39 protein-coding genes, 2 tRNA genes, 1 pseudogene and 1 riboswitch are annotated in these 43,902 nt (G+C 61.7%); of the genes and pseudogenes, 15 read left to right on the forward strand and 27 right to left on the reverse strand.

What is annotated here, in order from left to right; all coding sequences use genetic code 11:
* The 4 genes from A3722_RS13010 to A3722_RS13025 form a co-directional block, all read right to left on the reverse strand.
* A partial coding sequence (locus A3722_RS13010) for a YjbH domain-containing protein (RefSeq protein ID WP_236627409.1) occupies window positions 1–728 on the reverse strand: 728 nt, incomplete at its 3' end.
* Between the two features lie 12 nt (window positions 729–740).
* Complete coding sequence (locus A3722_RS13015) at window positions 741–2,624, reverse strand: polysaccharide biosynthesis protein (RefSeq protein WP_067628587.1); 1,884 nt, start codon at window positions 2,622–2,624, stop codon at window positions 741–743.
* Between the two features lie 242 nt (window positions 2,625–2,866).
* A complete protein-coding gene (locus tag A3722_RS13020) occupies window positions 2,867–3,478 on the reverse strand; it encodes a sugar transferase (protein WP_067628590.1) in 612 nt (203 codons plus the stop codon).
* A gap of 10 nt (window positions 3,479–3,488) precedes the next feature.
* Window positions 3,489–4,382 carry an NAD-dependent epimerase/dehydratase family protein gene (locus A3722_RS13025; RefSeq protein WP_082849477.1) on the reverse strand — a complete coding sequence of 298 codons (894 nt, stop codon included), beginning with the start codon at window positions 4,380–4,382 and terminating at the stop codon, window positions 3,489–3,491.
* Window positions 4,383–4,525: 143 nt separating this feature from the next.
* On the opposite strand from A3722_RS13025, the gene A3722_RS13030 reads away from it, so the two are divergent.
* Window positions 4,526–5,644, forward strand: coding sequence for a polysaccharide biosynthesis/export family protein (locus A3722_RS13030; RefSeq protein ID WP_067628594.1), 1,119 nt, complete (start codon window positions 4,526–4,528; stop codon window positions 5,642–5,644).
* Window positions 5,645–5,650: 6 nt separating this feature from the next.
* Here A3722_RS13030 and A3722_RS13035 read toward each other — a convergent pair whose 3' ends face one another.
* The gene (locus A3722_RS13035; protein ID WP_067628596.1) at window positions 5,651–6,895 is read right to left on the reverse strand and encodes a glycosyltransferase family 4 protein; all 1,245 of its coding nucleotides are present in this window, start codon (window positions 6,893–6,895) and stop codon (window positions 5,651–5,653) included.
* Between the two features lie 123 nt (window positions 6,896–7,018).
* Here A3722_RS13035 and ade point away from each other — a divergent pair, with 123 nt between their 5' ends.
* The 6 genes from ade (at window position 7,019) to msrA (ending at window position 12,955) form a co-directional block, all read left to right on the forward strand.
* The gene (ade, locus tag A3722_RS13040; RefSeq protein WP_067628602.1) at window positions 7,019–8,821 is read left to right on the forward strand and encodes an adenine deaminase; all 1,803 of its coding nucleotides are present in this window, start codon (window positions 7,019–7,021) and stop codon (window positions 8,819–8,821) included.
* Window positions 8,818–10,281 (forward strand): AMP nucleosidase, encoded by a 1,464-nt coding sequence (locus A3722_RS13045; RefSeq protein ID WP_067624625.1) that lies wholly within the window; start codon window positions 8,818–8,820, stop codon window positions 10,279–10,281. The genes ade and A3722_RS13045 overlap by 4 nt, the downstream gene beginning before the upstream one ends.
* A 127-nt stretch (window positions 10,282–10,408) precedes the next feature.
* A complete protein-coding gene (locus A3722_RS13050) occupies window positions 10,409–10,696 on the forward strand; it encodes an HU family DNA-binding protein (protein WP_007118569.1) in 288 nt (95 codons plus the stop codon).
* Between the two features lie 354 nt (window positions 10,697–11,050).
* Window positions 11,051–11,920, forward strand: a complete 870-nt coding sequence (locus A3722_RS13055; RefSeq protein WP_067624622.1) for a DMT family transporter — start codon at window positions 11,051–11,053, stop codon at window positions 11,918–11,920.
* 79 nt (window positions 11,921–11,999) lie between these two features.
* Window positions 12,000–12,449: a peptide-methionine (R)-S-oxide reductase MsrB gene (msrB, locus tag A3722_RS13060; RefSeq protein ID WP_067624619.1), complete on the forward strand. Its 450-nt coding sequence runs from the start codon at window positions 12,000–12,002 to the stop codon at window positions 12,447–12,449.
* Window positions 12,446–12,955, forward strand: a complete 510-nt coding sequence (gene msrA / locus A3722_RS13065; RefSeq protein ID WP_067624616.1) for a peptide-methionine (S)-S-oxide reductase MsrA — start codon at window positions 12,446–12,448, stop codon at window positions 12,953–12,955. Before msrB ends, msrA begins: the two co-directional genes overlap by 4 nt.
* Window positions 12,956–12,984: 29 nt before the next feature.
* Here the strand turns inward: msrA and A3722_RS13070 are convergent, their stop codons facing one another.
* The 11 genes from A3722_RS13070 to A3722_RS13120 all read right to left on the reverse strand — a co-directional run bounded on the left by A3722_RS13070 (window position 12,985) and on the right by A3722_RS13120 (window position 27,304).
* Window positions 12,985–14,991 carry a hydantoinase/oxoprolinase N-terminal domain-containing protein gene (locus tag A3722_RS13070; RefSeq protein WP_067624613.1) on the reverse strand — a complete coding sequence of 669 codons (2,007 nt, stop codon included), beginning with the start codon at window positions 14,989–14,991 and terminating at the stop codon, window positions 12,985–12,987.
* A gap of 11 nt (window positions 14,992–15,002) precedes the next feature.
* Window positions 15,003–16,067, reverse strand: a complete 1,065-nt coding sequence (gene queG, locus A3722_RS13075; protein WP_067624610.1) for a tRNA epoxyqueuosine(34) reductase QueG — start codon at window positions 16,065–16,067, stop codon at window positions 15,003–15,005.
* On the reverse strand, window positions 16,067–16,735 hold the full coding sequence (gene fzlA, locus A3722_RS13080) for an FtsZ-binding protein FzlA (RefSeq protein WP_067624607.1): 669 nt from the start codon (window positions 16,733–16,735) through the stop codon (window positions 16,067–16,069). Before fzlA ends, queG begins: the two co-directional genes overlap by 1 nt.
* 58 nt (window positions 16,736–16,793) lie before the next feature.
* A complete protein-coding gene (gene mtgA, locus A3722_RS13085; protein ID WP_067624604.1) occupies window positions 16,794–17,522 on the reverse strand; it encodes a monofunctional biosynthetic peptidoglycan transglycosylase in 729 nt (242 codons plus the stop codon).
* 7 nt (window positions 17,523–17,529) lie between these two features.
* Entirely contained in the window at window positions 17,530–18,234 is a 705-nt protein-coding gene (locus A3722_RS13090; RefSeq protein WP_067624601.1) for an SGNH/GDSL hydrolase family protein, read from the reverse strand.
* A gap of 249 nt (window positions 18,235–18,483) precedes the next feature.
* Window positions 18,484–23,016 (reverse strand): glutamate synthase large subunit, encoded by a 4,533-nt coding sequence (gene gltB / locus A3722_RS13095; RefSeq protein ID WP_067916173.1) that lies wholly within the window; start codon window positions 23,014–23,016, stop codon window positions 18,484–18,486.
* The gene (locus A3722_RS13100; RefSeq protein WP_067624976.1) at window positions 23,013–23,447 is read right to left on the reverse strand and encodes a GFA family protein; all 435 of its coding nucleotides are present in this window, start codon (window positions 23,445–23,447) and stop codon (window positions 23,013–23,015) included. The genes gltB and A3722_RS13100 overlap by 4 nt, the downstream gene beginning before the upstream one ends.
* A complete protein-coding gene (locus A3722_RS13105; RefSeq protein ID WP_161487390.1) occupies window positions 23,444–23,917 on the reverse strand; it encodes a GFA family protein in 474 nt (157 codons plus the stop codon). Before A3722_RS13105 ends, A3722_RS13100 begins: the two co-directional genes overlap by 4 nt.
* Window position 23,918: 1 nt before the next feature.
* Complete coding sequence (locus tag A3722_RS13110) at window positions 23,919–25,352, reverse strand: NAD(P)-dependent oxidoreductase (protein WP_067623111.1); 1,434 nt, start codon at window positions 25,350–25,352, stop codon at window positions 23,919–23,921.
* Between the two features lie 159 nt (window positions 25,353–25,511).
* The gene (locus A3722_RS13115) at window positions 25,512–26,318 is read right to left on the reverse strand and encodes an undecaprenyl-diphosphate phosphatase (RefSeq protein WP_067623108.1); all 807 of its coding nucleotides are present in this window, start codon (window positions 26,316–26,318) and stop codon (window positions 25,512–25,514) included.
* Complete coding sequence (locus A3722_RS13120; RefSeq protein WP_067623105.1) at window positions 26,318–27,304, reverse strand: complex I NDUFA9 subunit family protein; 987 nt, start codon at window positions 27,302–27,304, stop codon at window positions 26,318–26,320. Before A3722_RS13120 ends, A3722_RS13115 begins: the two co-directional genes overlap by 1 nt.
* Before the next feature lie 168 nt (window positions 27,305–27,472).
* Here A3722_RS13120 and A3722_RS13125 point away from each other — a divergent pair.
* Window positions 27,473–27,558 (forward strand) — tRNA-Leu (locus tag A3722_RS13125).
* Between the two features lie 105 nt (window positions 27,559–27,663).
* On the opposite strand, the gene A3722_RS13130 is transcribed toward A3722_RS13125, so the two are convergent.
* From A3722_RS13130 to A3722_RS13140, 3 genes are all read right to left on the reverse strand, one after another.
* Window positions 27,664–28,059 carry a response regulator gene (locus tag A3722_RS13130; RefSeq protein WP_067623103.1) on the reverse strand — a complete coding sequence of 132 codons (396 nt, stop codon included), beginning with the start codon at window positions 28,057–28,059 and terminating at the stop codon, window positions 27,664–27,666.
* A 75-nt stretch (window positions 28,060–28,134) separates the two neighbouring features.
* Window positions 28,135–28,314, reverse strand: a complete 180-nt coding sequence (locus A3722_RS13135) for a hypothetical protein (RefSeq protein WP_067623100.1) — start codon at window positions 28,312–28,314, stop codon at window positions 28,135–28,137.
* Window positions 28,315–28,443: 129 nt separating this feature from the next.
* Window positions 28,444–29,541 carry an NAD(P)/FAD-dependent oxidoreductase gene (locus tag A3722_RS13140; protein ID WP_150119982.1) on the reverse strand — a complete coding sequence of 366 codons (1,098 nt, stop codon included), beginning with the start codon at window positions 29,539–29,541 and terminating at the stop codon, window positions 28,444–28,446.
* A gap of 236 nt (window positions 29,542–29,777) precedes the next feature.
* On the opposite strand from A3722_RS13140, the gene A3722_RS13145 reads away from it, so the two are divergent.
* From A3722_RS13145 to A3722_RS13160, 4 genes are read left to right on the forward strand one after another with little or no spacing between them, the layout of a single operon-like run.
* Window positions 29,778–30,869, forward strand: coding sequence for an ABC transporter ATP-binding protein (locus tag A3722_RS13145; protein WP_067623097.1), 1,092 nt, complete (start codon window positions 29,778–29,780; stop codon window positions 30,867–30,869).
* Window positions 30,870–30,929: 60 nt separating this feature from the next.
* Window positions 30,930–31,973: an ABC transporter substrate-binding protein gene (locus A3722_RS13150; protein ID WP_067623094.1), complete on the forward strand. Its 1,044-nt coding sequence runs from the start codon at window positions 30,930–30,932 to the stop codon at window positions 31,971–31,973.
* A 60-nt stretch (window positions 31,974–32,033) separates the two neighbouring features.
* Entirely contained in the window at window positions 32,034–33,263 is a 1,230-nt protein-coding gene (locus A3722_RS13155; RefSeq protein WP_067623090.1) for an ABC transporter permease, read from the forward strand.
* A 4-nt stretch (window positions 33,264–33,267) separates the two neighbouring features.
* The gene (locus A3722_RS13160; RefSeq protein ID WP_067623087.1) at window positions 33,268–34,116 is read left to right on the forward strand and encodes an ABC transporter permease; all 849 of its coding nucleotides are present in this window, start codon (window positions 33,268–33,270) and stop codon (window positions 34,114–34,116) included.
* 59 nt (window positions 34,117–34,175) lie between these two features.
* Here A3722_RS13160 and A3722_RS13165 read toward each other — a convergent pair.
* Window positions 34,176–34,251, reverse strand: a tRNA-Lys gene (locus tag A3722_RS13165).
* A gap of 104 nt (window positions 34,252–34,355) precedes the next feature.
* Between A3722_RS13165 and dapF the strand changes: the two genes are divergently transcribed.
* A complete protein-coding gene (dapF, locus tag A3722_RS13170) occupies window positions 34,356–35,189 on the forward strand; it encodes a diaminopimelate epimerase (RefSeq protein WP_082849479.1) in 834 nt (277 codons plus the stop codon).
* Entirely contained in the window at window positions 35,186–36,439 is a 1,254-nt protein-coding gene (gene mtaB / locus A3722_RS13175) for a tRNA (N(6)-L-threonylcarbamoyladenosine(37)-C(2))-methylthiotransferase MtaB (protein ID WP_067623077.1), read from the forward strand. The genes dapF and mtaB overlap by 4 nt, the downstream gene beginning before the upstream one ends.
* Before the next feature lie 257 nt (window positions 36,440–36,696).
* Here mtaB and A3722_RS25185 read toward each other — a convergent pair whose 3' ends face one another.
* The 5 genes from A3722_RS25185 to A3722_RS13200 form a co-directional block, all read right to left on the reverse strand.
* Complete coding sequence (locus A3722_RS25185; protein ID WP_271688724.1) at window positions 36,697–38,091, reverse strand: cytochrome c1; 1,395 nt, start codon at window positions 38,089–38,091, stop codon at window positions 36,697–36,699.
* Between the two features lie 11 nt (window positions 38,092–38,102).
* Window positions 38,103–39,446, reverse strand: coding sequence for a cytochrome b (gene petB / locus A3722_RS13185; RefSeq protein WP_067265773.1), 1,344 nt, complete (start codon window positions 39,444–39,446; stop codon window positions 38,103–38,105).
* Window positions 39,447–39,461: 15 nt separating this feature from the next.
* Window positions 39,462–40,022 carry a ubiquinol-cytochrome c reductase iron-sulfur subunit gene (petA, locus tag A3722_RS13190; protein WP_067623073.1) on the reverse strand — a complete coding sequence of 187 codons (561 nt, stop codon included), beginning with the start codon at window positions 40,020–40,022 and terminating at the stop codon, window positions 39,462–39,464.
* 190 nt (window positions 40,023–40,212) lie between these two features.
* Window positions 40,213–40,821, reverse strand: a complete 609-nt coding sequence (locus A3722_RS13195) for a glutathione S-transferase (protein WP_067623070.1) — start codon at window positions 40,819–40,821, stop codon at window positions 40,213–40,215.
* Window positions 40,822–40,881: 60 nt separating this feature from the next.
* Window positions 40,882–41,496: an FMN-binding negative transcriptional regulator gene (locus A3722_RS13200; RefSeq protein ID WP_067623067.1), complete on the reverse strand. Its 615-nt coding sequence runs from the start codon at window positions 41,494–41,496 to the stop codon at window positions 40,882–40,884.
* A 59-nt stretch (window positions 41,497–41,555) separates the two neighbouring features.
* Window positions 41,556–41,695, forward strand: a riboswitch (FMN riboswitch).
* A gap of 77 nt (window positions 41,696–41,772) precedes the next feature.
* On the opposite strand from A3722_RS13200, the gene A3722_RS13205 reads away from it, so the two are divergent.
* A complete protein-coding gene (locus A3722_RS13205; RefSeq protein ID WP_067623114.1) occupies window positions 41,773–42,255 on the forward strand; it encodes a 6,7-dimethyl-8-ribityllumazine synthase in 483 nt (160 codons plus the stop codon).
* Here A3722_RS13205 and A3722_RS13210 read toward each other — a convergent pair.
* Complete coding sequence (locus tag A3722_RS13210) at window positions 42,252–42,944, reverse strand: thiamine ABC transporter ATP-binding protein (RefSeq protein WP_067916175.1); 693 nt, start codon at window positions 42,942–42,944, stop codon at window positions 42,252–42,254. The genes A3722_RS13205 and A3722_RS13210 overlap by 4 nt on opposite strands.
* Window positions 42,931–43,887 (reverse strand): annotated as a pseudogene (locus A3722_RS13215) (thiamine/thiamine pyrophosphate ABC transporter permease ThiP); the annotation flags it as partial. The pseudogene A3722_RS13215 and the gene A3722_RS13210, both read right to left, overlap by 14 nt.
* Between the last annotated feature and the right edge of the window lie 15 nt (window positions 43,888–43,902).

Raw genomic sequence — 43,902 nt, forward strand, 5'->3', positions numbered from 1 at the left:
CCCGTGCTGCCCCCGACAAAGGAGCCACGGTTGCCACCAAAGGGCGCACCGATGCTGCCGTGGCTGCCCAGACGCCCCCAGCCCAGACCGCCGGTCACCTTGACGCGGCCGGGCAGCAGCGTGTTGTCGAAAGTCTTGGTCGCGACGACATATTCGCCCGCGTAGATCCCAGTGCCTGCGAAATCCTGCAAACCTACGGTGATCGCAGGCCAGAAAGCGTCTTCCTTTTTCAGCATATAGCGCAGGTCAAAGCTTCGGTCGCGATAGGTATCGAAATTGCCGGGAACGACATCGGTCCAATCCCGAATTCCAACGTAGCGAAAGCTGGCCGACAGGCGCGGTGTCGCCTGAAAGGTCAAGGTGGTGCGCGTCATGCCTGCAAAGTTAGAAACCCCGATGGCAAGCTGCCCATCCGGCAGTGCATGGGCGGTTGGCATATCGACCAGCCCCGGCGAGCCGTAAAAGTTGAGCGAAGGGCGCTCGGGGGTATCAAAGATGTCGTAAGTCGGATCAGCCAGTGCAACACCGGGCAGCGCCACCCCCGCCAAGAGCATCGACACCAGCGGCCCACGGTTCAGCCTACGCATTCCTAATTTCGTCTGCCGATCCACAAAGCGCCCCTTACCTGCGATATTGTTGGCTAGATTTGGCACGGACGGCCCCTGCAAATCAATCTCTGTCCCGCCACCGTTTTGCCGCGCGCCGCGACCGCGGCAATATCGCGACATGTGACGGTCCGGTCAGGAGGATTTTCTCAGCGCCTCGGGTGGGGCGAAGCCTTCGACCCAGCGGTAGACAACCTGACGGGCCAAATCTTCGTCATTGGCAACAAGTGCTTCGCGCAAGTCCCGCAGGACCGAGGCGATTTCCAGTTCGTTCAATCCGTTTTCCCGCGCGGAATAGATCTTGGGATGCGCCGTGTTGATGAGCAAACCGCTCAGCGTCAACTCCTCGGTCATCTTCTCGCCGGGCCGCAGGCCGGTGATCTCGATCTCGATATCGCCATCGGGGTTGTCTTCGTCCCGGACAGTATAACCAGCCGTTTCAATTACTTGGCGTGCAAGTTTCAAGATGGGCACAGGCTTGCCCATGTCCAGAACAAAGACCTCGCCCCCTTGGGCCAGCGATCCAGCCTGCAAGACCAGACGCACGGCCTCTTCCACCGTCATAAAGTAGCGCGCCACGCCCCGATCCGTCACCGTCAACGGGCCGCCGCGGCTAACCTGCTCTTGAAACAGCGGCACGACAGACCCGGACGACCCCAACACATTGCCAAAGCGGACCATGGAAAAGATGACACCGCCCTCGCCGCCATATTTGCGCGCCATATCTTGAATGACGAGTTCGGCAAGCCGCTTGGACCCGCCCATGATATTGGTCGGGCGCACGGCCTTGTCGGTCGATACCAGAATGAAACGCTCCACGCCTGCGCGGGCGGCCTGCTCGGCCAGCGCCTGTGTGCCCAGAACATTGTTCACCAGCCCCGAAAGCGGGTTCGCCTCGACCAGCGGGACATGTTTATAGGCGGCGGCATGAAGGATCACATTGACCCCGTGCTGCGACAGCACTTTGCGCAGCTGCCGGGTATCCGTGACCGTACCCAGGACCGAGACGATTTCGATGTCGCTGCCCTCGGCCAACTGCCGGATCTCCATGTCGGCGTTGTAGAGGGCCAGTTCGCTCAGTTCGAAAAGCACCAGTTTGGTGGGCCGACAAAGCAGAACCTGACGGCAAAGCTCCGACCCGATGGAGCCGCCCGCACCTGAGACGAAAACCACCTTACCGGCATAGCTCTCTCCGCCTTCGTTGATCAAAGGGGTGATTTCATCGCGGTTCAGGAACCGACGCGGAGAAACGGGGGAAAGCTTGTCGACCAAAGCCTCTTCCCCGATCAGTTGCGCGAAGGACGGAAGGGTCTGCACCTCCAGACCCAGCTTCTCCAACCGTCGGGCGATCTGCGCCTGCTTGGGGGTGCTCAGCGAGGGCACGGCCAGCAACACGCGGTCGATCTGTTTCTCGACGACAAGTTCAGCGATGCCGCGTGAGGAATAGACCGGCAGTTTTGAGACGTTGAGCCCTTGCAGCGCAATGTTGTCATCGACAAAGGCAATAGGCTCAATCGTTTCATGACCGCGCAGCGCCGAGACCAGCTGTGTCCCCGTGGTGCCCGCGCCATAAATCAGGACACGGCAGCGCGCGTCGCCGGTACGGTAGATTTGCAGCACGATATGCAACAAGATTACCCGCGACAGCACCACCAGAGAGAAAAAAATCGCCCCGAACATGATATGCACGCCCAGCGGGAAATCCAGCCCGAGAAGGGACGCGCCCAGCAGGGATACGCCCGCAAGGGTGGTCCCCAAAATAGCGGTGCTACCGACCGCTGCGGTCTCATAGGCGTTTAACTGTGTGCTACAGACACCCAAGCGGATCGATACGAGCACACCAACAATCAGGGTAAGAGGTAATACCGGGGCATAGTTGGCGAGTGTTTCGAGAAGATGCTCAGGCAGCCCGCGCACAGCCAAGGCGGCAATCGTGGAGACAACGATTAAAAGGGAGTCGAGCGCCAACATGATCACGCGCTTTTGCCGTTTGGTCAGCGACTTGATGATGCTCAGCATGCGCCGTCTCCTGTCTACGTGTATATTAGCGACCGCGATGCGCCCGAAACGTATTAGTAGCTCTCTTTCGTCCATGGAGCTCTTTCTGAGCACCAGCAAGCGTAAAAACAGTAAATAGCGCTCAATGTGTCATCAATCGAATCTGGATTCGCTTAAATTTTCAGCAAACATTGCCACGATTTTGTCAAAAACACCAATTCTTAACTATTTGCCCCCGGTCACGCCGCGGGCCACCGCCACCTTCATCTGCGTCTAAAAAGGTTGCTAATAGTTTGAAACACCAAATCGAAGTCGTAACATGTGCTTTGATGGTGCTGATAAATCAGATCTAGTTGGGCTTTGCGCGGGACGCAGATACGACAATAGACACGGTCGGTCTCTTCCGGGGTCTCGCAGCGCGACAGCAGCCGTTCTTCATGTTTGTGGAACCGGATCGTGGCCAACCCGGTCACGCCGGGCCGTGATTTCAGAACCTCGGCATAGACCTCGGGAAAACGCTCCACATATTCGCGCAGCGGCGGGCGGGGGCCGACAAAGCTTAGATCGCCGCGCAGGATATTCCAAAGCTGGGGAAACTCATCCAAGCGCCGCGCCCTGAGCCATGCGCCGGTGGGGGTGATCCGCGCGGCTTTGTTGCCGCCAGATACGCCCTGATCCTTCTCTGCCACGGTCATCGTACGCAGTTTCCAAAGGTTGAAACTCTGCTCAGGCGTTTTCATCCGCTCGGCCACATGAAAAAGCGGCCGCCCCTCTTTCAGCAGCAACCAGACCAGCAACCCCAGCAAGATCGGCCCCAAGATGATGACAAGCAGGCTGGCGAAGAACAGATCGAAGATGCGCTTGCGCCACGTCATTGAAGGGTCTTCATCGTTTGTTCATATCCTGCTGCCATTCACGTACCAAACCGGCGGGCGTTTGAGTTTCTGGCGTGAAATCGACGTGGCATTCAAGCGCATTCGTATCCAGCCGCACCTCAGGAATGGCGGTGGCCGGGGCCGGTTTGGGCTGCCACGCCAGCCCCGCCGCATCGAGCAGCGCCCCCATTTGCACCGCGCCGGGGGCCGCGATATTCAAAACGGGCGGCAGGTCGTCCACATGGCAGAGCGTGCAGAGCACCCGCGCCAAGGTCACCGGCCCGATATAGCTGCGGCTTGGCGTGGCGCCATCGGGGAAGCGATCAATCTGCATTTTCGGTTGCCAGCCGCCAAGGATCGCGTCCGCGCCGGCCACATTGCCGATCCGCAGCGCGGTGATGGCGGTCTTGCCTTGCGCTTCTCGCACCGCCTGCTCCATCGCCAGCTTCTGCCTGCCGTACTCCGAAAGCGGAGCGCAGGGCATATCCTCTCGCAGGGGACCGTCTTGCGCGCCATAGACCGCTGCCGAAGAGGCGACAAAAAACCGAGGGACCGCCGCCGCCTCTGCCAGTTTCAGCGCGGCGAGGGCGAGGGTGACGTTATCCTCCAATGGTGCGCCGCAGGCCCCCGCCCGGGCCGGGGTCACCCCGGCCAAAGAGATCACCGCCCGCGCCCCACGGGCGGCGGAAATCGCCGCATCGCTTGGCCCCTCTCCCGCTGCTGGCAGATCGAAATTGTAAAATCCGGGTCGAGGCTGCCGCGACTGGCTGCGCAGAGCCTGCGGTTCAGGCCAATGACGGCGCAGCATGCTGCCCAAACGCCCCGTCGCGCCCAGCAAGAGAACCCCGTCAAAATCCGCCGGGCCGCTTGAAACCGCGCTGTCTTTTGTAGTCATTGACGCCATAGGTTCAGCCTCTATCCTGAGGGACTAGAATTTCGGATGGGGGCCGGGTTTACAACATCCTTTGCAAGCCGCCAATTAACACTGCATACAGGCACAAGTACCCCGGTTTACCGGTGAAACACCAGAAAGCGACTGCGCATCTCATGAAGCACCTGAGCAAACTGTTCCTCCTGGCCTTGATGACCTTCTCGCTGGCGGCGTGCAGCAACCTTCCACGTGGTGCAGCCATCCAAAAAGAGGTCACTGAGGAAGCGGCCGCGCCGGATGCCGATATCGCCGTTTATCCCGTCACCCGTGCCTTTCTGCCCAGTGTTGCTCAGTGGCCCCGCACCGGCGAAAGACGCCATGGTTGGATCGGTGCCAGCCGAGGGTCGAACGCCCAAGTGATCCGCCCCGGTGATCGGTTGGACATTCTGGTTTGGGACAGCAGCGACAACTCGCTTCTGACGTCACCAAGCCAACAGGTTGCCACCCTGTCCGGCATTCGCGTTTCGGAGAGCGGGACGATTTTCATGCCCTATATCGGCAAGGTTCAGGTCTCGGGCCGGACCCCGGATTCAGCGCGGCAATTGCTTCAGCGTCGGCTTGAGACGATCGTGCCTTCGGCACAGGTGCAACTGGCCATGACCGAAGGGCGCAGCAACTCCGTCGATCTGGTGAGCGGCGTGAGCAGCCCCGGCAACATCCTGATGCCCGACAATAACTTTACCGTGCTGGCGGCGATTTCGGCTGGTGGCGGGGTGCAAAGCGGCATCGAAAACCCGCAGGTCAAACTGCTGCGCGGCCCAAACATCTATACCACGTCGATCGACCGGCTTTACGAAAACCCCAGCCTTGATACCCGGCTGATCGGAGGCGACAAACTGATCATTGAGGATGACCGCCGTTACTTCCTGTCGCTGGGTGCCGCCGGAAGAGAGGCACAGTTCCCCTTCAACCGCGATGAGGTCTCTGCGCTGGATGCGCTGGCGATCATCGGGGGGGTAAACGAATCCCGCGCCGACCCCGAGGGCATTTTGATCCTGCGCGAATACCCCGCCAGCGCGGTCAGCACCGGGGTGCGCGGCCCGCGTCGCACGCGGGTGGTGTTCACACTGGATTTGACCACATCTGACGGGCTCTTTTCGGCGCGGAATTTCCACATTCAATCTGGCGATCTGGTGCTTGCGACCGAAAGCCCACTGTCGGACACGCGCACCATTCTGGGCCTTGTCGGATCGGTCTTTGGGCTGGTGAACACCGCTGGAAACCTTGGCAACTGATCCCCGCTAGCTGATCCGTTTGCTGTCGGGCACCAATGCGTTGATCCGCGCGAGGTGTTCGGGCAGGCAGCGGGTAAGGAAATCGTAATTCTCAATCACATGCGCCCGCGCCGCCGGGCCGAGATGTGCGTGGCCCTGCGGATTGGCAAGCACCTCCACCACCTGCGCCGCCAGCGCATCGGGGTCGAAGAAATCCACCAGCAGGCCGGTCTTGCCATGGCTCACCGCCTCGCGCACCGGGGCCACATCAGAGGCCACGATCGTCGCCTGCATCGACATGGCTTCGAGCAGGGACCAGGACAGCACGAAGGGCATCGTTAGATAGATGTGACAGCGGCTAACCTGCACCAGCTTCTTGAAGTCGGGGTATGGCACTTTGCCCACGAAATGCACGCGGCCCCAATCGACCCTATCCTGCAACTCCGCCGCCATCTCTCCGCGCAGACCCCCGGGATGATCGCTCTGCTTGCCGTAGCTGACCTCATTGCCGCCGACGATCACCACCCGCGCAGAGGGCCGCTCGGCCAAGATACGCGGCAGAGCGCGCATCATCGTGTGAAAGCCCCGCGTCTTTTCCAGATTGCGCGCGACATAGGTAATGATCTCATCCTTGCGCGTCACGGGCTCGGCCAGACGCCCCAACCGCAGGCTGACATCCGGGTCGGGCAATAGCTGATCGGTGCGGATGCCATCATGGCAGACATAAAGCTTGCGGTGAAAGCTTTCGGGGAAACGGTCGCGTTGCCAATGGGTCGGACAGTGGCCCAGATCGACGGTTTCGATATTGGCCAGCGGCACGATATTGCGCGCATGGTTAAGATAGGGCGCATGGGCCGAGATTTTCTCGGCTGGATCAAAGCCCACCATCCCACCGGTCATGTTATAGTAATACTCGAAATAGCCGATGATCGGCACATCGGGCCAAAGCTCTTTGAAAAAGCTTAACTCCCCCCAACCGACGTGGCCGATGATGATGTCGGGGCGAAAGCCCTCTTGCGTTTCGATCTGCCGGGCCGCGCTGACGGCCCCGAAACCATTGCCCGAGGCTTCTTCCCAAACGCGCGAGAGCCCATAGGCTTTGTCGTCGGGCCGATGATGGGGGCGGTAGACCCGGGTTTCGACGCCGGGCAGATTTGGGGCGTTCTGACGCTGGGTCAGAAAATAAATCCGATGCCCGCCCGCCTGCGCCAGCCATTGCACCAACTCCCGGTATTGGCCGGGCATGTTCTGGTGCACAAAGAGAAATTTCATCAGATGGTTCCGTAAATGCCTTGGGCCCCAGTTAGCCGCAAGCGGCGGGTTCTGGCAACATCCCGCGCCCTTTCATATCGCGGGCCCGCTTGAACCTCCCCCGGCCCTATGGCACCTTTGGACATGACAGATAAAACGTTCCCCACTTGGCCCGATGTGGCCGCACAATTGGTCGAGGTCGCAGCCGGGCGGCGCGCAGCCGATACGATCATCACCGGTGGCATCTGGGTGAATGTGCACACCCGCGAATGCCTGCCCGATCACGACATCGCCATTGCCGCCGGGCGCATCGCCTTTGTCGGGCCGGATGCCAGCCACTGCCGCGGCGATGATACCCGCATTATCGAGGCCAATGGCCGCTATATGGTCCCCGGTCTTTGCGACGGGCATATGCATATTGAATCGACCATGCTCACCCCGGCGGAGTTCGCCCGCGCGGTGATCCCACATGGCACGACTTCGGCCTTCACCGACCCGCATGAGATCGCCAATGTGCTGGGGCTGAACGGCGTGCGCATGATGCATGACGAAGCGCTGATGCAGCCGATGAACATCTTCACGCAAATGCCCTCCTGCGCGCCTTCGGCCCCGGGGCTGGAGACCACGGGTTTTGAGATCACCGCCGAAGACGTGACCGAAGCAATGGCATGGCCCGGCATCGTGGGATTGGGCGAGATGATGAACTTCCCCGGTGTCAGCAACGCCGACCCGCAGATGCTGGCCGAGATTGCAGCGACCCAGCGGGCGGGCAAAACCGTGGGCGGGCATTACGCTTCTCCCGACCTCGGCCCCGCCTTTGCCGCCTATGTGGCGGGCGGTCCGGCGGATGACCATGAGGGCACCTGCGAAGCCGACGCCGTGGCGCGGATGCGGCAGGGCATGCGGTCGATGATCCGGCTCGGTTCGGCGTGGTATGACGTGAAGACGCAGATCACCGCGATCACCGAAAAAGGGCTCGATCCGCGCAACATGATCCTGTGCACCGATGACAGCCACTCGGGTACCATCACCAACGAAGGGCATATGAACCGGGTGGTGCGTCATGCCATCGACTGCGGCTGCGATCCGTTAATTGCCTTGCAAATGGCGACGATCAACACCGCGACGCATTTCGGGTTGGAGCGTGAGATCGGCTCACTCACACCCGGCCGCCGAGCTGATGTGATCCTGACATCGGACCTTGCGAGCTTCCCGGTAGAGGCGGTGATCGCGCGTGGCGAGGTGGTCGCGGAAGATGGCAAATGCCTTGTCGATTGCCCGCATTTCGACTGGCCTAACAATGCTCGCCAGACCGTAAACATGGCGCGAAACCTGAGCGCCGATGACTTCGACATCGCCGCACCCGAAGGCGCGAACGCCGTCACCGCCAATGTCATCGGCGTGGTCGAAAACCAAGCGCCCACACGCGCGCTGAAGTTTGAACTGCCCGTGACCGAAGGCCGCGTGCAGGGCACTGGCGAGGTCTGCCAGATCGCACTGGTCGAACGCCACCGCGCCACCGGGACGGTGACCAACGCTTTCGTCTCGGGATTCGGCTATGAGGGGCGCATGGCCATGGCCTCGACCGTGGCGCATGACAGCCACCACATGATCGTCGTGGGCACCGATGCCGAGCAGATGGCGCTGGCCGCCAACCGGCTGCGCGAAGTCGGCGGGGGCATCACGATCTTCCGCGAGGGCGAGGAACTGGCGCTTGTCGCCCTGCCCATCGCCGGGTTGATGTCTGACCGCCCCGCCGCTGAAGTCGCCGCCGATGCCGAAGCCCTTGTGCAGGCGATGATCGACTGTGGCTGTAAGCTGAACAACGCCTATATGCAGCATTCGCTCTTGGCCCTCGTGGTGATCCCGGAGTTGCGGGTCTCGGACCTTGGGCTGGTCGATGTGCAGAAATTTGAAATCATCCCATTGTTAGAGCCGCAAACATGACAACGATCCTGACCCCGGACACCCCGAACCCGGAAAGCTTCCGCGATGCGACCGCTGCCGTGGACCGCCTGACCGAACTTTATCAGCAGGCCACGACCTTCCTGCATGATGCCTTTGCCAAGGCGATGGAGACTTCGGCCCCCGATGCCCGCGTGCGTGCCTTTTATCCCGAACTGCGGTTTCGCACCTCGTCTTACGCCCACGTCGATACGCGCCTATCCTTTGGCCATGTCTCCTCTCCCGGCACCTTCGCCGCGACGATCACCCGGCCCGATCTGTTTCGGAACTACCTGATCCAGCAAATCGGCCTGCTGATCGAGAACCACGATCAGCCGGTGATCGTCGGCCCCTCGACCACGCCGATCCCGGTGCATTTTGCCATGTCCGGCGACAACGCGCTGAATGTACCGCAAGAAGGGGCCGCCGATTTCACCCTGCGCGATGTCTTTGACGTGCCGGACCTGTCGACCACCAATGACGATATAGTCAACGGCACCTATGTGCCCGAGGACGACGTGCGCCCGCTCGCGCCCTTTACCGCGCAGCGCGTCGATTACTCCCTCGCCCGGCTGGCGCATTACACGGCCACGGACCCTGAGCATTTCCAGACCCATGTGCTGTTTACGAACTACCAGTTCTATGTGACCGAGTTCGAGCAATACGCCCGCGAGATGCTGCGCGACCCCGAGAGCGGCTACACCGCCTTTGTCTCGACCGGCAATGCCGAGATCACCGATCCCGATGCGCCCTTGGCGGAGACGTTGAAGACCCCGCAGATGCCGACCTATCACCTGAAACGCGCCGACGGTTCGGGCATCACGCTGGTCAATATCGGCGTCGGCCCGTCCAACGCGAAAACGGCTACGGACCATATTGCCGTGCTGCGCCCTCATGCGTGGCTGATGGTCGGCCACTGCGCGGGGCTGCGCAATACGCAGGCTCTGGGCGACTTCGTACTGGCGCATGGCTATCTGCGCGAGGATCACGTTCTGGATGACGATCTGCCCGTCTGGGTGCCGATCCCGGCGTTGGCCGAGATCCAGATCGCGTTGGAGCAGTCGGTGGCGCAGGTCACGCAATTGGAGGGCTATGAGCTTAAACGCATCATGCGCACCGGCACCGTCGCTACCATCGACAACCGCAACTGGGAATTGCGCGACCAATCTGGCCCGGTGCAGCGGCTGAGCCAATCCCGCGCCGTGGCGCTGGATATGGAAAGTGCCACCATCGCCGCCAACGGCTACCGCTTCCGGGTGCCCTATGGCACGCTGCTGTGTGTGTCGGACAAACCGCTGCATGGTGAATTGAAACTGCCCGGCATGGCCTCGGACTTCTACAAGACCCAAGTCGCCCGCCATCTGATGATCGGCATTCGCGCCATGGAACTGCTGCGCCGCATGCCATTGGAGCGGATCCACAGCCGGAAACTTCGATCCTTCGACGAAACGGCGTTCCTATAGGGCGGAAAACAGCGGAAATTCGCATGTTTTCGCGTTTATAGCGCCACAATTCGTTGTGTTATCCCACAACATACCGTTACATTCCGGCCATGAGGCCCTAAAAAGCGGGCAGTCTAAGGAGAATAAAATGGCAAAACCGATGACCAAGACCCAGCTCGTCGCTGCTCTGGCAGAAGAGATGGACACCGACAAGAAATCCGCAGGCGCAGCGCTCGACGCCGTTTGCAACCTGATCACCCGTGAAGTGTCCGCCGGCGGTGCCGTGACCCTGCCAGGCGTTGGCAAAATCTATTGCCGTGAGCGCCCCGAGCGGATGGTCCGCAACCCCGCCACCGGCGAACAGTTCAAGAAAGACGCCGACAAAGTGGTCAAGATGACCATCGCGAAGGCACTGAAGGACAGCGTGAACGAGTAAGCCTTGGGCTGAATGTTTGCGAAAGGGTCGTCTTCGGGCGGCCCTTTTTTGTTGGCCTTGAGGGCCATCACCTGCCCGTGGGTCGGCGATCCAACCTTCTGACGTTGCCACTTTGTGGCTCAGCCGTGAAGTGCGCTCTCAATGTCGCGCCTAACCTCAACAAATCGCCTACCCGGTCACACCAGCGGTGCGCCCAAACTACCGCGGCACGCCTCTGGCGTGGCCGCGGGCAGGCGATGGCCCGGTGCCTGCGGCTTGATTCCGAGCGGGGTGGCGAACTCCCCCGTTTCCGCACCTTGCCCTCCCCCTTCAAACCCGCCATTGCTTAGCAAGTTCAGCACAGGGGGGCATTTCATGGACATCCGCGCAATTCTCATGGGACTGGCCTTTGCCGTGATGTGGTCCTCGGCCTTCACCTCTGCCCGTATCATCGTGATGGATGCCTCGCCCCTACTGGCTCTCTCTCTGCGCTACCTGATTTCCGGCCTCATCGGCGTGGGCATCGCGCTGGCCCTGGGGCAAAGCTGGCGGCTTACCCCCGCGCAGTGGCGGGCGACGATCATCTTTGGCGTGCTACAAAACGCGGTTTACCTTGGGCTTAACTTCATCGCCATGCAGACCATCGAGGCGTCCCTCGCCGCGATCATCGCCTCTACCATGCCGCTTCTTGTGGGCTTCGCCGCTTGGGCGTTCTTGGGCGAGAAACTGCGCCCTCTAGGCCTCGCGGGACTGTTTGCCGGTGTCATTGGCGTCGCCATCATCATGGGCGCGCGCCTCGGCGGGCAAGTCGACCTCTATGGCCTCATCCTCTGCGCCATCGGCGTGGTGGCTCTCACCGCCGCCACCCTATTGGTGCGCGGCGCGACATCGGGTGGCAACTTCCTCATGGTGGTGGGCTTGCAAATGCTTGTCGGCTGCGTGGCCCTCTCCATCGCCACCCTGCTGTTTGAGACACCCCGCATCGACCCCAGCCTGCGCCTGACGCTCGCCTTCGCCTATACCTGCCTTGTCCCCGGCCTTGCCGCCACCGTGGTCTGGTTCTGGCTGGTCAACCGTATCGGCGCCACGCGGGCGGCGACCTTCCACTTCCTCAACCCGTTCTTCGGCGTGGCCATCGCGGCCCTGCTGCTGGGCGAAACGCTGGGTCCGCGCGACATCCTTGGCGTCGCCATTATCGCAGGCGGCATCCTTGCCGTGCAGATCTCGCGGCAACGCAAGGCGTAACGCCAGTGTGAGCCGCAAACCCTTTGAATTTCACCGCCACACCCCATCTAATAGGCCAAGCCCATGAATGGAGGACGCCATGCCCCAATACGAAAAAACCAACGCCGCGATTGATGCGCTGAGCCCCGAAGAATTCCACGTCACGCAGCGCAGCGGCACCGAACGCCCCGGCACCGGCAAATACCTGAACAACAAAGAGCCGGGCATCTACGTTGACATCGTCTCGGGCGAGCCTTTGTTCGCCAGCGGTGACAAATACGAAAGCGGCTGTGGCTGGCCCAGCTTTACCAAACCGATTGTGCCTGCCTATGTCGAAGAGTTGGAAGACGCCTCGCTCGGCATGGTCCGCACCGAGGTGCGCAGCAAACACGGCGACAGCCACCTTGGCCACGTCTTTCCCGACGGCCCACCGGATCGCGGCGGGCTGCGCTATTGCATCAACTCCGCCTCTTTGCGCTTCGTGCACCGTGACGACATGGAGGCCGAAGGCTATGGCGAGTATCTCAACCAAGTGGAGAATGTGACATGACAACCGAACGCGCAGTATTGGCCGGTGGCTGTTTCTGGGGGATGCAAGATCTGATCCGCCGCCGCCCCGGTGTGGTCTCGACCCGCGTCGGCTATACCGGCGGCGACGTGCCCAATGCGACCTACCGCAACCACGGCACCCATGCCGAAGGGATCGAGATCAACTTCGATCCCGAAAAGACCTCCTACCGCGAGTTGCTGGAGTTTTTCTTTCAGATCCACGACCCCACCACGATGAACCGTCAGGGCAATGACCGTGGGATGAGCTACCGTTCCGCGATCTACTATGTCGACGATGAACAAAAAGCGGTCGCCGAAGATACCATCGCCGATGTCGAAGCTTCTGGCCTGTGGCCGGGCAAAGTCGTGACCGAGATCGAACCCGTTGGCCATTTCTGGGAAGCAGAGCCAGAGCATCAAGACTATCTGGAACGTCTGCCCAATGGCTACACCTGCCATTTCCCGCGCGCCGATTGGGTACTGCCCAAACGCGCAGCGGCTGAGTAACAATGCTGCCCCCGGCCCCGCGCCGGGGGTTAGCTTGCCGCCACGCGCGGCCGCCCCGAGGCTTCGACGGTAAGCGCGGCCTCGACAAAAACCTCCCGCCCCTCAATCTCCGCCATACGAATATCGCGTGTCACGTGGCACTCGATCTGTGCGGCCCCGGCTGATTGGGCCCGCGCGCGGGCGGTTTCGATCAAAGCGGTCTCTGCTTCGGCCAAAGCGCGTTCGGCATTCGGGAAATCCTGTGGGCCATTGGCCAGATGAACGCGAAACACCCCTTCGTGCGGGACGGTGACAGTGCCGCTTTCACGCATGATCACCCGCCCCACCACCGCACCGATGGCATTGGCGACATGGGCGTGGCTAGGCAGGATCATCTCGCTTCCCAGTCTCTTTCCGACCGCCGGGTAGTAGGTCGCCGCCGAAGCGCCCAAGCCCACGACAGGCAAGTTCAGACCCGCATCAATCCGCAGCACGCCGCGATGCCCCGACAGGCCACGCTGCATCAAAACATGCCGTGCCAAGATCTCGGGCGGCAGGTCAAAGGCGGGGGATTCTTCGGCAAAAGCAGTCTCTAAAAGAGCCAAAGTGGTCTGATCGGTCAGCTGGTCGATGATGATTTTGGCAAGGCTCTCGGGCTCGGGGCAGAACCGCAGGCCCGAGCCGCCGCGCTTGCGTCCGAACAACGCCAACGCCTTATGCGCAGCCGCGCTGTCCCATGCGACAAGATGCCCGGCGACATGGCTCGCATCACTGGGCGTAACCCCCGCCACCTGCACCAGCCCGCGCGCCACCAGCCGGGCCAAAGCACCCTGTTCGACCCGGTTCCGCAGCACGTCGCCCAAGGGCCAGACATCGGTCCCGATCCGCTCCAGCAGTGCCAAGTCGCGCGAGGCCAGACCTTCGACCTCCTGCCCCGGCACGGCCCGCACAAAGCGGCCATCATGCTCCCCCACGACACTCCGCCGCAGTTGGGTGTCCAAGGCTCTATGCACCACCTCGCCCGCCTCCACCGCGAGGAGAGAGACCGGCAGCAGCCGCTTCGGCCCTAGGGTCACGCCCGCGATCAGACCTTGGGACGTGAAGTGCACCTCGCTGTCACCACCCAAGCCATGGGTCCGCATCGCCACCGCTTCGACCATGGTTCGATAGGGGCCAACCTGCGCACCCGCCGGATCAATCGCCGGACGACCGTCGCGCAACAGCGCTACATCGGTCGTCGTCCCGCCGATATCCGACACCAGCGCCGTCTCTGCCCCGGTCAACCACCGCGCGCCCACGAGCGACGCTGCGGGGCCGCTGAGAATCGTCTCGATCGGGCGCTCGCGGGCCTGCGCGCTCGACATCAAGGCACCGTCGCCGCGCACCACCATCATCGGGCCGCTGATGCCCAAGCTGCGCAACTGATCCTCGGCCCGGCCAATCAGCCGATCGATCATGCCGATCAGCCGCGCGTTCAGCAAAGCCGTCAGCGCCCGCTTCGGCCCGTTCAGCTTGGCTGAAAGACTATGAGACGCCGACACCGGACGCCCCGTGACCTCTGCCACCAGTTCCGCGACCCGCTGCTCATGGGCCGGATTGCGCGTGGCGAATTGGCTGGCCACGGCAAAGCCGCTTACATCGGCCCTATGCGTCTCTAAAAAGGCGATTAGGGCTGTCTCGTCCAGCGGCGCAACCTCGGCCCCCGCATGGTCGTGCCCACCAGCCAGCAGCAGGCAAGGGTCACCCCGCAGCGCCTCTGACAGCCCATGCGCTTCAAGATCAGGAGCGCGGAATCCGACATAGATCAGCGCCACGCGCCCGCCCTGCCCTTCGACCAGCGCGTTGGTCGCCAGCGTGGTGGAGAGCGAAGCCATGGCGATCTGATCCGCCGCCACGCCGGACTGCGCCAGCACCGCGCTGACCGCATTGCCCACGCCAACAGCCAGATCGGCGCGGGTCGTCAGCGCTTTGGCCGAAGCGATCACCTCTGACTCATCGCGGATCAGCACCGCGTCGGTATAGGTGCCGCCCGTGTCCACACCCAATAACACCGCCATGGGCGTGCCTCCTATGCCAACAGCTCTGCCGCCCAACGCGCGGCATCGGCCACGGTGGGGTCAGCATCTTCGGTTAGAGATTGCGCCACCGGGCGCAGCCGCGCCAGCCCGGAATTGCCAATCGCATAGAGCACATTGCGCACAAAGCGGTCTCGCCCGATCCGTTTGATCGGAGAGCCGGAATAGCGCGCGCGGAACGCCGTATCATCCAGCGTCGCCAACTCTGCCAAGTCCGCCGGCTGCACTGCGGGGCCGTGATAGCGCATATCACTGGCCGCCACAGCAAATTTGTTCCACGGGCAAGCGGCAAGGCAATCGTCGCAGCCATAGATCCGGTTGCCCATCTTCTCGCGCAGGTCCAGATCGACCGGCCCTTTGTGTTCGATCGTCAGATAGGAAATGCAGCGCCGCGCGTCGAGTTGATAGGGCGCAGGGAAGGCATCTGTCGGGCAAGCCTCAAGGCAGGCGCGGCATGACCCGCAGTGGTCGACCTCCCGCGCATCGGGGGCGAGATCAAGCGTGGTGAAAACAGACCCTAAAAAGGCCCAATTGCCGAATTTCCGGCTAAGAAGATTGGTATGTTTGCCCTGCCAGCCGAGCCCCGCCGCCTGCGCCAACGCCTTTTCCGGCACTGGGGCGGTATCGACGAAAACCTTCACCTCGGGGTCAGCCGCACGGGCCTCCTCCATCAGCCAACGCGCCAGCCGCTTCAGCCGTTTCTTGACGATATCGTGGTAGTCACGCCCCTGCGCATAGACCGAGATCGCCCCCTTGTCGGGATGCTCCAACACCGCGCGAGGGTCATGGTCGGGGGTGTAGCTTTCGGCCAGCATGATGACCGACCGCGCCTCGGGCCAGAGTGCTGCGGGATTGCCGCGCCAATGCATCCGCTCTTCCATCCAGCCCATCTGCCCGTGAAACCCCGCCTCGACAAAGCGGGCGAGCCTTTCGGGCATTTCGGGCACGTCTTCGGGGCGGCAAATACGGCAGGCGACAAAGCCTTCCTCAAGTGCCCGAGCCACCACCCGCGCCTTGAGGGCCTCCGGCCCGGGGTCGGCGCGGGGGGCGGCGGGCATCAGAAGTCGAGGTTGTTGTAATGCACCGGCGGCGGGAAGCCCGGCAACTGGTCGGCGAGGATCGACCGAAAGGCGGGACGCGATTTGATCTTGGCGTACCAGTCCTTGACCACGTCAGAGCGGTTCCAATCCACGTCCGAGATATAGTCGAGCGACGACAGATGCGCGGCGGCGGCGAAATCGGCCAGCGTCATTACATCGCCCGCCAGCCAGCGGCGGTGGTCCAGCAGCCACGCCATATAGTCGAGGTGATATTTGATCGCCTTGGCCCCGGCCTTTACGTTCTTGCTGTCCGGGTAGCCCTGTTTGGTGACCTTCTTGTTGACCCGCTCGTACAGCAGTTTCGAGGTCACCTCGTCGTGGAATTTGTCGTCGAACCAGCTGACCAGACGGCGCACTTCCAAGCGCTGCACCGGGTCGCTGGGCAGCAATGACGCCTCTGGGCGGGTCTCTTCGATATACTCACAGATCGCGGCGCTTTCCGCCATCATGATCCCGTCAAGCCGCAGCACAGGCACCTTGCCCGCCGGATTGCGGCGCAGGAAATCGGGGTCTTGCTCCCAATAGCGCTCCTCGACCAGTTCCACCTCGATCTTCTTCTCCCCAAGGCTAAGCCGCACCTTGCGACAGAAGGGGGACAAGGGAACGTGAAACAAGCGAGCTGTCATATAAAGTCCGTGTGGTTAAAGGGATTGCACTCTTCCATGCCTGCTGGCGGGAGGATTTTCAACTCTCGAAACAAGCGGCACGACCGTCCGCGCGGATGGTCGCCGCCCCGTCCATGATCTGGGCCGTGCGCTTGCGGGTAAAGTCTCCGGGCCGGGAGGCGGAACGCTCTTTCGGGTCGGGCAGGATCGCGGCAAGGCGCGCGGCCTGCGTCGGGCTCAGGTCTGCTGCCGCGACGCCAAAGTAATGCGGGGCCGCAGCGCCGACGCCAAAGACACCTTCGTCGAACTCGGCCACATTCAAATAGACCTCAATGATCCGGCGCTTGGGCCAAAGGGTTTCGACCAGCGGGGTCATCCCGGCCTCAAGTGCTTTGCGCAGCCACGAGCGGCCATGCCAAAGATAGACGTTCTTGACCGTCTGCTGGCTGATCGTGGACGCCCCGCGGGCAGAGCCATTTTCAATCGCGGTGCGGATCGCCTGCATGTCAAAGCCCCAGTGGTTGCAGAAATTCGCATCCTCTGCCGCGACAGCCGCGCGGGCCATCACGGGGGCGATCTGCTCAAGCGGCACCCAGTCGCGCTGCACCCCACCCAGACGGCGCGATTCCGAAAGCATGTAGACCCCGGTGGGCGGGTTTACGAAGCGGAACAGCAGCACCAGCAGCACGGCCAAGACAAAGGCCAGCGCCAAGGCGCGTACCACCCAGCGGCCCGCGCGTTTCTTCAACGGGGGGCTTGCCTTGCTCGAATTCTTGCCCTTGGGGGCGGTCTTTTTCCGTGTCGCCATGGATCAGCTATAGGCCGTCTGCAGGTTTTTGTGAACGGTTCTCGCGCGCGGTGATTTCTTGAGCGAGGTAGGCACCGATCCGGGCGGAGCCACGGGCGGAGGGATGCACGTTGTCCCCGGCAAAAAGCCCGCGGTCCCCCCGGTCGATCACGTCTTCGGAATCGACGAAATGGATCCCGGGGCGGCCTGCGGCGAAAGTGGCGATACGGGATTCGATTTCGACCAGATCATCGCGGCATCCGGCAAAGGAGCCTGAGCCGGAGCCTGCGTAATAGCCCATCCACATGACCTGCGCCCCGGTCTGGGCACGGAGGCGTTGCAAGAAGGCGGGGATGCTGCCGCTTTGACCGTCCGGTGCGATCAGCGCATTCACCGAGGCCCCGCAGGCCCCGCAGCCGCAATCGGCGCTCAGATCGTTGGCACCGCCATTCACCACCACCCAGTTCCAGCGCCCGCCGGGGAACTGCTGCTGAATGTCAAAGCCAACGGCAGAGGCGATGGTCGAGCCATTGTCGAACTGCGCGCCGGGCACGGCACGGCTGGTGACGCTGCGGCCCGTTTGGTTGGCAATGACATCGGGGATGGAGCGGCCTCCATTCCACGCCATGATGGAATCGCCCAGCACGAGGATATCGCCCCCGCCACGCGGTGCGGTGTCGGTGCAGGCGCTGAGGCCTGTGACTATCAGCAATACCGCTAGAATTTCTCGCATGATCTGCCTCCCGTGGAGAGGCAGAGGTAGCGCAGACACTTTTGAATACCACCCCAGCCCGGAAACAAGCCGCAGGCGCCGGGCCATCGCCTGCCCGTCCCGGCGGGCTGGCGATTTGGTGAGGCTGGGCGAACCTTCGCGAACACACATCATCGCTGCGCCATAAAGTGGCTCGAAGCGGCGTTTCAATCGCCACCCCACGGACAGGCGATGTCCCTCCCGCGCGACCGAAGCCGCGCGGGGGATAACTTACTCCGCTGGAACTGCCGTCTCTTCCACCGACAGCGGCGCGGGCAGATGCACCAGCATCTCCTTCGGGCAGACCTGCAGGAAGTTGTGCTTCTCAGTCTCCCAATGCTGAAGAATATCGGCGGCCTTGCGGCTGTTGGTCTCGGCGACATGACGCTCCAGCAGCCCGTGCAGCTGGTCCAACCAATGTTCGACGCTGACCGGGCAGGTCACGATTGTTTCGGCATTCATCAGCTTCGGCGCCAGCCCGTCGGGGTCATAGAGATAGGCCATCCCCCCGGTCATCCCGGCGGCAAAGTTCGCGCCGATCTCGCCCAAGATCACCGCCACACCGCCAGTCATATATTCACAACCGTTGCTGCCGCAGCCTTCGATCACCACATGCGCGCCCGAGTTGCGCACCGCGAAACGCTCGCCCGCCCGGCCCGCGGCAAAGAGGTAGCCCGCCGTCGCACCATAAAGCACCGTGTTGCCGATGATCGTGTTCTCCGACGCCACGACCGGGCTCGCCATCGAAGGCCGCACCACAATCGTACCGCCCGACAGACCCTTGCCGACATAGTCGTTGGCATCGCCCGAGACTTCGAGCTTGAGCCCCGGTGCGGCAAAGGCACCCAGCGACTGCCCAGCCGAGCCGGTCAGCTTCACCGTCAGGTGGTCCGGCTGCAGTGAATTGCGCATACCGAAGCGTTTCACGATATGGCTCGAGACCCGCGTGCCGACCGTCCGGTGCGTGTTCTGCACGGCGTAGGACAGCTGCATCTTCTCACCATCCTCAAGGAAACGCGCGGCATCCCGGACGATCTGCGCATCAAGCGTATCAAGCACCACCTGACGCGGTTTGTCGCGGTCATAGACGTTCTCATGTGCGCCATCGACGGTGATCAACAGCGGGTTGAGGTCCAGATCATCCAAATGCGCCGAACCTCGGCTGACCTGCGTCAACAGGTCCGCGCGCCCGATCACTTCATCAAGACTGCGTGCCCCGATGCTGGCGAGAATTTCCCGCACTTCGGTGGCGTAGAAGGTGATGAGGTTCACCACTTTGTCCGCATTGCCGGTGAACTTGCCACGCAGCGCTTCGTCTTGGGTACAGACGCCCACGGGGCAAGTATTCGACTGGCACTGACGCACCATGATGCAGCCCATGGCGATCAGCGCAGCGGTGCCGATGCCGTATTCCTCGGCCCCCATCATCGCCGCCATGACGATGTCGCGCCCGGTGCGCAGGCCACCATCGGTGCGCAGTGTCACCCGGTCGCGCAGGTTGTTCATCGACAGAACCTGATGCGCCTCGGTCAGGCCCATCTCCCACGGCAGACCTGCGTATTTGATCGAGGTCGCGGGCGAGGCCCCGGTGCCGCCGTTGTGGCCCGAAATCAGGATGATGTCGGCCTTGGCCTTGGCCACGCCCGCAGCAATCGTGCCGACACCGCTCGACGCCACCAGCTTGACCGTCACCTTGCAGCGCGGGTTGATCTGCTTGAGGTCATAGATCAGCTGCGCAAGGTCTTCGATCGAGTAGATGTCGTGGTGCGGCGGCGGCGAGATCAGCGTCACGCCCTTGGTCGAATGCCGCAGCCGCGCGATCAGGTCGGTGACCTTCATACCGGGAAGCTGCCCACCCTCACCGGGCTTGGCACCCTGTGCGACCTTGATCTCCAACTCTTCGCACTGGTTGAGATATTCCGCCGTCACGCCAAAGCGGCCCGAGGCCACCTGTTTGATCTTGGCCGACGGATTGTCACCATTGGCCTCAGGCACGAAATGCGCCGGATCTTCGCCGCCCTCGCCGCTGTCGGACTTCGCACCGATACGGTTCATCGCCACGTTCAGCGTTTTATGCGCTTCGGGCGACAACGCCCCCAGCGACATGCCCGGCGTCACGAAACGCTTGCGGATCGAGGTGATGCTTTCCACCTCCTCCAATGGCACCGGCGTGCCCTTGGGCTTGATGTCGAGCAGGTCACGCAGATGGATCGGCGGGTTGCTCTGCATCTTTTTCGAATACTGCTGCCACATCTGATAGGACGCCTTGTTGCAGGCCATTTGCAGCATATGCATGCTGCTCGCCTCCCAAGCGTGTTTTTCGCCCGTCTTGCGCTGCTTGTAGAAACCGCCAATCGGCATCACGACCCCGTCGCCCTGCCAGCCTTTGGCGTGGACTTCTTCGGCCTTGCGCTGAATGCCGACGACACCGATGCCGGAGATACGGCTGGTCATGCCGGGGAAGTACTCGGCACACATGGCGCGCGAAAGGCCCACGGCCTCAAAGTTCAGACCGCCGCGATAAGACGAGATCACGGAAATCCCCATCTTCGCCATGATCTTGAGCAGACCTTGGTCAATCGCCTCACGGTATTTCTGCACCGCCTGCGTCAGGGTCATGTCCAAGAGCCCGCGCTCGATCCGGTCGGCCAAGGAATCTTCGGCCAGATAGGCGTTCACCACGGTCGCGCCGCAGCCCACAAGCACCGCGAAGTAATGCGGGTCGACACATTCCGCCGCACGCACGTTGAGCGAGGTAAAGGTCCGCAGACCCTTGCGCACAAGGTGACTGTGCACCGCGCTGGTCGCAAGGATCATCGGCATCGCGACCCGGTCGGCCCCGCTGTGCTGATCGGTCAGCACCAGATGGCCCGCGCCAGAGCGCACGGCGTCTTCCGCCTCGGCCCGAATCCGCGCCAGCCCGGCGCTGAGATTGCCGTTGCCCGCCTCAAAGGTGCAGTCGATGGACACGGTATGCACCTTGAACTGCGCCATCAGTTCTTCGAACTGCGCATTGCCGACGAAGGGACTGTCGAGCACGAGGATCTCGGTTTGGGAGCTGTCTTCGTCGAGCACGTTCTTGAGGTTACCGAAGCGCGTCTTGAGGCTCATCACCCGGAATTCGCGCAAGGAATCGATCGGCGGGTTGGTGACTTGGCTAAAGTTTTGACGAAAGAAGTGGCTCAGCGGGCGATACTGGCCGCTCAGGACCGCCGAGGGCGTGTCATCGCCCATCGAGGCCAGCGTCTCTTTCCCATCCTCGGCCATAGGCGCGAGGATCTGTTCCAGCTCTTCGATGGTATAGCCCGCAGCCACCTGACGGCGGCGCAGTTCGGCCCCGTCAAACAGCGGCTTTTCGGTGACGCGGCCAAGGACATCATCCATCTCGGTGATCTTGCCGACCCATTCGCCGAAGGGCTGGTTCGACGCGAGCTTGTTCTTGATCTCGGTATCGTTGAAGAGTTTGCCCTCTTCCATATCGACCGCGATGATCTGCCCCGGGCCAAGCGCGCCTTTGCGCACGACCCGCGCCTCGTCCAGTGGCACCATCCCGGCCTCGGACCCGGCGATCAACATGCCGTCGGAGGTTTCCACATAGCGCATCGGGCGCAGGCCGTTCCGGTCAAGCCCGGCGCAAACCCAGCGGCCATCGGTCATCGCCAATGCGGCGGGGCCGTCCCATGGCTCCATCACGGAGTTGCAGTAGGAATACATGTCGCGCCATGCTTGGGGCAGTTCCACCGCCTGTTTCGACCACGATTCCGGCACCAGCATCGTCTTGGCCATCGGCGCGGAGCGGCCCGCGCGGACCAGCACCTCGAACACGGAATCCAGTGCGGCAGAGTCGCTGGACCCCGAGGCCACGATCGGTTTGATGTCCTCGGCCATGTCGCCAAAGGTAGCAGAGGCCATGCGGATCTCATGGCTCTTCATCCAGTTCATGTTGCCCTTGAGGGTGTTGATCTCACCGTTATGGGCCAACATGCGGAAGGGCTGTGCCAGCCACCACTGCGGGAAAGTGTTGGTGGAGTAGCGCTGGTGATAGATCGCGAAGGCACTGATGAACTTATCGTCTTTCAGGTCGGGATAGAATTCGGCAACCTGTTCGGCCAGCATCATGCCCTTGTAGATGATGCTGCGGCAGGACATCGAGGCGATGTACATCTGCGGCACCTGCGCGGCGATGGCAGCTTTTTCGATGCGGCGGCGGATGACATAAAGCTCACGCTCAAAGGTCTCTTCGTCGACACCTTTGGCGTTGGAAATCAGGATCTGCTCAATCTCGGGCCGGGTCGCATTGGCCTTTTCGCCCAACACGGAGATGTCCACCGGCACATGCCGCCAGCCGTAGATGTAATAGCCCATGCGCAGGACTTCGGTTTCCACGATGGTCCGGCAGGTTTCTTGCGCGGCAAAGTTGGTGCGCGGCAGGAAGACTTGGCCCACGGCGATCAGCTCGTTCTCGCGCGGGGTGTGGCCGGTGCGGCGGACCTGCTCATAAAAGAAGGGCACAGGGATCTGCACGTGGATGCCCGCGCCATCGCCGGTCATCCCATCTGCGTCAACCGCGCCGCGGTGCCAGATCGCCTTGAGCGCGTTGATCCCGTTCAGCACGACCTCGCGGGTCTTCTCACCGTTGATGTTGACCACAAGGCCCACGCCGCAGGAAGAATGCTCTTCCTCGAAACTATACATGCCCTTATCGGCCATCATCGCGCGTTTGGCTTCTTCGCGGGCCACCCAGGCGTCATCATATTTGGTCATGGCTTGGTTCCTTCCACAAACGCCGCAAATCCTGCTTCGACTTCGGCCTTGGTTTTGATCTCGTGGTTCCCGGCAAAGGCATAGCCGTCGGGCTTCACATCTATGTAAATCTCGGTCTTGAGCGGCAGGCCGCCCGCATTCTCCACCAACCCGGCAGAGAGTGAGTAATAATCATGCCCCGGCAGCGTGAGGTGATACCAAAGCGTGCTGCCGCAACTGTCGCACCATGCCCGCTCAGCCCAGTCCGAAGAGGCATAGGATTTCACCGGGCCGTCATAGGTCAGGCTGCCCGGTTTTGCGTCGATCTCAAGGAAAGCGCTGCCGGTCCAACGGCGGCACATCTCGCAGTGGCAGGCACCAAGCGCGTCTTTCAACGGCTCAAAGCTGACCGTAACCGCCCCGCAGAGGCAATGACCTCTCAAAAGGCTCATTGCTTGTCCTCCACATGCAGGGCGCGGGCCTCGTAATCGGCTTTGGTCACCCGCTCCAGTTCCCCGGCCAAGGCAAAGTTGCTTGGGGCGCGGTCGGCATAGACCACGCGCGCCAGCTTTGCGCCGCCAAACCCGTCGAAGAGACCCGGAGCCAGTTCCAGCAGCTCCGCGTTCTCTCCTTCGGTATCGGCAAACCAAACCGCCGTGCCGCAGGTCTCGCACCACGCCCGCTCGGCAAAGGAGGATGAGGCATAGGTCCGGATCGGTCCCTTGTGGGAAACCCGCGCGCGTGGCACTTCGATCCCCATTTGGACAGAGCCGCTCCACCGGGTGCAGAGGTCACAATGACAGGCCGAAATCGCAGCCAACGGCCCGGTCACATCCACCGTGACCGCGCCACACAGACAGTGGCCGTGGTGAGCTTCACCCCCCATGGCGTTGTCCGCTTTGATGGCTGCACCAGCACTCATTTCATTCCGCAGCGATGCGCTGCGCCCCGTTGAAATCATCAAGGATCGCCTGCGCGCAGTCGCGGCCATCCTTGATGGCCCAGACCACAAGGCTCGCCCCGCGCACGATGTCGCCCACGGCATAGACGCCATCAAGCGCCGTTGCCCCGGTGACGTAATCGGCTTTGATCGTGCCCCAGCGGTTCACCGGCAACTCCGGCTCGTTCCACAGGGTCGGCAGGTCTTCGGGCTCGAACCCAAGCGCCATGATGACGAGGTCGGCGTCTTCGACGTAGTCCGCGCCTTCGATCACCTCGGGGGCCTGACGGCCAGTGACATCCGGCGCGCCAAGGCGCATTTTCTGAACCATGACGCCGGTCACCGGATCGCCGACAAAGCCCTTGGGTGCGCTGAGCCATTCAAAGATCACGCCTTCTTCCTCGGCGTTTTGTACTTCGCGTTGGCTGCCCGGCATATTGGCCCGGTCCCGACGGTAGAGGCATTTCACGCTCTCCGCGCCTTGGCGGATCGAGGTGCGCACGCAGTCCATCGCGGTGTCGCCACCGCCGATCACGACGACTTTCTTACCCGCAGCATTCAGACGGCCATTTTCGAATTCATCGACCGAGTCGCCAAAGCTTTTGCGGTTGGAGGCGGTGAGGAAGTCAATCGCCCGCTCCACACCGAACCCGCCCACGCCGGGGGCTTCGATCTCGCGCGTTTTGTAAACGCCGGTGGCAATGATCACCGCGTCATGTTTGCCCCGGATCGCGCCAAAGCTAAGGTCGACGCCCACATCGCAGTTCAATTCAAAGGTCACGCCACCTTCGGCGAGCTGCGCATTGCGGCGCTCGACCACGTCTTTCTCAAGCTTGAAGCCGGGGATGCCATAGGTCAGCAAGCCGCCCGCACGGTCGTAGCGGTCATAGATGGTGACCTGCACCCCCGCGCGGCGCAGCATGTCCGCCGCTGCCAGACCGCCGGGGCCGGCACCGATGATGCCAACGCTTTCAGCGCGCTCTTCGCGTGGGGCGGCGGGTTTGACCCAGCCCTGCTCCCATGCGGTGTCGGTTATGTATTTCTCGATCGAGCCGATGGTGACGGTGCCATGGCCCGACTGCTCGATCACGCAGTTGCCTTCGCACAGGCGGTCCTGCGGGCAGATGCGGCCACAGATCTCGGGGAAGGTATTGGTCGCCTGACTGATCTCATAGGCCTCTTGCAGACGCCCTTCCGCAGTCAGGCGAAGCCAGTCGGGGATGTTGTTGTGCAAAGGGCAATGGGTCTGGCAGTAGGGCACGCCGCATTGGCTGCACCGGCTGGACTGTTCAGCCGCTTTGGCATCTGCATATTCGGCATAAATCTCGTCGAAATCCGTCCGGCGCAAATCGGGCGGGCGCTTTTCGGGCATATCCCGCGCAACGTCTGTAAATTTCAGCATGACCTGCTTCGCCATATACCCGCTCCTTCGACAAATTCCGTCAGAAGGCTCGTATACGAGAGCGCCCAAGTAAATAAAAGACAGTAATGCTGACCTATTTACCTCTTTCCGGGCAAATGGATCGCCCCCAGGTCATTTTTATGCATCATTTAAGGTCCGATACGGACCTAAGCGTCAAAACCCTGCCCAAAGCGCAATGATCACGACACCACCTACAAGGATTCGCCACCACCCAAAAAGCGCATAGCCATAGCGGCTGATGTAATCGAGCACCCAACGCACCACGAAGACGGCAGAGATAAAGGCCATGACAAAGCCCACAGCAATCTCGCCCATGGCAGAGGCATCCAGCACATCGCGGTTCTTGTAGATGTCATAGGCAAAGGCGCCCGCCATCGTCGGCATCGACAAAAAGAACGAGAATTCCGCCGCGGCGCGTTTGCTGGCCCCCAGCAACAGGGCGCCAACGATCGTCGCGCCCGACCGCGAGGTGCCCGGCACCATGGCAAGGCATTGGATGACGCCGATCTTGAACGCCATGGAAAGCGGGAATTTGGTCGCGTCGGTATAGGTCGGCGCAGGTGCGATGCGATCCACGATCAACAGCACCACCCCACCCAGCACCAACATGATGGCGATCAGCAGAGGTGTTTCGAACAGGACCGTCTTGATGAAATCATGGGCCAAGACGCCGATGAACACCGCAGGCAGAAAGGCCAGAAGCACCGACCAGATGAACCGCCGTGCCTGCGGATCATGCGGCGCGGCGGAGAATACCGCCCAAAGCCGTGCGGAATAAACTGTCAGGATCGCCAGCACCGCGCCCAATTGGATCACGACCTCAAAGGTCCGCCCGGCGCTCTCAAAGCCCAAGAAGTGACCGGCCAACAGAAGATGCCCGGTCGAAGATACGGGGATGAACTCTGTCAGCCCCTCCAGCAAACCCAGAAAGGCGGCGATCAGAGTGGTTGACTGTTCCATTATCCCTGCCGCAGGTTACGTGCCGATGCTTTGATGGCGTCATACTGCCCCGAGGGTCGGAACCGCCAAAGGTAGTCGGGCAGCACCGCGTCCATCGCGGTGGGGGTGATGCCAAGCTCGGTAAAGCCGCGCGCCCCTTCTGCCACAACGTTGTCATTGCGCAGGTTTTTGACCTGATCGCGGGTCAGCATTTTGTTGCTGAAAAGACCAAAGGTTGCGGCCTGCACCATGTCGAACCCAAAGGCGACGATCTTGGCTAAGAACCACGGCATGTTGAGCACCAAACGCCGACGGTGAATCACCTCAAGCATACGCTGCATCAGGCCGCGGAAAGTATCCACATCAGGGCCACCAAGCTCATAGACACCCGCGGAGGCCTGCCCCTCCAGAGCCTTTTCGGCCGCTTTGGCAACGTCATCGACAAAGACCGGCTGGAACCGGGTAGAGGCACCGGCAACCGGCAGGATCGGGCCGGTGCGGGTCATGCCCGCAAAGCGGTTAAAGAACTCATCCTCGGGGCCAAACATGATCGAGGGGCGCAGAATCACGGCCTCAGGCATATGTTTGAGAATGGCGGCCTCGCCCTCGCCCTTGGTGCGGGCATAGTCGCTCTCGGCCTCCATATCCGCGCCGATGGCAGAGACATGCACGAAACGACCAACTCCTTCGGTTGCGGCCATATGGGCGATACGCTCCGCCCCTTCGGACTGCACCGCGTCAAAGCTGTTCTTGCCGGTCTCGACCAGAATGCCGACGCAGTTCACGACCGCGTCCGCCCCACGCAGGGCGTCGCGCACGGAGCCATCGTTGCGAATGTTGCACAAAACAGGTTCGACTTGGCCAACCACACCATAGGTCCGCACAAAGAGCGCTTCGTTGGGGTGGCGCACCGCCACCCGTACCCGCCAACCAGCTCTGGCCATGCGATACGCGATATAGCGTCCGACAAACCCCGAACCGCCATAAATCGTGACCAGCTTAGACATTCTGCCGCTCCTGTAGATAAATTCTCTGACAGGATGTACCCGTGCGCCGCCGCTGTCACAAGGCCAAACCCCCGGTTGTAGCGATCCTCGCGCAGGATTTTCTAGATTTCGCTCAAATTGCGATTGACAGTCACCCGGCTGAGCCTTAGAGCACCCCACACGATACGTGCCCAGGTGGCGGAATGGTAGACGCGCTAGCTTCAGGTGCTAGTACTGGCAACGGTGTGGAGGTTCGAGTCCTCTCCTGGGCACCAATATTCCCCGACAGATGATTGACCGTAGATCAGGTCTCAACCGACCCCGACGCTACACACCCCGCACGGGGCGCTATGCCGCCCAGTCTGCGTACAGACGCACCCTTATTGCACGGCAACGCCTGCGTTTTTCAGACATAACTGCAGCCGTCTTCCAAGCTCTGGCAGGCTAAAAGGCTTTTTCAAACAGTCGCTTGCCCCTGCGGCCAAAGCGCGGCGCAGCAGATCTGCGTCTTTTCGGGTTGAGATCATGACGACCGGAACGCCGTGGTAGAATGGCAGACCTCTGACATGGCCACAGAACTCTAGCCCGTCCATCGCGGGCATCATGAAATCCGTGATGATCACATCTGTCGCGATCCGCTCCTTCGCCAGCGCGGCCAAGGCTTGGGCGGGGCATCCATAATCCGCCACGCATGAAAATCCGACTTCGGCGAGGGACGCCTGAATGAACTGCCGCGCAATCTCTGAATCGTCTATAACGATAGCATTCCAGTTCATTTCACCGCACCTAACCTTCTAAACAACGCCCCGGGGGCCACCGTAGCGGTGTGGCACTTAATATCGTGTGAATGCTTAAATGCGTTTGCCGACAAACAGCGCCGTGTCGGAGCGGATGCAGGCGACCTCACCCTTTTGCCAGACAAGCTCCCCCTGCGCGGTCGCGTATTTGCCCATGCTGACGCAGGCGGTGATCGGGGTGATCTCTGTGACGTTTTGGGCGGCATCGAAACTGTGGCTGAACTGAATGGACATGGCTTGTGCTCCTGAGTTGACGTTAATCAACCTTCACACATGTCGCCGCTCAATGCCTGCTGGCGTCAGGATAACGGCCCTATTCTTAGGTATATGCCACGTCACTTTCAGACCACGAAAAGCGCCCCGTCAGCGACGGTTCAGCAGCATTTGGTACTTTGGCACGAACAGATCCGCGCCTTTCACCTTTTTCGTTATCCAATCGCCTGCGGTGAACAGCATCAAAAAGCTATTGCCGCGCTCCGGCCCCAAGGGCAGCACGATCGGCGCCTCCGTACCCCACGGGCGATAGGTTTTCATATCCGCCAGTTTGCGGCCCGTGATCAGCCCGGTGAGGGTCTTTTTCAACCAAGGCAATTGCCGGCTGACCGCGACGATGGTCATGTTGTCACCGGGGTCCGCCACGTCCCCGGCGGCGAAGACGTTGGGCAGGGACGAGGGGCGCAGATGGCCGTCGGTCTTGATCCGCTCTGCGGCGGTAACCTCTGCGCCGGGCAGTTTCTTCAGCAGGTCAGAACAAGCGCGCGCCCCCAACACGGGAAAGATCAGATCGAATGCGCGTTCAGGTCCCTCCTCGAGGGTCACACTGCCCGCATGCGGCTCTGTCATAGAGGCGAGCCCTTCGACCTTTTTGCCAAGGATAAGCTCCACCCCGCTGGCCTTTAACTTCTTGCTCAGCGAAGCTCCAAGGCTGTCCGGCTTGGCCGCAAAGAGCTTGTCGTCCATGGTGATCACGGTGATCTTTTTGTCGGGCATGGCCTCGGCAATCTCGCCCGCAAGCTCAACCCCCACAGCCCCGGCGCCGATGATGCCGACGGTCTTGGCCGCCTGTAGCTTTTCATGCGCGGCTTGGCTCGCGGCCCGCAACCCGTCGATGTCTGCGCCTTTGGGCTTGAAGGGCGCGGCATAGTTTGAGCCGGTCGCGACAACGATGTAATCTGCGTCGACCCGCGCGCCGCTATCAAGGGTCACACCCTCCCCGTCCACACCCGTCGCCCGCGCCGCAACGACACGGCCGCGTTTCAGCAAGCGGTCATAGGGGATCAGCGAGTCTTCGACCAAACTGGGCTGCACCACGGCGCGGATCATCGCAGAGGCATGCACAAAATGGCTGCGCGGTTCGATCAATGTGACATCGGCAATGTCGTCCATCGCCTTGGCCAGCTCTGCCCCCAGATACCCGCCCCCTACGATTGCGATACGTTTGCCCATCGGTGCTGTCTCCATGTGGTCATCCCAGTCTGCCGGACAATCTTGCCCATGCGGTTGGCTATCCACATAGGCGCGGGGTCATAAATTTCCCGCCCGGGATGCCAAAACCTGCCGACTGTGCCGCCAAAGTGGTCACATGCTCACCCGATAAGCGCCTTAAGGGGGGCCGATTCTCTTAAACGATACAACATATTGTTTAGAATCATCGCACCTGTTTAACTCCCCCCAGCGACAGGGAGAGCCGCGGCACAATGAAAGACACCAAAGCAGAGACTTTTCTGCGTTTTGACAACGTCAAGAAGAGCTACGATCAGGAAAACCTCGTCGTCAAAGGCTTCGACATGGATGTGCAGGAGGGGGAGTTCATCACCCTTCTTGGCCCCTCCGGCTCGGGCAAAACCACCGTTCTGATGATGTTGGCGGGGTTTGAAAGCGTCACCTCGGGCGATATCGCGATCAATGGCCGGTCGATCAACAAGACCGCGCCGAACAAGCGCAATATCGGCATGGTGTTCCAAAACTACGCGCTGTTCCCGCATATGACGGTGGCCGAAAACCTCGCCTATCCGCTCAGCGTTCGCAAAATGTCCAAGGCGGATATCAAAGAGCGCGTGGCCGAGTATCTCGCATTGGTCGAACTTTCGGCCTTTGGCGACCGCCGCCCCGGTCAGCTTTCCGGCGGCCAACGGCAGCGTGTGGCGCTGGCCCGCGCGATGATCTTTCAGCCGACGCTGATCCTGATGGACGAACCCTTGGGCGCGCTCGACAAGAACCTCCGCGAACAGATGCAGTTCGAGATCACCCGCCTGCACAAGCAGATCGGCTTTACCGTGATCTATGTCACCCACGACCAGACCGAGGCACTCTCGATGTCCGACCGAATCGCCGTCTTCAACGACGGCGTTGTGCAGCAATGCGCGCCCCCGGCAGAGCTGTATGAGCGCCCGGTCAATGCCTTCGTCGCTGAGTTCATTGGTGAGAATAACTTTGTGCAGGGCAAGGTCAGCAAGATCGAAGGTGAGATCGCCAAGGTCGAGACTGACACCGGCACCATCACGACGCAAACTTCCGAAGGGCTGACCGAAGGCGCGCAATGCCGCGTCTCCATCCGGCCCGAGAAACTGTTCATCCACCCCACGACCCACGCCCATGACAACGCGCTGACGGCGACCTTTGTTACGCGCATCTATGTGGGCGATTTCATCCGCTATTATTTCCGCCTCCCCGACGGCACCGACATTATCGTCAAAGTGCTCAACGACCTGTCTGCGCCCGAGTTCGAAGACGGCGCGACGGCGCAGCTGTTGTCCCTGACGAAAGATTGCATCGCCTTTGCCAATTAAGGGCGACCGGGGGCAAACCGGGGCCCCGCAAAAGACCTGGACACAACAAGGAGAGACCCGATGAAGAAACATCTGACGTATCTGGCCACGACGGCGCTGCTTGCCAGCCCTGCTCTGGCCCAGGATCTGACAGTGACATCTTTTGGCGGCGCCTATGGCGCGGCACAGATGGAGCACATGATTGAACCCTACATGAAGGAATCCGGCACCAACGTCCTGTTCGAGGACTACGGCGGCGGCGTTGCTGAGATGAAGGCGCAGGTCGAAGCGGGCAACATCCTGTGGGATGTCGTCGACATCGAAGTGATCGACCTCGAACGCGCTTGCGCCGAAGGTTATCTGGAAGTGATCGACCAATCCGTCCTGCCCGATGGCGACGATGGCACCGCAGCGGCCGATGACTTCATCGAAGACGCGCTGGCCAATGAATGTGGCGTGGGTAACATCGTTTGGTCCGTCGTCTTTGCCGTGAACACCGAAAACGGCGAAGGCCCGAAAACCATCGAAGACTTCTTTGACACCGAAGCCTTCCCCGGCAAACGTGGTCTGCGCAAACGCCCCCAAGTGAACATGGAATGGGCGCTGCTGGCCGATGGCGTTGCCCCCGAAGAAGTCTATGAAGTGCTCGCCACCGAAGAGGGCCAAGCCCAAGCCTTCGCCAAGCTCGACACCATCAAGGACGAGATCACTTGGTACGACAGCTGGTCTCAGGCCCCCGTCCTGCTGAACGACGGCGGTGCCACCATGGTGCAATCCGCCAACGGTCGTATCTTTGCCGCGATCAAGGACGATGGCGCCCCCTTCGAGATCGTCTGGGACAGCCACATCTATGACCTTGACGTCTGGGCGATCATGAAAGGCACCGAGAAGAAAGAAGAGGCGATGGAGTTCATCAAGTTCGCCACAGGCACCGTGCCGCTCTCGGGGATGCAAGACGTGGCCTACGGCCCGACCCGCGCCTCTGCTCAGGCGCTGCTGCCCGAAGAGGTCAAGAAAGACCTGCCCACGGCGCATCTTGATGAGGGCGTGAAGGCCGATGGTATCTTCTGGGCCGACTATGGCGAAAGCCTTGGCGAGAAGTTCAACGAATGGCTGCTGCAATAAGCACCCTGCCCCGCGCCTTTCCGGGCGCGGGGACCCCAGACCTTAAAGATGAGTAATCGCGTGCCCAGCCTCAGTTCCGAAGACGCCGCCAACGCCCGTCGCCAATTGCGCCGCCGCCGCACGCAGGCGTTTTTGTTTGTGGTGCCGCTGCTGGTCTTTATCCTTTTTGCCTTTGTGGCCCCGATCACCACGATGCTGTTTCGCAGTGTCTATAATCCGACCGTCGCCGAACTGGTGCCTGAGACGCTGACCATGCTCGAAGACTGGGAGGGTGAGACCCTGCCCGATCCGGCTGTGGTGACGCAAATGGCCATCGACATGAAGCGCATGGCGGGCAACCGCACCTCCGGTAAATTCGCCGATGAGATCAACCGCGCCCTGCCGGGCATGTCGAGCGTGATCAAATCCACCGCCCGCGGTCTGCGCCGCGCCGATGATGCGGAACTCGCCGCCAATGGGGCCGAGATGCTGCTGGCCGAGAATGACCGCTGGGCCAAACCCGCCACATGGCGCGCGATCCGCAGCGCCGGGCAGGCCTATACCTCAAGCTATTACCTCACCGCCGTCGATCTGGAGTACGACTCCGAGGGTGAGATCATCATGCGTGACACGCAGATCTACAAACAGCTCTATGGCAAGACGCTGAAGATGGCGCTGATCATCACCGGGCTGACCATGCTGCTGGGCTATCCTCTGGCCTTCTATATGTCGCAAGCCTCGCCAGCGATGGCGAACTTCCTCATGGTTTTTGTCCTCCTGCCATTCTGGACCTCCCTGCTGGTGCGTACCACCGCATGGATCGCCTTGCTGCAAGCAGGCGGCGTGGTGAACTCCACCCTGATCTGGGCTGGGCTGATCAATGAGCCGATTGAGCTTTTGTACAACGAGTTCTCCACCATCCTCGCCATGACCCACATCCTGCTGCCCTTCATGGTACTGCCACTCTATGCGGTGATGCGCGGGATCGACGCGAGCTTCATGCGCGCCGCAATCTCGATGGGCAGCAACCCCATCGGCGCGTGGTACAAAATCTACCTGCCGATGAGCCTGCCGGGCCTCTCGGCTGGGGCGCTGTTGGTCTTCATCATCTCGGTCGGCTACTACATCACGCCCGCGCTGGTGGGCGGCACCGACGGTCAGATGATCTCCAACATCATCGCCTTCCACATGCAGGTGTCCAACAACTGGGAACTGGCGGCGGCCTTGGGCTCGCTCCTGCTGATCCTGATCCTCGTTCTCTACTGGCTGTTCGACCGTTTCGTCGGCACCGACAACCTCAAGCTGGGATGACGTCATGAGCCCATTGCCCGACTATTACACGATCTGGCACAAGGCGGGGCACTATGGCCTGCGCATCATGGCGGCCTTGGTGCTCATCTTTCTGATGCTGCCGATCCTCGTGATCATGCCGCTGTCGTTCAATGCCGAGCCGTTCTTTACCTTCACCCAAGGCATGCTGTCGCTCGACCCCGACGCCTATTCAACGCGCTGGTACCAAGAGATTGTCGATGACCAAAAATGGCGCATCGCGATCCGCAACAGCTTCCTTGTCGGCATCGCAGCTGCCAGTATCGCTACGGTGCTGGGGACACTGGCCGCCGTCGGCCTCGCCTCGCCTTGGATGCCGTTCAAACGGATCATTACCGCACTGTTGCTGTCGCCGATGATCGTGCCGTTGATCATCATCGCGGCGGGCATGTTCTTTTTCTACACTCAGTTCAATCTGGTCGGCACCTTCACCGGGCTGATCATCGCCCATGCGGCGCTTGGCGTGCCCTTTGTCATCATCACCGTCACCGCCACGCTCAGCGGTTTTGACCGCTCGCTCTTCGTGGCGGGGCTGAGCCTTGGGGCCTCTCCGATCAAGGTGTTCTGGGACGTGGTGATACCGCTCATTCGCCCCGGCGTGATCTCGGGCGGGCTTTTTGCCTTTGTCACATCCTTTGACGAGGTGGTGCTGGTGCTCTTCCTGGCAGGCCCCGAACAGCGCACGATTCCGCGGCAGATGTTCTCGGGTCTGCGCGAGCAGATCAACCCGACGATTCTGGCGGTGGCAACGCTGCTGGTGGTGCTCTCGGCGACGATGCTTTTCGTGCTGGAAGCCCTGCGCCGACGCTCGGCGCGGCTGCGCGGGCAGGAATAGGCGAACCGCTTTCACGGCACCAAACACCTGATCCACAACCATATTCGGGGGGGGGTGAGTGGTGAGCCGTGATGGGTTCGAACCATCGACCTACTGATTAAAAGTCAGTTGCTCTACCAACTGAGCTAACGGCCCACTAGGCGGGTAACTAGAAATTACGGGCGGCAGGGTCAAGCCCTTTATTACGAAAATAATGCGAGATGCTGGATTAGTTTTCATGCCGGGGTTATATGCCCCGAATGTACAGCGATCAGACCCCCGGATTGCCCTTCATGAAAATGCATGGGCTAGGCAATGACTTCGTCGTGTTTGATGCACGTGCGGAGGCAATCGACGTGACTCCGGCGATGGCGCAGGCCATTGGTCACCGGCAATTTGGTGTGGGATTCGATCAGCTTGCGGTGATTACACAAGGAGCGGGCGACGCGCATCTGACCTTTTACAATTCCGACGGCTCCCTCTCCGCCGCCTGCGGCAACGCCACCCGCTGCATCGCGCGCTACCTGATGGACGAGTCTGGACGCGATTCGCTGCATTTGACCACCGCGCGGGGCGATCTGGCAGCGAAAGACGCCGGGGGCGGCCTGACCTCCGTCAACATGGGCCACCCGCAGTTGAATTGGGACGAGGTGCCACTGGCGCGCGAAATGGACACGCTGCACCTGCCGATTGACGGCGACCCCGTCGCCACCGGCATGGGCAACCCGCATTGCACCTTCTTCGTCGATGATGCCGAGGCGGTGGACCTCTCCGATCTCGGCCCCCGTGCCGAGCATGACCCGCTTTACCCTGAGCGCACCAATGTGCAGGTCGCGCAGATCGTCGGGCCGGATCACATCCGCATGCGCGTCTGGGAGCGCGGCGTGGGCGTGACGCTGGCCTCGGGCTCGTCCTCCTGCGCCACCGCTGTGGCCGCCGCGCGCCGGGGTCTGACGGGCCGCGCCGTGCGTATTGACCTCGACGGCGGCACACTGCACATCGATTGGCGTGAGGATGGCGTCTGGATGACAGGGCCGACCGCCCATGTCTTTTCCGGCACCTTCACCCCCGACTTTCTGGAGAGCCTGACATGAGCGCCCTGATCTTCAGCACCATGGGCTGTCGTCTCAATGCCTATGAGACCGAGGCGATGAAGGAACTCGCCGAACAGGCGGGGCTGCAGAACGCCGTGGTGGTGAACACCTGCGCCGTCACCGCCGAGGCCGTGCGCAAAGCCCGCCAAGACATCCGCAAGCTGCGCAAGGCGCACCCCGATGCGCGGCTGATCGTCACCGGCTGCGCCGCACAGACCGAGCCTGAGACCTTTAACGCCATGCCCGAGGTCGACGCCGTGATCGGCAACACCGAAAAGATGCAAGGCGCGACATGGCAGGGCATGGCCGCCGATTTCATCGGCGAGACCGAGACTGTGCAGGTCGACGACATCATGTCCGTGACCGAAACGGCGGGCCATTTGATCGACGGGTTCGGCACCCGCAGCCGGGCCTATGTGCAGGTGCAAAACGGCTGCGACCACCGCTGCACCTTCTGCATCATTCCTTACGGTCGCGGCAATTCCCGCTCGGTCCCCGCAGGGGTCGTGGTGGACCAAATCAAGCGGTTGGTGGACAAGGGTTTTAACGAGGTGGTGCTGACCGGGGTCGATCTGACCTCCTGGGGCGCTGACCTACCCGCCACACCGAAACTCGGCGATCTGGTGATGCGAATCTTGCGTCTGGTGCCCGATCTGCCGCGCTTGCGGATTTCCTCGATCGATTCGATTGAGGTGGATGAAAACCTGATGCAGGCCATCGCCACCGAGCCACGCCTGATGCCGCATCTGCACCTGTCGTTGCAGCATGGCGACGACATGATCCTCAAGCGCATGAAGCGCCGCCATCTACGCGACGACGCGATCCGTTTCGCCCAAGAGGCCCGCGCCCTGCGTCCCGACATGACCTTTGGTGCCGACATCATCGCCGGTTTCCCGACCGAGACCGAAGCGATGTTCGAAAACTCGATGAAACTGGTCGAGGAATGTGACCTGACATGGCTGCATGTCTTCCCCTATTCCGCCCGCCCCGGCACCCCCGCGGCGCGGATGCCCGCGGTGAACGGTGCTGCGATTAAAACCCGCGCGGCACGGCTGCGCGCGGCAGGAGAACGGCAAGTGCAACGGCATTTGGAGGCGCAAGTCGGACGCACGCACGATGTGCTGATGGAGAACCCTCACATGGGGCGCACGGCGCAGTTCACCGAGGTGAGTTTTGCCGCGTCACAGGTCGAGGGCGAGATCGTGCGGACCGAGATTACCGGGACTTCAGGCACGCAGCTGACCGCCTAGCGCGCAGGGCATCGCCCTCCCTGGGGGCGATGGAACGAGGCTGTGGTCGGAACGGCTGCCGTACTCGAAACAACGCCGCATCATGAAACCTCGCCAAATCGCCCTCCGGGGGGAAGGAGGGCGATGCCCGGTGTGCCACCGGGCGGACCCTGTTGAGAGGTTTTAGGCCAAATGGCCGCCACCATTACGCATGGCCAAAAAAGCAAAAGGGCGCCGGTTTCCCGACGCCCTTCTCATTTCCAAAAGCCGTGGCCCGATCAGCCGTCCTTGCGACGGTTCTTGACCGGTGCCCAGAGCTTTTTGTTGGTCAGGTACAGCAGCACCGACAACAGACCCAACAGCACGACCCCGGCAAAGCCAGCCTGCTTGCGCGCGCCCAGCTTGGGCTCGGCGGTCCACATCAGGAAGGCAGAGACATCTTCGGCCATGTGCTGCACGTCGTTGGCATGCTCATCCGCGAACTCGACCAGCTCATCCGACAACGGGGGCGCCATGGCGATCCAGCCGCCCGGGAAGACAGTGTTCTCATAAAGAACCGTGCCCGCTTGCTCTTTCTCTTCGCCTGTGTAGCCGGCCAGAAGTGCGGTGATATACTCCGGCCCGCCGATCCCTTTGAGGAACTGGTTGATGCCCAAACCGTAGGGGCCGTGGAACGCGGCGCGTTTCTTGGCCATCAGCGAGAGGTCAGGTGCGTTCGGCAGGTTGGAGCCGGGGAAGTGGTCAACCGGGGTGCCGGGGCGGGTGTCGTCCAGCTCGGCGTCATAGACGTCATAGCCTTTGGCGTATTCGATCACCTGCTCTTCGGGCATGTTCGGACCGGTTTCGTCCGACAATGTCCGCATCGCGACATACTCCAGACCGTGGCAGGCCGCGCAAACCTCGGTGTAGATCTGCAGACCGCGCTGGAGCTGGTTTACGTCGTAACCGCCGAACGGACCATCGAAAGAGAAATCGATGTTGTCGATATGCGGTGTGGCGTGGGAATCGTCACCCTGATCGTCGTCACCGGCGTGATCTTCAGCGGCAGTTTCCTCGCCGTGGTCTTCCGCTTCCATGACACCCACGTTGGGGTCATCACTATGCGCCTGACCGGCAACATCGTCTTCGGCGATCACTTCGTTTTCAGCGTTTTCCTCGGCTGTCGATTGCGCTTCGTCCGTGGCTTCGACTTCCTCGGCAGGCGCTTCTTCGGCGTCTTCGGCAGAAACCTCTTCGGGCGCTTCCTCGGTGGCAGCATCCTCAGTGGCGGTTTCTTCGGCCGGGGCCTCTTCCGCTACTGGTGCTTCCTCGGCAGGCGCCGTTTCAGCCGGAGCTTCTTCGGTTGTCGCCTCTTCAGTTGGTGCGTCATCAACCGGAGCCTCGGCAGCAGGTGCCTCTTCGGTTGCGGTGTCCTCAGCAGGGGCTGCCTCAACCGCGGGTTCGTCAGCCGGGGCCGCGTCGACCTCGGGTTCGGCTGCGGGCGCGTCAGTTTCAGCAGGTGCCTCTTCCGCCGCTGGCGCTTCAGCAGGCGCGGTTTCGGCTTCGGCCTCCGGCGTTTCCGCCGGAGTTGTTAGCAGTTCTTCTTCTGTCGCTGTGTCCTGCGCCAGCACCGCCGTCCCCGGCAGGGCAAGGCCCAGAGTTACCACGGCAGAAAGGAGGTTGGTCTTCATCATGGTCATGATCCTTATTCCGCCGGGTTCACAAGCGTCTTGGTGCCGCCTGCCTTCGGCGCGTAATGCGCGTCAAAGTCGGCTTCGATGGTTTCAGGCTGCGCCAGCGGCTTCTCGATCACGCCCAAGAGGGGCAGGATCACGAGGAAGTAGGCGAACCAATAGGCCGAAGCGATCAGTGAGAAGCTCGCATAGGGCTCTTCTGCGGGCATCGCACCCAGCCACATCAGGGCGAAGAAGTCGATCACCAGCAGAGCGAACCACCATTTGAACATCGGACGATACCGGCCCGAACGTACAGAGGATGTGTCCAGCCATGGCACCAGCGCCATCACGGCAATCGCACCGAACATCGCCAGCACGCCGAAGAACTTGGCGTCGATGATGCCACCGGTCACGAAGGACGCGATCTGCACAACCCAAACCTCAGAGGTGAAGGCCCGCAGGATCGCGTAGAAAGGCAGGAAGTACCATTCCGGCACGATGTGTGCAGGCGTCGCCAGAGCGTTGGCTTCGATGTAGTTGTCCGGGTGGCCCAGATAGTTCGGCATGAAGCCAACAACCGCGAAGAACAGCGTCAGGATCACGGCCAGCGCGAACAAGTCCTTGATCACGAAGTAGGGCCAGAACGGCAGCGTGTCTTTCTTGGCGTCTTCCTTCGAGGTGCGGCGCACTTCGACCCCGGTGGGGTTGTTATTGCCGGTCGTGTGGAAGGCCCAGATGTGGAGAACCACAAGGCCCGCAATTACGAAGGGCAGCAGATAGTGCAACGAGAAGAAGCGGTTCAGCGTCGCGTTATCAACGGCAGGTCCACCCAGCAGGAATGTCTGCAGTGTTTCACCGACGAAGGGCACCGCGCCAAAGAGGCCGGTAATCACGGTCGCGCCCCAGAAGGACATCTGACCCCAAGGCAGAACGTAGCCCATAAAGCCGGTGGCCATCATCAGCAGATAGATCAACATGCCGATGATCCATGTGATCTCACGCGGGGCTTTATAGGAGCCATAGTAGAGACCACGGAAAATATGCGCATAGACCGCGATAAAGAACAGCGACGCGCCGTTCATATGCAGATAGCGGATCATATAGCCGCCGTTCACGTTGCGCATGATGTGCTCAACCGACGAGAAGGCCAGATCGACATGCGGCGTGTAGTGCATCACCAGAACGATGCCGGTGATGATCTGCAGTGCCAGACAGAAAGTCAGCACGATGCCCCAGATCCACATCCAGTTCAGGTTCTTGGGCGTGGGGATCATCAATGTGTCGTACAAAAGGCCAACGATGGGAAGGCGGCGGTGCAGCCACTTTTCGCCGTTCGAATTCGGCTCGTAATGGTCGTGAGGAATTCCAGACATCTTTCTTCCGCTCCCTTAACCCAGTTTAATCGTGGACTCGTCCACGAATTCGGCGACAGGCACCGACAAGTTGCGTGGGGCCGGCCCCTTACGGATGCGGCCTGCGGTATCATAGTGCGACCCGTGGCAGGGGCAGAACCAGCCGCCAAAGTCACCCGCATCGCCCAAAGGCACACAGCCAAGGTGCGTACAAACGCCCATCTGAACCAGCCATTCGCCAGTTTCATCCAGTGCGCGGTTCTCATCCGTGGCAGGCACGTCGCCACCAAGATTCTCGTTCTGCGCGATCGGATCGGGCAGCGTCGATACATCGACGGCTTTCGCCTCTTCGATCTCGGCTTCGGTGCGGCGGCGAATGAACACCGGCTTGCCCAGCCATTTCACGGTCAGCTGCGTCCCGACTTCAACGCCGGACACATCCACACGAATGGACGACAGCGCCTTTACGTCGGCAGAGGGGTTCATCTGGTTGACCAGCGGCCAGACGGCGGCACCAACGGCGACGGCACCTGTACCGGCTGTCGCGTAATACAGGAAATCCCTCCGGGTGCCTGCGTGTTCTTCTGCTTGGGACACGGGTTTACTCCAATTCTTGGCCAAATCTGGCCGTCAGACATAGGGGTGGCGTCACCTTGCCACCTGACTTCTCGCCGCTATCTACCGGGATGGACCGCGCCCGTCCAGATGTCAAAGCCGCGCATCTGGGATCAACCGCGCCACAACGCGGCAAAAATACCGCGATTGTGGCAATATCATTACGGCCCGATTACTGCGGCGGCGCCGTATGCATCATCGCGGGACGCGAATCAAAGGCATCGAACCAGGCCGCCAGATCAGGGTTTCCGGCACGCCAATCGCGTGCGCCATGGCGGAAATCCACATAGCCCAACGCACAGCCAATCGCGATTTGCCCCATATCCAATGGCCCCGCCAAATGCGCCGCCCATTGATTGTTCAGCGTCTTGCAGGCGCGTTCAACCTTGCCCCACTGGCCCTCGACCCATTCCGCCATGCGTTTGTCTTCGGGGCGCAGCTTGCCTTCGTAGACCATGGCGAGCGCTGCATCGAGCATCCCGTCCGCCGTGGCCTCCAGCGTCAAAGTGTCCCACCTGCTGGTGCCTTGGGGGTAAAGCCCCGCCCCCGCGCGGTCATCCAGATAGGCGCAGATCACCCGGCTGTCATAAAGCGTGCAGCCGTCTGGCCGCTCCAGTGCGGGCACTTTGGTCAGCGGGTTGCGCACGGCAAAGCCCTCGGCCGGGGCCAGCGGCGTGCCCGAGGTCGGCTCCAGCGCGACATCATCAAGCTGGCCAGTTTCGTGCAGCAGCACCATGACCTTGCGGACATAGGGCGAGGTTTGAGAATAGAATAGTTTCACGTGAAGTCCCCCCTTGGTTGCCCGCACTATTCAACGGGGCCGCGCCTGACGCAACGGCGTTCAAACGCCGCGCATCAATGCCGCCATCACCGCAGGCTCTGTCCCGAACCCATGCGCCGCCATCTGATCCGCCGCCGCCAGACGCACGGCATCATCCTTGTTCTGGCCCAGCTTCCATGTGCCGTCGATTCCGGTCACGCGGATCTGGCAGGGCACGATCATCCGCAGCATCTTGTCGCGTGCCTCGGGTGCCATCTTGTCCATTGTCCATGGGGTCTTGGGCGCCAGCCGCGCCTCATAGACCGCCGATTGCCGCGCCAGCAGATCGGGCAGTTCCTCTGCCGGGCGCGCCTCTAGCATCCCGGTCAGATGCACGGCGACGTAGTTCCATGTCGGCACTTGGTCTTCGATGCCGTACCAATCGGGCGAGACATAGCTGTCGGCCCCGGTCACCGCCAATCGCACCGGCTGCGGGGCCTTCAGCGCCCGCGCGATGGGGTTTGAGCGCACCAGATGTAGCTCGGCAAGATCCCCGGCAGCGCTCAGGATGAAGGGCACATGCGCCATTAATGGCCCGTCGTCGGCGTTCAACGCCAGCACGCCAAAGCCCGTGTCGCGGGCAAAAGCGAGGTTCCTGTCTCGGCCCTCTTTGCGGTAGATCGGATTGGGATGCATGGCGGCTCCTCGGGCGTTTCTTTTGGTATTGCAGAGCCTTCCCCAACTTGGCAACCTAGCATCATTCTCAGGGCGGGGCGAAATTCCCCACCGGCGGTAAGCGGTTCCCGCAAGCCCGCGAGCGGCCTTTTCGAAGGTGTCAGCAGATCTGGTGCGATTCCAGAGCCGACGGTCACAGTCCGGATGGAAGAGAATGCGAACAAAGACGGGGGCGAAGCCTCGGTCTTTGCGCGTGATCGCCTTGGGTGGACGTGTCTGAACCTAAAGGAGATCACCATGACACAAGATCGTTCCGCCCGTTTCGCCTTTGTGCGCGCAAGTTGGCATGCGGATATCGTTGACTGCGCCTATGACGGATTTACCGAAGTTATCGACGCGGCTCAGGTCGACAGCTTCGCCGTTCCCGGTGCCTTTGAATTGCCGCTGATGGCACAGCGCTTGGCCAAAACGGGGCGCTATGACGCCGTGGTCTGTGCGGCCTTCGTTGTCGATGGCGGTATCTACCGTCATGACTTCGTGGCGCAGACCGTGGTCGATGGGCTGATGCGCGTTGGGCTGGACTGCGACCTGCCGGTGCTGTCGGTCTCGCTCACCCCGCATCACTATCAGGAAACGGATCATCACAACGCGATCTACCGCGACCACTTCGTCACCAAGGGCCGCGAGGCCGCGCAGGCCGCCCTTCGCATGACCCAAGCGCTGGAGACGTTTTCTTCAAAAGAAAACGGCGCGGAAATTTCGAAAATTTCCGCCGCCTAGCCGAGATAGGCGCGCAGGGCCGGAGGCGGGTTGTCCAAAAGCTCCGCCGCTGGCCCCGGCGCATGGGCGCGCCCGCCTTCGACGAAGATCACCTCATCCGCGATGCGCCGCACGTCATCGGGCGCATGGGTTACCATGATCAACCCCGCCCCGGTCTCTCGGGCGAGGTCTTGGACCAGATCAAGCATCTCAATCCGCAGCGCCGGGCCGAGCGCCGCAAAGGGTTCATCCAACAGCACCCAAGGCCGCGCCTGCACCAGCACCCGCGCCAGCGCCACGCGGCTTTGCTGCCCACCCGACAGCGCACCGGGGCGTTTGGCGGCGTGATCGCTCAGCCCCACCCGCGCGAGGGCGGCATCGATCCGCCCTTGATCCGCCGCCTTCAGCCGCAAGTCAGGGCGCAGCCCAAGGCCGACGTTCTGACGCACGGTGAGATGGGGAAACAGGTTATTATCCTGAAACAGCATCGTCATCCCGCGCTGGCCCGGATGCTGGTCGGTGATCTCTGCCCCCTCGCGCAGCAACCGCCCCGCCGCCACCGGAACGAAACCACAGATCGCCGCGAGCAGAGTCGACTTGCCGGACCCCGAGGGGCCGATGACAGCATAGGTGCGCCCCTGCGCGAGCGTCATATCGGCAGAGAGGTTGAAATCGCCCCGCGTGATGCGCATTCCTTCAAGCGTCAGCATGCCAGCGCCCCCATTTGTCGCAGATGAAAAACACCGCCAGCGCCAAGATCAGCAGCAGCAGCGCCGCGCCCGCGGCGGCCTCCATCCTGTAAGCCCCCATCAGGCGGTACATTTGCAAGGGCAGCGTCGCACGGTCCTGATCAGCGAACAGCGCGATGACGCCGAGGTCTCCCACCGACAACGCCCCGGTCAGCCCGGCGGCAAAGCCCAGTTGCGGGCGCAAGCGCGGCAAGACCAGCAGACGCCATAGCGTCCAACCTCTCATGCCGAGGGTCTGCGTCAGCGGGCCATAATCCTGCAACGTCTCACGCAGGCGCGGCACCAGAATGCGCAGCACGAAGGGCAGCGCCATGAGCGCGTTCACCAAGGCCGTGACCGGCAGGCTCAACCGCGCCGGGTCGAGCACCGGGTTGATCAGAATGAACCAGCCCGTGCCGATCATCAGCGGAGAGGCCGCAAGCCCCATCAGGCCAATCGCCTCCACCCCGCCGCGCCGCCGGGTGGCGATCCAACCCGCCATCGGCAAGGCCAGTGCGGCAAGTACCATCACGCTGAAGCCCGCCACCAGAATGCTATTCAATGTAGCTTGCCACACCGAAGGCGGCAGTTGCCCCAAACCTACCAATCCGCGCAGCACTACAGCCCCCAGCGGCAGCAGCAAAAACAATGCGGCAACCGAAATCACGGCAATGTCCAACGCTCGCTGCCCCCCGCCCAGCGCATCCCAACGGCGCAAGGGGCGATCCAGCCCGCCGCCCATGCTGATCGGCGGGATCAGCCAAAGCGCCGCAACCGCCGCAGCACCGGCGAGCACAAGCTGCACCACCGACAAAAGCGCCGCCCGTCCAAGGTCAAAATCAAACCGAAACGCCTGATAGATCGCCAGCTCGATCGTCGTCGCGCGTGGCCCTCCACCCAGTGTCAGGGCCACGGCAAAACTGGTCGAGCTGGCGATCTA

The organism is Sulfitobacter sp. HI0027, assembly GCF_001634775.1.
Taxonomy (GTDB): Bacteria; Pseudomonadota; Alphaproteobacteria; order Rhodobacterales; family Rhodobacteraceae; genus Sulfitobacter.

Coding starts and splice junctions, on each gene's coding strand:
- A3722_RS13090 (WP_067624601.1), bottom strand. CDS start 18,234: ATGCGAGAAATTCTAGCGGTATTGCTGATAGTCACAGGCCTCAGCGCC.
- A3722_RS25185 (WP_271688724.1), bottom strand. CDS start 38,091: ATGATGAAGACCAACCTCCTTTCTGCCGTGGTAACTCTGGGCCTTGCC.
- A3722_RS13025 (WP_082849477.1), bottom strand. CDS start 4,382: ATGGCGTCAATGACTACAAAAGACAGCGCGGTTTCAAGCGGCCCGGCG.
- A3722_RS13205 (WP_067623114.1), top strand. CDS start 41,773: ATGACACAAGATCGTTCCGCCCGTTTCGCCTTTGTGCGCGCAAGTTGG.
- msrA (WP_067624616.1), top strand. CDS start 12,446: ATGACAACCGAACGCGCAGTATTGGCCGGTGGCTGTTTCTGGGGGATG.
- dapF (WP_082849479.1), top strand. CDS start 34,356: ATGTACAGCGATCAGACCCCCGGATTGCCCTTCATGAAAATGCATGGG.
- A3722_RS13210 (WP_067916175.1), bottom strand. CDS start 42,944: ATGCTGACGCTTGAAGGAATGCGCATCACGCGGGGCGATTTCAACCTC.
- A3722_RS13160 (WP_067623087.1), top strand. CDS start 33,268: ATGAGCCCATTGCCCGACTATTACACGATCTGGCACAAGGCGGGGCAC.
- A3722_RS13035 (WP_067628596.1), bottom strand. CDS start 6,895: ATGAAATTTCTCTTTGTGCACCAGAACATGCCCGGCCAATACCGGGAG.
- A3722_RS13045 (WP_067624625.1), top strand. CDS start 8,818: ATGACAACGATCCTGACCCCGGACACCCCGAACCCGGAAAGCTTCCGC.
- A3722_RS13100 (WP_067624976.1), bottom strand. CDS start 23,447: ATGAGCCTTTTGAGAGGTCATTGCCTCTGCGGGGCGGTTACGGTCAGC.
- A3722_RS13120 (WP_067623105.1), bottom strand. CDS start 27,304: ATGTCTAAGCTGGTCACGATTTATGGCGGTTCGGGGTTTGTCGGACGC.
- A3722_RS13105 (WP_161487390.1), bottom strand. CDS start 23,917: ATGAGTGCTGGTGCAGCCATCAAAGCGGACAACGCCATGGGGGGTGAA.
- A3722_RS13020 (WP_067628590.1), bottom strand. CDS start 3,478: ATGACGTGGCGCAAGCGCATCTTCGATCTGTTCTTCGCCAGCCTGCTT.
- queG (WP_067624610.1), bottom strand. CDS start 16,067: ATGCCCGCCGCCCCCCGCGCCGACCCCGGGCCGGAGGCCCTCAAGGCG.
- mtaB (WP_067623077.1), top strand. CDS start 35,186: ATGAGCGCCCTGATCTTCAGCACCATGGGCTGTCGTCTCAATGCCTAT.
- A3722_RS13015 (WP_067628587.1), bottom strand. CDS start 2,624: ATGCTGAGCATCATCAAGTCGCTGACCAAACGGCAAAAGCGCGTGATC.
- mtgA (WP_067624604.1), bottom strand. CDS start 17,522: ATGGCGACACGGAAAAAGACCGCCCCCAAGGGCAAGAATTCGAGCAAG.
- A3722_RS13145 (WP_067623097.1), top strand. CDS start 29,778: ATGAAAGACACCAAAGCAGAGACTTTTCTGCGTTTTGACAACGTCAAG.
- A3722_RS13135 (WP_067623100.1), bottom strand. CDS start 28,314: ATGTCCATTCAGTTCAGCCACAGTTTCGATGCCGCCCAAAACGTCACA.
- A3722_RS13050 (WP_007118569.1), top strand. CDS start 10,409: ATGGCAAAACCGATGACCAAGACCCAGCTCGTCGCTGCTCTGGCAGAA.
- A3722_RS13115 (WP_067623108.1), bottom strand. CDS start 26,318: ATGGAACAGTCAACCACTCTGATCGCCGCCTTTCTGGGTTTGCTGGAG.
- A3722_RS13030 (WP_067628594.1), top strand. CDS start 4,526: ATGAAGCACCTGAGCAAACTGTTCCTCCTGGCCTTGATGACCTTCTCG.
- A3722_RS13110 (WP_067623111.1), bottom strand. CDS start 25,352: ATGGCGAAGCAGGTCATGCTGAAATTTACAGACGTTGCGCGGGATATG.
- A3722_RS13150 (WP_067623094.1), top strand. CDS start 30,930: ATGAAGAAACATCTGACGTATCTGGCCACGACGGCGCTGCTTGCCAGC.
- A3722_RS13130 (WP_067623103.1), bottom strand. CDS start 28,059: ATGAACTGGAATGCTATCGTTATAGACGATTCAGAGATTGCGCGGCAG.
- petB (WP_067265773.1), bottom strand. CDS start 39,446: ATGTCTGGAATTCCTCACGACCATTACGAGCCGAATTCGAACGGCGAA.
- msrB (WP_067624619.1), top strand. CDS start 12,000: ATGCCCCAATACGAAAAAACCAACGCCGCGATTGATGCGCTGAGCCCC.
- A3722_RS13200 (WP_067623067.1), bottom strand. CDS start 41,496: ATGCATCCCAATCCGATCTACCGCAAAGAGGGCCGAGACAGGAACCTC.
- A3722_RS13140 (WP_150119982.1), bottom strand. CDS start 29,541: ATGGAGACAGCACCGATGGGCAAACGTATCGCAATCGTAGGGGGCGGG.
- gltB (WP_067916173.1), bottom strand. CDS start 23,016: ATGACCAAATATGATGACGCCTGGGTGGCCCGCGAAGAAGCCAAACGC.
- A3722_RS13070 (WP_067624613.1), bottom strand. CDS start 14,991: ATGGCGGTGTTATTGGGTGTGGACACGGGCGGCACCTATACCGACGCG.
- fzlA (WP_067624607.1), bottom strand. CDS start 16,735: ATGACAGCTCGCTTGTTTCACGTTCCCTTGTCCCCCTTCTGTCGCAAG.
- A3722_RS13055 (WP_067624622.1), top strand. CDS start 11,051: ATGGACATCCGCGCAATTCTCATGGGACTGGCCTTTGCCGTGATGTGG.
- ade (WP_067628602.1), top strand. CDS start 7,019: ATGACAGATAAAACGTTCCCCACTTGGCCCGATGTGGCCGCACAATTG.